Annotated in this window: 57 protein-coding genes, 1 tRNA gene and 2 pseudogenes (2 of these 60 cut by a window edge); 20 read left to right on the top strand and 40 right to left on the bottom strand. The window is 69.1% G+C overall.

The annotated features are described in order from the left end of the window. The 4 genes and pseudogenes from AB3M90_RS05725 to AB3M90_RS05710 all read right to left on the bottom strand — a co-directional run. Positions 1-877, bottom strand: partial view of a hypothetical protein gene (locus AB3M90_RS05725; protein WP_412950541.1) — the 5' portion only. The gene continues 260 nt to the left of window position 1, outside the view; 877 of the gene's 1,137 nt are visible here — the first part of the coding sequence; its start codon is at positions 875-877; its stop codon lies off the left edge, out of view. Then, complete coding sequence (locus tag AB3M90_RS05720; protein WP_412950540.1) at positions 874-1,416, bottom strand: DUF4365 domain-containing protein; 543 nt, start codon at positions 1,414-1,416, stop codon at positions 874-876. Before AB3M90_RS05720 ends, AB3M90_RS05725 begins: the two co-directional genes overlap by 4 nt. A gap of 104 nt (positions 1,417-1,520) precedes the next feature. Then, positions 1,521-1,757 (bottom strand): annotated as a pseudogene (locus AB3M90_RS05715) (DUF7169 domain-containing protein); the annotation flags it as partial. Positions 1,758-2,401: 644 nt separating this feature from the next. After that, the gene (locus AB3M90_RS05710) at positions 2,402-2,734 is read right to left on the bottom strand and encodes a hypothetical protein (RefSeq protein ID WP_412950536.1); all 333 of its coding nucleotides are present in this window, start codon (positions 2,732-2,734) and stop codon (positions 2,402-2,404) included. 183 nt (positions 2,735-2,917) lie between these two features. Between AB3M90_RS05710 and AB3M90_RS05705 the strand changes: the two genes are divergently transcribed. Together AB3M90_RS05705 and AB3M90_RS05700 are read left to right on the top strand one after the other, a co-directional pair. Then, positions 2,918-3,595 (top strand): hypothetical protein, encoded by a 678-nt coding sequence (locus tag AB3M90_RS05705; RefSeq protein WP_412950535.1) that lies wholly within the window; start codon positions 2,918-2,920, stop codon positions 3,593-3,595. A gap of 47 nt (positions 3,596-3,642) precedes the next feature. Next, positions 3,643-4,338, top strand: coding sequence for a hypothetical protein (locus tag AB3M90_RS05700; RefSeq protein WP_412950532.1), 696 nt, complete (start codon positions 3,643-3,645; stop codon positions 4,336-4,338). Positions 4,339-4,808: 470 nt separating this feature from the next. On the opposite strand, the gene AB3M90_RS05695 is transcribed toward AB3M90_RS05700, so the two are convergent. The 3 genes from AB3M90_RS05695 to AB3M90_RS05685 form a co-directional block, all read right to left on the bottom strand. Beyond that, the gene (locus AB3M90_RS05695) at positions 4,809-5,513 is read right to left on the bottom strand and encodes a hypothetical protein (RefSeq protein ID WP_412950531.1); all 705 of its coding nucleotides are present in this window, start codon (positions 5,511-5,513) and stop codon (positions 4,809-4,811) included. 766 nt (positions 5,514-6,279) lie between these two features. Continuing rightward, complete coding sequence (locus AB3M90_RS05690) at positions 6,280-6,534, bottom strand: hypothetical protein (RefSeq protein WP_412950529.1); 255 nt, start codon at positions 6,532-6,534, stop codon at positions 6,280-6,282. Positions 6,535-6,541: 7 nt separating this feature from the next. After that, positions 6,542-8,038 (bottom strand): recombinase family protein, encoded by a 1,497-nt coding sequence (locus AB3M90_RS05685; RefSeq protein ID WP_412950528.1) that lies wholly within the window; start codon positions 8,036-8,038, stop codon positions 6,542-6,544. 11 nt (positions 8,039-8,049) lie between these two features. Here AB3M90_RS05685 and AB3M90_RS05680 point away from each other — a divergent pair. The 6 genes and pseudogenes from AB3M90_RS05680 to AB3M90_RS05655 all read left to right on the top strand — a co-directional run. Beyond that, positions 8,050-8,199: pseudogene (locus tag AB3M90_RS05680) on the top strand (DUF885 family protein); the annotation flags it as partial. Positions 8,200-8,253: 54 nt separating this feature from the next. Then, complete coding sequence (locus AB3M90_RS05675; protein ID WP_412950526.1) at positions 8,254-9,288, top strand: LLM class flavin-dependent oxidoreductase; 1,035 nt, start codon at positions 8,254-8,256, stop codon at positions 9,286-9,288. Positions 9,289-9,336: 48 nt separating this feature from the next. Further along, positions 9,337-10,689, top strand: coding sequence for an MFS transporter (locus AB3M90_RS05670; RefSeq protein WP_412950525.1), 1,353 nt, complete (start codon positions 9,337-9,339; stop codon positions 10,687-10,689). 46 nt (positions 10,690-10,735) lie between these two features. After that, entirely contained in the window at positions 10,736-11,482 is a 747-nt protein-coding gene (locus tag AB3M90_RS05665) for an SGNH/GDSL hydrolase family protein (RefSeq protein ID WP_412951229.1), read from the top strand. Then, on the top strand, positions 11,479-12,135 hold the full coding sequence (yczE, locus tag AB3M90_RS05660) for a membrane protein YczE (RefSeq protein WP_412950523.1): 657 nt from the start codon (positions 11,479-11,481) through the stop codon (positions 12,133-12,135). The genes AB3M90_RS05665 and yczE overlap by 4 nt, the downstream gene beginning before the upstream one ends. Before the next feature lie 78 nt (positions 12,136-12,213). Continuing rightward, complete coding sequence (locus AB3M90_RS05655) at positions 12,214-13,026, top strand: arginase family protein (protein ID WP_412950522.1); 813 nt, start codon at positions 12,214-12,216, stop codon at positions 13,024-13,026. 28 nt (positions 13,027-13,054) lie between these two features. On the opposite strand, the gene AB3M90_RS05650 is transcribed toward AB3M90_RS05655, so the two are convergent. Next, on the bottom strand, positions 13,055-14,380 hold the full coding sequence (locus AB3M90_RS05650; RefSeq protein ID WP_412950521.1) for an MFS transporter: 1,326 nt from the start codon (positions 14,378-14,380) through the stop codon (positions 13,055-13,057). A 100-nt stretch (positions 14,381-14,480) separates the two neighbouring features. Between AB3M90_RS05650 and AB3M90_RS05645 the strand changes: the two genes are divergently transcribed. Then, on the top strand, positions 14,481-15,029 hold the full coding sequence (locus tag AB3M90_RS05645; RefSeq protein ID WP_412950518.1) for a dihydrofolate reductase family protein: 549 nt from the start codon (positions 14,481-14,483) through the stop codon (positions 15,027-15,029). 112 nt (positions 15,030-15,141) lie between these two features. Beyond that, positions 15,142-15,984, top strand: coding sequence for a class I SAM-dependent methyltransferase (locus AB3M90_RS05640; RefSeq protein ID WP_412950517.1), 843 nt, complete (start codon positions 15,142-15,144; stop codon positions 15,982-15,984). A gap of 5 nt (positions 15,985-15,989) precedes the next feature. Here AB3M90_RS05640 and AB3M90_RS05635 read toward each other — a convergent pair whose 3' ends face one another. From AB3M90_RS05635 to AB3M90_RS05625, 3 genes are read right to left on the bottom strand one after another with little or no spacing between them, the layout of a single operon-like run. Continuing rightward, a complete protein-coding gene (locus tag AB3M90_RS05635; RefSeq protein ID WP_412950516.1) occupies positions 15,990-18,347 on the bottom strand; it encodes an ATP-binding cassette domain-containing protein in 2,358 nt (785 codons plus the stop codon). A 27-nt stretch (positions 18,348-18,374) separates the two neighbouring features. Further along, positions 18,375-18,785, bottom strand: a complete 411-nt coding sequence (locus tag AB3M90_RS05630; RefSeq protein WP_412950514.1) for a VOC family protein — start codon at positions 18,783-18,785, stop codon at positions 18,375-18,377. Positions 18,786-18,790: 5 nt separating this feature from the next. Further along, positions 18,791-19,189: a helix-turn-helix transcriptional regulator gene (locus AB3M90_RS05625; protein WP_489672172.1), complete on the bottom strand. Its 399-nt coding sequence runs from the start codon at positions 19,187-19,189 to the stop codon at positions 18,791-18,793. Between the two features lie 181 nt (positions 19,190-19,370). Here AB3M90_RS05625 and AB3M90_RS05620 point away from each other — a divergent pair, with 181 nt between their 5' ends. Beyond that, the gene (locus AB3M90_RS05620; protein ID WP_412950509.1) at positions 19,371-19,967 is read left to right on the top strand and encodes an HdeD family acid-resistance protein; all 597 of its coding nucleotides are present in this window, start codon (positions 19,371-19,373) and stop codon (positions 19,965-19,967) included. Between the two features lie 68 nt (positions 19,968-20,035). Here the strand turns inward: AB3M90_RS05620 and AB3M90_RS05615 are convergent, their stop codons facing one another. Continuing rightward, a complete protein-coding gene (locus tag AB3M90_RS05615; protein ID WP_412950507.1) occupies positions 20,036-20,800 on the bottom strand; it encodes an SDR family oxidoreductase in 765 nt (254 codons plus the stop codon). A gap of 121 nt (positions 20,801-20,921) precedes the next feature. Between AB3M90_RS05615 and AB3M90_RS05610 the strand changes: the two genes are divergently transcribed. The 4 genes from AB3M90_RS05610 (at position 20,922) to AB3M90_RS05595 (ending at position 23,753) form a co-directional block, all read left to right on the top strand. Further along, positions 20,922-21,395 (top strand): NfeD family protein, encoded by a 474-nt coding sequence (locus AB3M90_RS05610; protein WP_412950506.1) that lies wholly within the window; start codon positions 20,922-20,924, stop codon positions 21,393-21,395. 9 nt (positions 21,396-21,404) lie between these two features. After that, complete coding sequence (locus AB3M90_RS05605; protein ID WP_412950505.1) at positions 21,405-22,334, top strand: SPFH domain-containing protein; 930 nt, start codon at positions 21,405-21,407, stop codon at positions 22,332-22,334. After that, entirely contained in the window at positions 22,331-23,107 is a 777-nt protein-coding gene (locus AB3M90_RS05600) for a glycerophosphodiester phosphodiesterase family protein (RefSeq protein WP_412950503.1), read from the top strand. Before AB3M90_RS05605 ends, AB3M90_RS05600 begins: the two co-directional genes overlap by 4 nt. A gap of 262 nt (positions 23,108-23,369) precedes the next feature. Next, on the top strand, positions 23,370-23,753 hold the full coding sequence (locus AB3M90_RS05595; RefSeq protein WP_412950501.1) for an RNA polymerase-binding protein RbpA: 384 nt from the start codon (positions 23,370-23,372) through the stop codon (positions 23,751-23,753). Here the strand turns inward: AB3M90_RS05595 and lnt are convergent. Genes lnt through AB3M90_RS05550 form a run of 9 tightly spaced genes read right to left on the bottom strand, consistent with a single transcriptional unit; the run spans position 23,750 to position 33,432 of the window. Beyond that, on the bottom strand, positions 23,750-25,273 hold the full coding sequence (gene lnt / locus AB3M90_RS05590; RefSeq protein WP_412950499.1) for an apolipoprotein N-acyltransferase: 1,524 nt from the start codon (positions 25,271-25,273) through the stop codon (positions 23,750-23,752). The two genes, AB3M90_RS05595 and lnt, sit on opposite strands and share 4 nt — an antisense overlap. Before the next feature lie 11 nt (positions 25,274-25,284). Then, complete coding sequence (locus AB3M90_RS05585) at positions 25,285-27,759, bottom strand: DEAD/DEAH box helicase (RefSeq protein WP_412950497.1); 2,475 nt, start codon at positions 27,757-27,759, stop codon at positions 25,285-25,287. After that, on the bottom strand, positions 27,756-28,514 hold the full coding sequence (gene tatC, locus AB3M90_RS05580; RefSeq protein WP_412951226.1) for a twin-arginine translocase subunit TatC: 759 nt from the start codon (positions 28,512-28,514) through the stop codon (positions 27,756-27,758). The genes AB3M90_RS05585 and tatC overlap by 4 nt, the downstream gene beginning before the upstream one ends. 57 nt (positions 28,515-28,571) lie before the next feature. Further along, the gene (gene tatA / locus AB3M90_RS05575) at positions 28,572-28,808 is read right to left on the bottom strand and encodes a Sec-independent protein translocase subunit TatA (protein WP_412950494.1); all 237 of its coding nucleotides are present in this window, start codon (positions 28,806-28,808) and stop codon (positions 28,572-28,574) included. A gap of 30 nt (positions 28,809-28,838) precedes the next feature. Next, positions 28,839-29,834, bottom strand: a complete 996-nt coding sequence (locus AB3M90_RS05570) for a helix-turn-helix transcriptional regulator (protein ID WP_412950492.1) — start codon at positions 29,832-29,834, stop codon at positions 28,839-28,841. Next, complete coding sequence (locus AB3M90_RS05565; protein ID WP_412950490.1) at positions 29,831-30,823, bottom strand: helix-turn-helix transcriptional regulator; 993 nt, start codon at positions 30,821-30,823, stop codon at positions 29,831-29,833. Before AB3M90_RS05565 ends, AB3M90_RS05570 begins: the two co-directional genes overlap by 4 nt. Continuing rightward, positions 30,823-31,755: a hypothetical protein gene (locus AB3M90_RS05560; RefSeq protein ID WP_412950487.1), complete on the bottom strand. Its 933-nt coding sequence runs from the start codon at positions 31,753-31,755 to the stop codon at positions 30,823-30,825. Before AB3M90_RS05560 ends, AB3M90_RS05565 begins: the two co-directional genes overlap by 1 nt. 10 nt (positions 31,756-31,765) lie before the next feature. Beyond that, positions 31,766-32,785 (bottom strand): tRNA (adenine-N1)-methyltransferase, encoded by a 1,020-nt coding sequence (locus AB3M90_RS05555; protein ID WP_412950485.1) that lies wholly within the window; start codon positions 32,783-32,785, stop codon positions 31,766-31,768. Then, complete coding sequence (locus AB3M90_RS05550; RefSeq protein ID WP_412951224.1) at positions 32,782-33,432, bottom strand: HAD family hydrolase; 651 nt, start codon at positions 33,430-33,432, stop codon at positions 32,782-32,784. Before AB3M90_RS05550 ends, AB3M90_RS05555 begins: the two co-directional genes overlap by 4 nt. Before the next feature lie 121 nt (positions 33,433-33,553). Between AB3M90_RS05550 and AB3M90_RS05545 the strand changes: the two genes are divergently transcribed. After that, complete coding sequence (locus AB3M90_RS05545) at positions 33,554-34,402, top strand: PAC2 family protein (RefSeq protein WP_412950484.1); 849 nt, start codon at positions 33,554-33,556, stop codon at positions 34,400-34,402. A gap of 103 nt (positions 34,403-34,505) precedes the next feature. On the opposite strand, the gene AB3M90_RS05540 is transcribed toward AB3M90_RS05545, so the two are convergent. Then, positions 34,506-35,330: an undecaprenyl-diphosphate phosphatase gene (locus AB3M90_RS05540; protein WP_412950482.1), complete on the bottom strand. Its 825-nt coding sequence runs from the start codon at positions 35,328-35,330 to the stop codon at positions 34,506-34,508. Positions 35,331-35,372: 42 nt separating this feature from the next. Continuing rightward, positions 35,373-36,668 carry a M20/M25/M40 family metallo-hydrolase gene (locus AB3M90_RS05535; RefSeq protein ID WP_412950480.1) on the bottom strand — a complete coding sequence of 432 codons (1,296 nt, stop codon included), beginning with the start codon at positions 36,666-36,668 and terminating at the stop codon, positions 35,373-35,375. Positions 36,669-36,780: 112 nt separating this feature from the next. On the opposite strand from AB3M90_RS05535, the gene AB3M90_RS05530 reads away from it, so the two are divergent. Continuing rightward, a tRNA-Leu gene (locus AB3M90_RS05530) sits at positions 36,781-36,863 on the top strand. Positions 36,864-36,955: 92 nt separating this feature from the next. On the opposite strand, the gene AB3M90_RS05525 is transcribed toward AB3M90_RS05530, so the two are convergent. The 11 genes from AB3M90_RS05525 to AB3M90_RS05475 all read right to left on the bottom strand — a co-directional run bounded on the left by AB3M90_RS05525 (position 36,956) and on the right by AB3M90_RS05475 (position 47,345). Then, positions 36,956-37,813 (bottom strand): EamA family transporter, encoded by an 858-nt coding sequence (locus tag AB3M90_RS05525; RefSeq protein WP_412950478.1) that lies wholly within the window; start codon positions 37,811-37,813, stop codon positions 36,956-36,958. Beyond that, positions 37,810-38,673, bottom strand: a complete 864-nt coding sequence (locus AB3M90_RS05520; protein WP_412950476.1) for an alpha/beta fold hydrolase — start codon at positions 38,671-38,673, stop codon at positions 37,810-37,812. Before AB3M90_RS05520 ends, AB3M90_RS05525 begins: the two co-directional genes overlap by 4 nt. An 85-nt stretch (positions 38,674-38,758) precedes the next feature. Further along, positions 38,759-39,400, bottom strand: a complete 642-nt coding sequence (locus AB3M90_RS05515; RefSeq protein WP_412950474.1) for a DUF2867 domain-containing protein — start codon at positions 39,398-39,400, stop codon at positions 38,759-38,761. Then, positions 39,397-39,810, bottom strand: coding sequence for a hypothetical protein (locus AB3M90_RS05510; protein WP_412950473.1), 414 nt, complete (start codon positions 39,808-39,810; stop codon positions 39,397-39,399). The genes AB3M90_RS05515 and AB3M90_RS05510 overlap by 4 nt, the downstream gene beginning before the upstream one ends. Beyond that, positions 39,807-40,244, bottom strand: a complete 438-nt coding sequence (locus AB3M90_RS05505) for a VOC family protein (protein WP_412950472.1) — start codon at positions 40,242-40,244, stop codon at positions 39,807-39,809. Before AB3M90_RS05505 ends, AB3M90_RS05510 begins: the two co-directional genes overlap by 4 nt. 105 nt (positions 40,245-40,349) lie before the next feature. Next, entirely contained in the window at positions 40,350-41,243 is an 894-nt protein-coding gene (locus AB3M90_RS05500; RefSeq protein ID WP_412950471.1) for an ABC transporter permease, read from the bottom strand. Beyond that, the gene (locus AB3M90_RS05495; protein WP_412950470.1) at positions 41,240-42,160 is read right to left on the bottom strand and encodes an ABC transporter ATP-binding protein; all 921 of its coding nucleotides are present in this window, start codon (positions 42,158-42,160) and stop codon (positions 41,240-41,242) included. Before AB3M90_RS05495 ends, AB3M90_RS05500 begins: the two co-directional genes overlap by 4 nt. Before the next feature lie 110 nt (positions 42,161-42,270). Continuing rightward, positions 42,271-43,428 carry a sensor histidine kinase gene (locus AB3M90_RS05490; protein WP_412950469.1) on the bottom strand — a complete coding sequence of 386 codons (1,158 nt, stop codon included), beginning with the start codon at positions 43,426-43,428 and terminating at the stop codon, positions 42,271-42,273. Further along, positions 43,425-44,105: a response regulator gene (locus AB3M90_RS05485; protein ID WP_412950468.1), complete on the bottom strand. Its 681-nt coding sequence runs from the start codon at positions 44,103-44,105 to the stop codon at positions 43,425-43,427. Before AB3M90_RS05485 ends, AB3M90_RS05490 begins: the two co-directional genes overlap by 4 nt. Before the next feature lie 134 nt (positions 44,106-44,239). Then, on the bottom strand, positions 44,240-45,334 hold the full coding sequence (locus AB3M90_RS05480; protein WP_412950467.1) for a VIT1/CCC1 transporter family protein: 1,095 nt from the start codon (positions 45,332-45,334) through the stop codon (positions 44,240-44,242). Between the two features lie 268 nt (positions 45,335-45,602). Continuing rightward, a complete protein-coding gene (locus AB3M90_RS05475; protein WP_412950465.1) occupies positions 45,603-47,345 on the bottom strand; it encodes a DEAD/DEAH box helicase in 1,743 nt (580 codons plus the stop codon). A 146-nt stretch (positions 47,346-47,491) separates the two neighbouring features. On the opposite strand from AB3M90_RS05475, the gene AB3M90_RS05470 reads away from it, so the two are divergent. Next, a complete protein-coding gene (locus AB3M90_RS05470; RefSeq protein WP_412950464.1) occupies positions 47,492-48,319 on the top strand; it encodes an SGNH/GDSL hydrolase family protein in 828 nt (275 codons plus the stop codon). A 6-nt stretch (positions 48,320-48,325) separates the two neighbouring features. Here the strand turns inward: AB3M90_RS05470 and AB3M90_RS05465 are convergent, their stop codons facing one another. Further along, positions 48,326-49,141, bottom strand: a complete 816-nt coding sequence (locus AB3M90_RS05465; RefSeq protein ID WP_412950463.1) for a TrmH family RNA methyltransferase — start codon at positions 49,139-49,141, stop codon at positions 48,326-48,328. Positions 49,142-49,221: 80 nt separating this feature from the next. Between AB3M90_RS05465 and AB3M90_RS05460 the strand changes: the two genes are divergently transcribed. Next, the gene (locus AB3M90_RS05460; RefSeq protein ID WP_412950462.1) at positions 49,222-50,061 is read left to right on the top strand and encodes a Sir2 family NAD-dependent protein deacetylase; all 840 of its coding nucleotides are present in this window, start codon (positions 49,222-49,224) and stop codon (positions 50,059-50,061) included. Further along, the gene (locus AB3M90_RS05455; RefSeq protein ID WP_412950460.1) at positions 50,058-50,645 is read left to right on the top strand and encodes a histidine phosphatase family protein; all 588 of its coding nucleotides are present in this window, start codon (positions 50,058-50,060) and stop codon (positions 50,643-50,645) included. The genes AB3M90_RS05460 and AB3M90_RS05455 overlap by 4 nt, the downstream gene beginning before the upstream one ends. A 29-nt stretch (positions 50,646-50,674) precedes the next feature. On the opposite strand, the gene AB3M90_RS05450 is transcribed toward AB3M90_RS05455, so the two are convergent. The 5 genes in view from AB3M90_RS05450 to AB3M90_RS05430 are tightly spaced (at most 10 nt apart) and all read right to left on the bottom strand, a layout consistent with a single transcriptional unit that may run on beyond the window. Continuing rightward, a complete protein-coding gene (locus AB3M90_RS05450; RefSeq protein ID WP_412950458.1) occupies positions 50,675-51,484 on the bottom strand; it encodes an HpcH/HpaI aldolase/citrate lyase family protein in 810 nt (269 codons plus the stop codon). Beyond that, positions 51,481-51,966: a MaoC family dehydratase gene (locus AB3M90_RS05445; protein WP_412950457.1), complete on the bottom strand. Its 486-nt coding sequence runs from the start codon at positions 51,964-51,966 to the stop codon at positions 51,481-51,483. Before AB3M90_RS05445 ends, AB3M90_RS05450 begins: the two co-directional genes overlap by 4 nt. Before the next feature lie 10 nt (positions 51,967-51,976). Beyond that, positions 51,977-53,128: an acyl-CoA dehydrogenase family protein gene (locus AB3M90_RS05440; protein ID WP_412950456.1), complete on the bottom strand. Its 1,152-nt coding sequence runs from the start codon at positions 53,126-53,128 to the stop codon at positions 51,977-51,979. Further along, complete coding sequence (locus AB3M90_RS05435; RefSeq protein ID WP_412950455.1) at positions 53,128-55,068, bottom strand: ATP-binding protein; 1,941 nt, start codon at positions 55,066-55,068, stop codon at positions 53,128-53,130. The genes AB3M90_RS05440 and AB3M90_RS05435 overlap by 1 nt, the downstream gene beginning before the upstream one ends. Positions 55,069-55,073: 5 nt before the next feature. After that, positions 55,074-55,340, bottom strand: partial view of a carboxyl transferase domain-containing protein gene (locus tag AB3M90_RS05430; protein WP_412950454.1) — the final stretch only. Its footprint extends 1,287 nt past the window's final position; only the last 267 of its 1,554 coding nucleotides appear in the window; its start codon lies beyond the right edge, outside the window; its stop codon occupies positions 55,074-55,076.

The following is a 55,340-nucleotide window of genomic DNA, read 5'->3' as shown; positions in this document are numbered from 1 at the left end:
GTCCGGATACGGATTCGGTCACGTCCTGGCGGGTGGTCTTCATCTTGCGCTCGACGCGAGCGAGGATGGGGGCCGCTTCATTCGGGATGACGACGCGCTCGGGGATCCCGCCCGGCGCGCGTAGCCCCGGGGCCCACTGGAACTTGATGTCGAAGGACTGGATGCCGGACTGGATGGCGATGGCGCGGACGGAGGCTACGAGCTCGCTACTCACACCGGCTTGCACCAGTTGGATGACGTCGTCGGTGGTGGGCTCACGGTCGGGCTGTACAGCGATGGTGTTGATCGCAGCAACGGCGGAGGCGAGGGTGCGGGTGACGCGGCGCTCGCCAGGCTCAACCTCGGTCCGGTCGCCGAGGATCTCAGCGTCGGTCAGCTCGGGCGGTTCCACAGGCATGACTACGGGCAGGACGAACGATCCGCGACGGGTGTGAGACAGGCGGACAAGAGCCGCGAGCTCATCGCCGGGAGCGCTGTAGTTAGCTCCGATATGGGGACGTGACTTTCGCGCGGTGGTTGCCGCGGCACGCACCATGCGCCGCGCAGATGCCAAGACGGTCGACGCACTATCGAGGAGGACACTGTCGTCCGAAACGAAGGAGTCTCCGATGCGGTAGTTCTGGATGTCTTGGAACTCGCTCTCGATGGCGTCGGCAACGTCCTGGGCGGGGACCTTTTCGATGTTGCCGAGCCGGTCGGCGATGCCGCTGAACTCTGGCGACCCCTGCTCTAGCTCGAAAGGGACAGCGAGCGCGAATGTGCCGCGGTCATCGACCATGCGCCAAATCTCGCCGACAGGACCCGCCGGGTCGGCTCGCCAACCGTTGCGTGTCAAGAAGCTGGCGACGTCGCGTCGGGCAGGAGTGTGCTGAGTCATGCGGCGTCCTCCTTGCCTGTAGGGGTGTATAGGTTCATCAGATCGGCGTGCCACGTGGGGATAGTGTCCAAGGTCACCCGTTGGGCGCGCGGAACCTTGATCGTCTTCGTAGTGTCGAACTGACCTGCTGTGAGGCGCACCCAGTACGCCGCAGTCCCAACCATCTTCGTCCCGGTTGTGTCATGAGCTAACCACGAATCACTGACAGTGGGTACGACGACGATGACGAAGTAAAGCGGCACTTGGACGCGCGCCCACTTGGCAATCCACTTGTCCTCTGCGCTGAATGAGAGGTACTCGTCGGTGTCATCGATCGCTGCGGTGGCAGTCGTCTTCACCTGAACACGAACGGACCCCTCCGGGAAGTCGAGGAAGTGATCTACCGCGAGTGTGTCCTCGCCGGGGCTGGTCTCGTTGAATCCGCAACCTGCCTGACCCGCGATCGCCCGCATGTATACGACACCGAAACGGCCCTTGCGGGCGTTCAAGTCGAGTTGCTGAAAGGGAAGCAACACTTCCGGTTCGGACGTCGTCGGCATGGCCTGACTCTAGTGGTCGCGGCGACGAGGGCGCGAGTTCAGCACGGCGTCTCGGCCAACACGGGGCGCGCGAAGCGCCGTCGCAAGTGAGAGCCCTACATCAGTCAGGCGGCTAGGTCGGACCGGACATGGGCGAAGGGCTCCTGATGATGGTCGAGAGCCTCGGAGAGGGCGGTCGCGGGGCGGTCGAGCGCGGCTGTGGCGGCGTCGATGACGGTAAGCGATAAGAGGACCTGAGCCCGCACGGCTAAGCGTGAGGGTGCGGTGGCGAGCTCGCCCGTGGGGTCGCTCACGCCGAGCGCGGTCGTCATTCGTGCGCCTGGTGACTGGTCCCACTGGGCTGCGGAGCTCGCCCCGGAGGAGGTCGACGAGGCGGAGGACGCTGGCGGCGTGCGCGGTGGTCGCCTCTCTAAGCGTGTGGGCGGCGGCGATCATCGGACGCCGCCCTAGGAGCTCTGATTGCCAATGCCTGCCTCGACGAGTAGCCGAGCTCGAGTCCGCGCGCATCGCTGATGACGTGGACGGTTGACGCGGGGATAGTCAGCGGCGCGCCGGGAGCGGCGACGAGGGGCGGGGGGGACTGGTAGGTCCCGGGAGGGAAGAGGTGAGACATGAAGCTCCTAGAAGGGTGGGGATGAGACGGGTGAGGTAGGGAGGGTGAGGTCGCAAGACGCTCGCGCCGCGATACGGAAGGCGTCGGGGACTAGGCGTTGGTTGTGCCAGAAGTTCTCTATGCCGCCGCCTCGGACGTGGCGTTCCCAGGCTCGGGCGGCTCCGACCGTGGGGTGCGTGGCGTAGTAGTCCTTGACAGGGCGGTAGAAGATGAGGGCCGCGGCGTCGCGGGTCTCCGAGTCCTTTCGCGCGGCGAAGATGCCTTCGAAGTCCAGCGGCGGGAGTGGACCGTTGGTCAGACCGGCTACCGCCTGGACAGCTTCCTCATAGCTCGGGAAGCCGCCCCGCGCGGGAGCGCTCATGCTGGGCGGTTTCATCGCGTCAGCCCTCCGTGGCGAGCGCGGGCGAGCGCTTGGCCTCGGTTGGCCGGGACGATGAGACGGCCCAGGATGCGTGATGCCTCCGTGCGCGCGAGGCGGGCCTCTACGAGACACGGATGGGCGGTTGTCTGGCCGGTGGACCCGGTCGAGACGTAGTTGGCGTCGGCGGCGACCTTGTCGAGGGCATACGCCGAGGCCAGGAGTTCGCACGCCTCGACGAGGGTCGAGAAGGCGGCTCCAGCAAGCCCGGGCGACTCTGCGAGCACGGAGTCGTAGGTGTCGACGACTGGGTCGGGCCAGTGGGCGGGGTGTTCGGGGGATGACACGGGGCCTCCTGATGGCGTGTAAACGGGATGAATGACCTGATCGCGGGTCGGAGAAGAACAGAGCTCTGCGGGCGCGGGCAGGGGGACGCTATGCCGCTCCGGGGAGCGTGGGAGGGGGTAGGGGGAGGCACCCCCCCAGGGGGTCGCGACGCGGTGAGCCACTGAGGCCCTACGATTACCCCGATGAGCCAGTCAGTCAAGAAGCGGGTAGCCGCGCGCACGATCGCCGGAACGGCAGAGGAGTTCGATGCGCTCGCAGACGCGCTCAAGCAGCTTTGCGAGGTGGATCGGGCGCGGTGGGAACTGAGCCATCGCGATGTTGACGGCTTCACCACGACAGAACCGCTTGCGAAGGTTCGGGGTCTTGAGGTCCAACGAAGCAAGGCGCTAACGCTCTGGGTGGGCGAGCCGTTCGCGGTCCGGCGTATCACCATGACTGCGGACGTCTACGGAGTGCGCATAGACGTCTGGGGTGAGACGCCAGACTGGGTGCATGATGCGGCTGCCGTAGTGGAGCGGCGCGCACGGGCGATGCGGCCCTGGTGGTGGGTAGTGCGTACGGGCATCGGCGCGGGCGTCCTCACCATGACAATCAACTTCCTCTTGCTGACGATCGCAACGATCGGCTATCGCGTGGCGGGCTTGGAGTTCTGGATTGGCACGTACTGGATCGCGGCAATTGTCGGGCTGGTAACCGCCGTGAGTATCTCAACAGTTGGCGCCCCCGGGTTGAAAATTGGGCCCCGGGAGCGGTTCGGCGGCGTGGCATGGCGAATCTCGCTGTTCTTGCTCGGGGCAGTGGTGTCTGGCGCTATCGGGCTAGCGGTCGGCTGGGCGCTCACTGGGCAGCCGGTGTCGTAGCGAACGATTTCAAGGCTGATGCAGTGACTTACGGAGAAACATTTTGGATGACCGTTGCGCAGGTGCTCCCGGTGATCGCGCTGACTTACGTGATCGAGGAGCGCGCCTTCCTACGCCGCGCGGCGGAGAGCAATAACCCTGAGAGATTCGCGCGGATTCGCTGGGTGAGAGTCGCCGTAGCGCTCGTCACTATCTTGACCGCTGTTTGGCTGTTCCTAGCCTTCCTGATCACTGTCCTGGTGATAGCGGGCGGGCGATATGAAGAGGCGAAAGTAGTCGGCCCGTTCGTCATCTACGCGGTGGTGGCGGGCGGCGTGGTCGTATTCGTGCGTCCGGCCGTATCGATCGCGGGGGCGATGACAGGCGATGTCACCGGAGCGTTGCGACGGGCGATGCCATGGTCGGTGAAACACCGGTTCGCGAGAAGACTACGGGGCGAGATTGACCAGTGGGAGAACGAGCTCCGCGAGACGATCCGCGAGCGGCTCTCCATGCGTGTCGCGCTCGCAGACCGGTATGTGCGCGCATTCCAGGCGGAGCGAAACGGCGAGGACGGCTTCGACTTGGAAACGACGTTGGCCCAACTCGACGGTGCCCGCGGATACATAGATGCAATGCCGGAGTTGGAGACGCTCATCCGGGACCGTCTCTCTACGACGCGGCAGACGCTAGAGAAACTTAATCGGCTGTCGGAGCACGATGCGGAAGACGCTCGCCAGTACGCACTCTTGATGAGCAAATAGAACGCGGTAGCGCGGGCCGCGCCCGATCGATCGGTGGGGCGTCGAAGGATTAGCGCCGCCGCTACTCTGCCGTGCGTGCCGCTCATGACTTAGAAGGAGACTCGCGCCTCGCACTCGTTAACTGGAGCCCGCCGCTGGGACGTCGAGGCGTGCGTTGAGGATCGCGGCCGCTAGCGCAGATGCGCGTTCTCCATAGTCCTCGTCGCTCTCTCCGCCAACGAGGTCTAGAAGTTCGGCGGTGAGGACAGGATGGGCGTGAAGCGCTCGCTCACGTCGGAGCGTCTGACGTACGCTCGCAAGCTCGGCGGCGACATGGATGCGCTGCGCCTCAGCGTGCTCGTAGGCCGTCTGAAGGTCGAAGCTAGGTGAAGCAGTCACGGAAGGTCCTTGAGTGGGGGTTGAGGTGAGCTCGCCCCCTCGACTCGGCACCGGGCACGGTGGAAGAGGGGGCGAGTCTGGATCGCCGATGCTCAGCGCGTGGGTTTGCTCTGGATGCGCGCGCGATACTCGGCGAGCTTCTGCGCATCATCGATGTCGTCACGGACGTCCAGATCATTGATTACGCGAACGCGTGTCTCGCGGTCGCCGGGAAGGAGGATCTCCTGGGCCAGTAGCGAGAGCGCCTTCTCGCGGAAGAAGCTTCGCCCGTCGGGTACAGCATCGACGTAGCTGGCGATCTCGCGGAGTGTGTAGCGCACGCCGTTTGATGTCGGGTCCTGGACCTGGCGGCCAAGCCACGCATTCACCTCGTCGCGAGTCATGATCGCCGCGCGGAGTGCTGTGAGCTTCTCAGCCGCGTCCTTCTGAGCAGCCTTACCGATGACTGCGTACTGAGCCTTGAAGGCCTCCGTACGGCGTCCCCGGTCGACGTGATGCGAGAACTTGCGGACGGCGCGGTCGAGGTCACGGTCGCTCGCCGAGAGCTCGTCTGTGGCGACACGGTAGGCATCGATGGCGTTAGTCCAGTCGGCGTGGGAGACGCCGGGCTTGGGCTGACGGAGTGGGTCCAACACATGAGGCGTCGTGAGGTCGCGAGCCGTCTCGCTTGCTGCGCGGGCCGCGCTGGCCTTGTTGCTGTGCGCAACGCGCAGCGCGGTGTATTCGGAGGCGAGCTCTGTCGCCCCGGGGATAGCGGAGATGACGTACTCGGGCGTGGTGTTTGGGTGATGGTTCATGGGTGCCTTTCGTTAGGAGTGCGCGGCGAGTCCTGATGAGCACGCCGAGGAGCCCGGCGCGGCTCGTAGGGATATACCGCCTGGGAGTGGGCGACTGCTCAGCGTCTCCCGAACGGACCGCGAGCGCGCGGTGGGCTGGCAGAGGGCCGAGGTCAGAGGCGCGCGGAGAACTACGGAGAGGGCGCTCGGCTTGATGACGAATAGGAGACCGCCGGATAGAGCGGCTATGCCCGCGTCTAGACAGCGAGGAGGCGAGCGGTCTCGCGGGCGACTTGCTCCAGCTTGAGCACGTCGCCGGAGAGGATGGCGGCATCGGCCTCGGCGGCGAGGCGTTGGCGCTGGGCGATGAGGCGGTCTCGATGCCAGTAACTGCGGTGACGCGGACTGCAGAAGCGTCCAGGCTGAGCGAGGCTAGCCTCCGCTTGGCAGTGATCGCAGGTGACGATGTATCGGGTCATAAGCGCTCCAACTCGGGCGTGATGTGACGCCAGCAGATGAAAGGGAAACGCCCCCGCTCAACCGATAAGTGAAAGTGGGGGCGCAGAGAAATATCTCTCCTCGGGTAGAAGACCGCCTGGGTGCCCATACGGGGGAGCGGTGGGCGCGGTGGCGCTCGGTGTGACGGAATGACGGAAGTTCCGTCACTTTCTCTTCCTTTAGGAGTAGCTCTCTCTCTCGAAGGCGGAATAGAGAATGACGATTTGATCCGTCACTCCGTCACTCACGGCGCCACCCCCGCCCCACCGGGCTCATCCGGCGAGGCACGTCACCGCACGCCCCGCATCGCCGCAAGGCGCTCGTGGTGCTTGATGGAGCCGAGAAGCTCGACGTCGCCGGAGCCGAGGTCGACCCAGAGCGGCCCCTCTCCCACGGCGGGCTCGCCGAGGTCGGCGTCGTAGTGCGCGAACGCGGCGGCAGTGTCGTCGGCGTACGCGCCCGGCGCGAGCGTGTGGTCGGGGCGGTGCTCGGCGAGATAGGCCATGGCGGCGGCGCGGGCCTGGGGGAGCGTGAGTCGAGCCATGCGGGACCTACGGCGTGGCAGGGGCGACGGAGTCTGCTCCGCTGTTGAGATGCTCCGCGACGAGGTGCCAGACCTCCACACGGGAGAGGCCGCGTCCGGGGGAGACCGTGACGTCGAGAAGCTGGGAGAGCGCCGCGCGCTGGCGGTCGAGGTCAAGGTCAGCGATGCGCTGGGCCACGACGTCGCGGAGCTCCCAGAAGTCGGAGCCGGGCGCTCGCTCCGCCGTCTCGATAAGGAGGTCGCGCGCAAGCGTTGCCAGGGACGCGGAGGACGTGCGCGAGGCCCGGGCGGCGTCCAGAGCGGCTTCCACCTCACGCCGCTCGTCACGGAGCGAGAGGAGGCGCGTACGGGCGGCTTGGGGCGAGATGAGCTCATCGTCACGGTCGGCCATCGTGGCCGTCGTGGCTCGCTCGATGCGCTCCAGCCTGGCGACGAGCGCGCCAGCGGACTCGGGCTCGTCGCCCGTCAGGGCGGAGGGGTCGGTGGTGAGGAGTGCGAGAGCCATCTCGCGGCGGAGATGGGCGTCGAGGAGCTCCACCTTGATGCTCGCGTGTTTCCGTGACTTGTCCTCGTGTCGCCCTCCCGAGCGCGTGAGGGTGCGTATCTGGCAGGTATAGAAGCCGGAGTGGACGTTGAGGACGTTGTGGCACCCCTCTACGCCGCACGCGACGAGGCCGGAGGAGAGATGGCGACGCCCAGGGCCCGCCGAGGTGCGGCGCTTCTCGTCGGTCAGGATCGCGCGGACCTCCTCGGCGAGCTCGGGGGAGACGATGGGCGTGACGCGGTCGGAGGGGACGGCGGTGTCGCCGACGGGGACGAGTCCGCCGTAGGAGGGGTTGAGGAGCATGTAGCGCACGCGAGCGCCTCCCCAGCCCTTGCCGGTCCCGGGCGGGACGTTGTCAGCCAGGAGCCCGGCGACGACGGAGCGGAGGGAGGCCCCGCTCGCGATCTGCTCGAAGCATCGGCGGACGACGGCGGCCTCCTCCTCGCGAGGTGTTTCACCGTCGATTTCGTAGCCGTAGCGGCGGCGGCCAGCGTGCGGCTTCCCAGCCGCCACGCGTTGCTCATTGGCTCGGCGGTGGCGAGCCCCCTTCCGCTCGATTTCGGAACGGGCAACAGCGGCCTTGATGCGGGCGAATAGTTGTCCTCCCTCGGTCGACAGATCGGCTTCCCCGTTGGTCGTCACGATGGCGAGACCGTGCTCCCTTGCGGCCTCGATCCAGTCTTCTAGCTGGCGCGGCTGGCGCGTGAGGCGGTCGAGGTCGTAACAGACGATGGCGTCGAAGGCTCCGCTCGCGTAGTCGGCGACAAGGCGGTCATAAGCGGGACGAGTGACGGAGCGCTTGGAGGCTGAGACGGAGTTGTCAACGTAGGGCTCGCCCGCCTGAGTCCAGCCCCGTTGAGCGATGATGGAAAGCGCGTCCTCTAGCTGGCGCTCGATCGCCGCCTCCTCGCCCGTGCGGTCGAGGGAGATGCGAAGGTAGATGGCGGCTCGCTTGCTCATCGTCCTATCGTAAGTTAGGTCAGCGCATCTGGGAGCAGGTGCGCGATGCGGTCCGCTCGGCGGAAGGAGAGGCGTTCTCGTTCACCCGGTTCCACAAGCGGGCGCTCGATCTGGGCGGTGTGGGCCTCGACACTCTGCGCGGCGCTCTTCTGCCTCGGTGACGGGAATGCTCTGCCCCGATGCGGTGTTCATTCACCTGAATGGAAAGGGATGACATGAGCATCGAATTCGGACTCGACACCTTCGGAGACATCACCCGCGACGAGAACGGCACGCTGCTCTCGGCGGCGCAGACCATCCGCAACGTCGTCGCGCAGGCCGAGCTCGCCGACGCGGTCGGCGTCGACTTCTTCGGGGTGGGGGAGCACCACCGCGCCGAGTTCGCCGTGTCCGCTCCCGAGATGGTGCTGGCGGCGATCGCCGCGCGCACCGAGCGGCTGCGCCTGGGCACGGCCGTGACGGTCCTGTCGTCCGACGACCCTGTCCGAGTCTTCGAGCGCTTCGCCACTCTTGATGCGCTGTCGGGCGGTCGCGCCGAAGTCGTGCTCGGCCGCGGGTCGTTCATCGAGTCGTTCCCGCTCTTCGGCTTCGATCTCCGCGACTACGACACGCTCTTCGAAGAGAAGCTCGAGCTGTTCACCGAACTGCTCCGCGAGGAGCCGGTCACCTGGTCGGGAACGATGCGGGCGTCGCTCGACAACGCGAACGTGTTCCCCAAGACCGAGAACGGGCTGCGCACCTGGGTCGGTGTGGGCGGCAGCCCCGAATCGGTCGTCCGCGTCGCGCGCCATGGTCTGGGACTCATGCTCGCGATCATCGGCGGACCCGCGGGTCGCTTCCGACCCTTCGTCGACCTCTACCACCGATCGGTCGCCTCGTTCGGGACGACGGCGCACCCCATCGCGGTGCACTCGCCCGGTCACATCGCCGACACCGACGCCGAAGCCTGGGATGCCGCGTACACCGGGTTCGAGGCGATGAACAACACCATCGGTCGTGAGCGCGGCTGGCCCGTCTACAGCCGCGCCAGGTTCCAGAACGACGTCGGCCCGGAGGGCGCCATCTACGCCGGGTCGCCCGACCGTGTCGCCGAGAAGATCGCCGACACCGTCACGACGCTCGGTATCGGCCGGTTCGACCTCAAGTACGCGACCGGGACGCTGTCTCACGAGGCGATGATGCGCAGCATCGAGCTCTACGGCACCGAGGTGATCCCACGGGTGAGGAAGCTGCTGGGCGAACGGGCATGACACGTCATCAACCGACGCCGATCGACGGTGCGGCCCTACGATGTGGGCATGGCCAACCCCGTCCTGCCGAGTCGATCCTCGCTGGCTGAACGTCTCGATTCCCTGCCGTTCACGCGTCGTCACCTCCGCGTGCTGTTCGGATCGGGAGTCGGCTGGGCGCTCGACGCGATGGATGTGGGCCTCATCTCCTTCATCCTCGCCGCGCTCACGCAGCAGTGGGGCCTGAGCAAGGGCGACGCCGGCTGGATCGCCTCCATCGGGTTCCTCGGCATGGCCGTCGGAGCGACGATCGGCGGCCTCCTCGCCGATCGGCTCGGCCGGCGACAGGTGTTCGCGATCACCCTCCTCGTCTACGGCGTCGCCACCGGGGCGAGCGCGCTGGTCGGCGGGATCGCCGCGCTCCTCGTCCTCCGCTTCTTCGTCGGTCTCGGCCTCGGCGCGGAGCTCCCGGTGGCGTCGACGTACGTGAGCGAGTTCGCCCCCGCCCGCATCCGCGGCCGCGTGATCGTCATCCTGGAGGCGTTCTGGGCCGTGGGCTGGACGGCCGCGGCGCTGATCGGCTACTTCGTGATCCCGGCATCCGACGACGGATGGCGCTGGGCCTTCGCGCTCGGCGCCATCCCCGCGGTGTACGCGCTCGTCGTGCGCTGGGGACTGCCCGAGTCACCGCGCTGGCTCGCCGGCCGCGGGCGCATCGCCGAGGCGGATCGCATCGTCTCGGCGTTCGAGACAGACGCCGACGTGAGCACGGCGCCGGCGATCCGGCGAGAGCCGCCCACGCGGGCGATGGCGGTCACCGCCCGCGCCCGGCTCGCGACGCTCTGGAACCCCGAGTTCCGGGTACGGACGATGTGCCTCTGGCTGGTGTGGCTGTGCGTCAACTTCGCCTACTACGGGGCCTTCATCTGGATTCCGAGCATCCTGCTCGACGCCGGCTTCGACCTGGTCAGATCGTTCGGGTTCACCCTCGTCATCACGCTGGCGCAGCTCCCGGGGTACGCCGTCGCCGCCTGGCTCATCGAGGTCTGGGGTCGGCGTGCCACCCTCTCGACGTTCCTGGTCGGGTCGGCGGTGTCGGCGGTCGTCTTCGGCACCGCATCGTCGGAGCTCGCCATCATCGCATCGGGCATGGCGCTGTCGTTCTTCAACCTCGGCGCCTGGGGAGCGCTCTACGCACTGACCCCGGAGACGTATCCGACGTCGCTCCGCGGGACGGGAGCCGGCTGGGCCGCCGGCGTGGGACGCATCGCGTCGATCGTCGCGCCGCTCTCGGTGCCGGTCCTGCTGGTCGCCGGCGGGACCCCGCTGCTCTTCGTCGTCTTCGGAGCATGCTTCGTCGTGGCCGCGGCGGCCGCCTGGGGTCTCGCAGACCGACGCGGAACCACGCTCGACGACCGCTGACGCGCCCACGCTCGACGCGCGGGAATAGGCTTGTGCGGTGGCAGATGTGCGATACGTGGCGATCGGTGATTCCTTCACGGAGGGGGTCGGCGATGTCCTGCCCGACGGCAGGGAACGCGGATGGGCCGACCTGGCCGCTCAGGGATGGGCCGACGCGTCGGGGCACCCCATCCAGTACGCGAATCTGGCCATCCGAGGCAAGCTCGCCTGGCCGATCGTCGAGCAGCAGCTCGAGCCGGCACTGGCGCTGAAGCCCACGCACCTCTCCTTCAACGGCGGCGGCAACGATATGCTGCGTCCGCGCACCGACGTCGAGCACATCGCCGACGCCTTCAGCCGGGTCCTCCGGCGCTGCGACGAGGAGGGCGTCACCCTGATCCTGCTGTCCGGAGCGAACCCGAGCGGTCAGCTGCCGATGGGCGCGCTCGTGCAGCGTCGCGGCGACCTGCTCTCCGACGCGGTGCTGAGACGGATCGAGGGGCGCTCCGACGTCGTCCGCGCGCTGAACTGGCCCGACCGCGAACTCGCTCAGGGTGCCTACTGGTCGGAGGACCGGTTGCACATGAACGCCGCCGGTCATCACCGCGTGGCCGCTCGCGTGCTGCACGCGCTCGGATTCGAGCCGCCGGAGACCTGGTGGGCGCCGAGCGAGCGCGGGGGAGCGGGCCCGTCGGGCATGGCCTACTATCGCGAGTTCGTGGGGCCGTGGGTGCGCCGGCGGGTGACGCGGACCTCGTCGGGCGACGGACGCAGCGCGAAATACCCGACCTGGGTCGAGAGAACGCCGTCGTGATCCGGCTGCGAGGCAGACGGATGCCGCGGCGGGTCACACAGCTGCTGATCGGTCTCTTCCTCTACGGGATCGGCATCGCCTTCATCGTCCGCGGGGCGATCGGCGCGGCGCCGTGGGACGTGCTCACGCAGGGCATCGCCCGCCAGGTCCCGCTGAGCTTCGGGACGATCACGATCCTCGTGAGCATCGTCGTGCTGCTGCTGTGGATCCCGATCCGGCAGCGACCGGGCACGGGCACCGTGCTGAACGCCCTCCTGGTCGGGCCGTCGGCCGATGTCGGATTCTCCGTCATCCCGCAGACCGACGTCCTGTGGATACGCGTCGTCTTCTTCGTGATCGGTCTTCTCGTGCTGTCGGCGGCGACGGGGCTGTACATCGGGGCGGCGTTCGGTCCCGGTCCCCGCGACGGATTGATGACGGGCCTGCATCGCCGGACCGGTTGGCCCATCTGGGTGGTGCGCACCGGCCTGGAGGTGACCGTCGTCGCGGCAGGGTGGGCGCTCGGCGGCAACGTCGGCGTCGGCACGGTGGCGTTCGCGCTGCTGGTGGGACCGCTGTGCCAGTTCTTCATGCGGCTCTTCGCCATCCGTCTGCCGGAGCCGACGGACTGGGTCGGACCGCCGCACACCGGCGAGATCCGCCTCGCGGGGTGACCGCCGCCGCGGGCGCGGAGGGCACCCCTCCGGCCGCTCGTTTTGGTGAGACTCCGGCGTGAGTGGAAGGCTGGGATGATGACCTCTCCGTTCTCGCTCATCGTCTCTCAGGGGCGGGTCGCCGATCGCACGGACGGGGCGCTCGTCGGCGCGCGCCGTGTCGCCGACGCGTTCTCGGGCCTGTTGTCGACGTCGCCGGTCGTGGTCGGGGCACCCTCGGCAAGCGCCGTCGACGACTGGTCGGAGGCGCTGCCTCTGGCCTCCGAGACGCTGACCGGCCTGAGGGCGGCGGTGGACGAGGTGCTCGCGGCGGGATCGCGGCCGCTCCTCATCACGAACACCTGCGCCGCCAGCCTCGCGACGCTGCCTGCCGCCGCACAGCGGCATCCCGACGCCGTGGTCCTGTGGATCGACGCGCACGGCGACTTCCACACGCCCGAGACGACCGAGTCCGGGTACCTCGGCGGTATGGTGCTGGCGGCGGCGTGCGGCCTCTGGGACAGCGGGCATGGGGCGGGTGTCGATCCCGCGCAGGTGATCGTCATCGGCGCCCGCGACATCGATCCGGCCGAGCAGGAGCTGCTGGCGCGCGCGGGCGTGTCGGTTCTCACCCCGCAGGAGAGCACGCCCGATCGTGTCGCCGACCTCGTGGGCGGCCGCCCTGTTTGGATCCATGTCGATTGGGACGTGCTCGAGCCGGGCTACATCCCGGCGGCGTACCGGGTCGACGGCGGTCTGCTTCCGCACCAGATCGCGGCGATCTTCGCGGCGCTGCCCGCCGACGACGTTCGCGGTGTGGAGCTCGCGGAGTTCGAGGCGGGCGATGCCGAGGTGCCGGAGCGCGTGAGCGTCGAACTCATCGTCGAGACCGCGCAGCATCTGCTGCGCTGATTCCGCGGCGTTCGCGGACCGACCTCGGTCAGCGTCGCCGTTCGGGATCGAGGCCCATCCGGATGCGGGTGCGCTTCCGCTCGATGAGGATGAAGGTGACGCCGAGGACCCACAGCGGGATCGGCATGAGAAAGGCGACGCGGAAGGCCTCGAGGGAGTAGGTCTCCGGCGTGCCCGCACCCTGGATATCGAGGGCGAGACCGATCAGGAAGATGGCGATGAGCGCGGCGATGAAGCCGCCAGCGTTGGTGACGCCCGTCGCCGTGCTGAGACGGTGAGACGGGTTGTGCGTGCGGGCATGGTCGAAGGCGATCATCGATGCGGGCCCGCCGGTGGCGAGGGCGACGGCCAGCACGTACAGGAGCCACAGCGGCGCGGGCTGGGGGAGGAGCAGCACGGCGATCCACGCGACCATCTGTACGCCCACGGCGGGGAGGACGAGGGCGACCGAACGGTGATTCGGAAGCCGCCGCGAGAGATCGCCGATCACCGGGCCGAGGGCCATGCCGGCGATGACGTACACCGAGATGATGCCGGCGGCGTGCGCCGTGCCCAGCCGCTGTCCGGCGGTCAGGAACGGCATCCCCCAGAGGAGCACGAAGGCGGTGCCCGCAAACGGGGGAGTGAAGTGCGACCAGAACGCGAGACGCGTGCCCGGATGCGCCCACGCTGCCCGGATGCCGACGCCCGTGTCGATCGCCGAGGTGACGACGCGGATGACGCCGGTATCGGTGTCGACCGAGACGTCGGCGTTCCGCTCCGGCGGGTGGTTGCGGATGATCAGGGCGACGAGCACGGTGAACAGCACTCCCAGGCCCGCGACGCTTCCGAACGTGATGGTCCAGGTCGTGGCATGCAGCAGAGCGGCCAGGGGAACCAGTGCGACGAGCTGGCCGGCCTGCCCCACGATGCCGGTGAACTGCACCATCAGGGGTCCGCGCTGCGCGGGGAACCACGTCGCGACGAGGCGGAGCACGGCGGGGAAGATCGCCGCGTCCCCGGCGCCCAGGAGCACGCGCGCGACGATGGCGATCCCGACGCTGGGGGAGAGGGCCATGGTGAGCTGGCCGGCGGCCATGAGCAGCATGCCGATGACCATGATGGGCCGTGACCCGTGGCGATCCAGCAGGATGCCGATCGGAATCTGCATACCACCGTAGACCGCCAGTTGTACGACGGCGAAGAGCGCCAGGGTCGAGGCATCCGCCTGGAATCTGTCGGCCGCCTCGACGCCGACGGCGCCCAGCGATGTGCGATTCGTGATGGCGAGCACGTACGCCGCCACACCCACCGACCAGATCAGCCACGACCGCCACTCCGGACTCACGGCAGGGGAGCGGGGGATGGGGGGCACCCTTCCACGCTACTCTCGCGCGACGACGTATCGGCGAGTACGGTCGGTGCGGAGGCGTGTCGGACGGGCTCGCCGGCGAGGATCGATCGAGGAGGATGCGATGTCGAGGGTGTTCGTGCACGCCACGGTCTCGCTGGACGGCTTCATGGCCGACGAGCAGGGGGAGATCGGCTGGATGGAGGACTGCCCGTCGGTCCCGGAGGACGAGGCCCTCATCGCCGGAGTCGTCGCCGACGTCGGCGCCGTCGTGGGCGGTGCGAACAAGACGCAGACGATCGAGGACGGGGAGATCCCTTATGGCGGCCTGCCGGACGTGCCGGTGTTCCTGATGACCCATCATCCGCGCGGTCCGATCGAGAAGAATGGCGTGACCTACGAGTTCCTCGACGACATCGACGCCGCGGTGGCGGCCGCCAAGACCGCCGCAGGCGATCGGTGGGTCAGCCTGCTGGGGGGCAGCATCGCTCGACAGTGCCTCGAGCGCGGTCTCGTCGACGAGATCCGGCTGCATGTGGTGCCGATCGTCCTCGGACGGGGAATTTCGCTGTTCAGCGGTCTGTCACAGCCCGTCGAGCTCGAACGCGTCGACACGGCTGCTTACGACAGCGCCGTGCACCTGCGGTATCGCGTCGTCAGCGTGGCAACATGACTCCGACACCGCGGCACCATTCGATCGACTCGGGTTCACAAGACAAGACCTGACATAATGTGCATTATCGGCGAAACCTCGCGGGCTGCAGGCGCGGCGGTAGGGTTCGATCATGGAGCCGAGCATCGACATCGCGTGGGACGACGCGCGCCGCGTCAACCAGCAGAACTGGGAGGATCGCGTTCCGCTGCACGAGGTCGCCTACGGCTTGGACGCGTTCGACGACCCAGGTCATCTCAGCGACGTCGTGCGCCACGACGTTCCTGTGCTGGAACGCTTCCTGCCGTCGGCGTCGCTGGTCGGCGTCGATCTGTGCCATCTGCAGTGTCATATCGGCACCGACACCGTCTCGCTGGCTCGCGCCGGAGCGACCGTGACCGGCGTCGACTTCTCACCGAGCGCCCTGCAGGTCGCGTCCGCACTCGCGGCACGGTCGGGGGTCGCCGCTCGGTGGGTCGAGACCGACGTGCTCGACGCACGCCGCGCCGTGACCGGCGACTTCGACGTCGTGTACACGAGCATCGGCACGATCACGTGGTTGAACGATCTCGATCGCTGGGCCGCGCAGGTCGCGGCGCTGCTCCGTCCCGGCGGCACCTTCTACATCCGCGACGGGCATCCCGCACTCTACGCGCTCGATGAGAACGCGCCCGACCTCACCACGCGCTACCGGTACTTCGGCGACGGCACAGCTCAGCAATGGGACGAGGAATCGACCTACGTCGGAGATGGAAAGATCGCGCATCCCCGCACGTACGAGTGGCCGCATCCGCTTGCCGAGATCCTCGGATCACTGCTGAGAGCCGGCCTGCGCATCGTCCATTTCGATGAGGGCAGGATGCTGCCGTGGCGATTCAGCCCGCGCATGGTCGAGGTTCCCGGCGGGTACGCGTGGCCCGAGGCCGAGCGCGATCTCGTGCCGTGCACCTTCACCATCGTCGCGCGACGCGAGTGACGGCGTCAGGCCCCGACGTACTCCGCGAGGTGCTCCCCCGTCAGCGTCTTCTTTTGGGATACCAAATCTTTCGGAGTTCCCTCGAACACGATGCTTCCGCCGTCGTGCCCGGCACCCGGTCCGACATCGATGATCCAGTCGGCGTGCGCCATGACCGCTTGATGGTGCTCGATCACGATCACGGTCTTGCCAGCATCGACGAGTCGATCGAGGAGCCCGAGGATCTTGTCGACGTCGGCGAGGTGCAGACCGGTCGTGGGCTCGTCGAGCACGTAGATGTCGCCCTTCTCCCCCATCTGGATCGCCAGCTTGATGCGCTGTCGCTCGCCGCCCGAGAGCGTGGACAGGGGCTGTCCGAGCGACAGGTAGCCCAATCCGACGTCGTCCAGTCGTCCGAGGATCGCCGTCACGGCGGGAATCTTCGCGTCCCCCTCAGAGAAGAATCGGCGTGCTTCGGAGACCGGGAGGTCGAGCACCTCGGTGATGTCCTTGCCCCCCAGCTTGTACTCCAGAACGGCCGCCTGGAAGCGCTTGCCGCCGCAGTCCTCGCAGGGCGTCTCGATCGTGTCCATGAAGCCGAGCTCGGTGATGATGACGCCGGCACCCTTGCAGGTCGGGCACGCGCCTTCGGAGTTCGCGCTGAAGAGCGCCGGCTTCACGCCGTTCGCCTTGGCGAACGCCTTCCGGATCGGTTCGAGCAACCCGGTGTAGGTCGCGGGATTGCTGCGGCGCGAGCCCTTGATCGCGCCTTGGTCGATCGCGACGACGCCGTCGCGTCGTGAGACCGAGCCGTGGATGAGCGAGCTCTTCCCCGACCCCGCCACTCCCGTGACGACGGTCAGCACGCCCGTGGGGATGTCGACGTCGACGTCGCGCAGATTGTTCGTCGCTGCGCCCCGCACCTCGATGGCGCCGTCGCTCTCGCGAACGGCATCCTTCAGCCGTGCGCGGTCGTCGAGGTGGTCCCCGGTGCGCGTTCCGCTGGCGCGAAGACCCTCGACGGTGCCCTCGAAGCAGATCTCCCCGCCCGCGCTCCCCGCGCCGGGGCCCAGGTCGACCACGTGATCCCCGATGGCGATGGTCTCGGGCTTGTGCTCCACGACCAGAACGGTGTTGCCCTTGTCGCGCAGCTTGAGCAGCAGTCCGTTCATGCGCTGGATGTCGTGCGGATGCAGGCCGATCGTCGGCTCGTCGAAGACGTAGGTCACGTCGGTCAGCGAGGAGCCGAGGTGCCGGAGCATCTTGATCCGCTGGGCCTCTCCCCCGGACAGGGTGCCCGACGGCCGCTCGAGGCTCAGGTAGCCGAGTCCGAGCGTCACGAAGGCCTCGAGATTCGCGCTGAGGGCCTCGAGCAGCGGACCGGCTCCGGGCAGATCGAGCCCGCGCACCCAGGCGGCCAGATCGGTCACCTGCATGCGGCAGGCGTCGGCGATGCTGACGCCCTCGATCTTCGATGAGCGGGCACCCTCGGTCAGTCGGGTGCCATCGCACTCGGGGCACACGGCGAACGTGGCCACGCGTTCGACGAACGCGCGGATGTGAGGCTGCAGAGCGTCGAGGTCTTTCGAGAGCATCGCCTTGGTGATCTTGGGGATCAGGCCTTCGTACGTCATGTTGATGCCCGAGATCTTCACCTTCGTCACCTCCCCGTAGAGGAACATGTGACGCTGCTTCTCGGTGAACTCGACGATCGGCTTGTCGGCCGGGTAGAAGCCCGACTGCGAGAAGCCCTTCACCATCCAGCCGTCGGCGGTGTAGCCGGGCACCATGATGGCTCCCCCGTCGAGCGACTTGGACTCGTCGACGATCTGGGCGAGATCGAGATCCGACACCGCTCCCCTGCCCTCGCATCGCGGACACATGCCGCCGAGGTAGATCGCGTCTTTCACGATCTTCTTCTCGCCGCCCGGTCCCGTCATGACACCGCTGGCCCGCTGCGTGGGGATGTTGAACGAGAACGCGGTCGGCCCGCCGATGTAGGGCTGTCCGAGCTTGCTGAAGAGGATGCGCAGCATCGCGTTGGCGTCGGTCACGGTTCCCACCGTCGACCGCGGATTCGCCCCCAGGCGCTCCTGGTCGACGATGATCGCGGTGGTCAGTCCCTCCAGCACGTCGACGTCGGGGCGAGGGACCGAGGGCATGAAGCCCTGCACGAAGGCGCTGTACGTCTCGTCGATCATTCGGCGCGATTCTGCCGCGATGGTGTCGAAGACGAGTGAGCTCTTGCCCGATCCCGACACCCCGGTGAACACCGTGAGTCGTCGCTTCGGGATGTCGACGCTGACGTCCTTGAGGTTGTTCTCACGTGCTCCTTGCACGCGGATCAGGTCGTGCGTGTCGGCGGGATGCTCGGCGGTGGTCATCGGCGTCCTTCAGGTCGTGGCCGGGTGTCAGCCGGCCTGGTTGATACGGAGGAGGTTGCCCGCCGGGTCGCGGAACGCGCAGTCCCGCACTCCGTACGGCTGGTCCATCGGCTCCTGGACGACGTCGGCGCCGCTCTCGACGAGCCGCTCGAACAGTCCGTCCAGATCGTCGCTGGCGAGGGTGAGGGCACCGTAGCTGCCCTTGGCGATCAGTTCCAGGATGGTCTGCCGCTCGGCATCCGTGATCCCCGGGTCGGTGGCGGGCGGATGCAGGACGATCGACGTCTGGGGCTGACCCGCGGGTCCGACGGTGAGCCAGCGCAGGCCGTCGTAACCGACGTCGCCCCTCACCTCGAATCCGAGCGCATCGCGATAGAACCCGAGAGCGGCGTCGGCGTCGGTGTGCGGGAGGAAGGTGTAGTGGATGCTGATGTTCATGGGGATCACGCTAGATGCGCGTCGGTGCGCGGCGCTTCTCCGTTCCTGATCGGTCGGGTCACGTGCTTCGCCTGGAAGGACGGGATGCCGTCGAGATCGGCGGCGCGTTCACGGTACACCCGGGGTGGGACACCGACGAGTTCTGCGAAGCGCGTGCTGAAGGTGCCGAGCGACGAGCAGCCCACCTCCATGCACACCTCGGTCACGCTCAGGTCGCCGCGACGCAGCAGGGCCATCGCCCGCTCGATCCGGCGCGTCATCAGGTACGAGTACGGCGACTCCCCGTAGGTCTCGCGGAATCGGCGGCTCAGGTGCCCGGCCGACATGTGGACGCCGCGCGCCAGCGACTCGACGTCGAGCGGGCGCGCGTACTCACGATCGATCCGGTCCCTCACCTTGCGCATCGACACGAGTTCCCGCAGTCGAGCGTCGTCGTCGGCCGTCACGATCCGATCCCGTCCCCGTCCTCACCTGTGAGCGGGTGAGCCTCTCCGACGCCCGCGTGCGGGCACCTTCCACACGGCACGCTGTGAGCGCTACTCTGAGTGGCATCCCCACAGGATTCTCTCAGAAAGGGTCCACCTCATGTCCCAGACACTCTCCGCAACGGGATCGATCTCGCGATCCATCCGCGTGGCGCTGCTCGTCTCCGGAGTCATCGCGCTGATCGCCGGCATCGTGCTGCTGGTGTGGCCGGTGAAGTCCGCCGTCATCGTCACGGCCATCTTCGCGACGTACCTCATCATCGCCGGACTCGTGTACATCGGGCTCGGCATCTTCTCCGGCGCCAAGGGCGGCTGGTCGCGCGTGGGGCACATCGTGCTCGGCCTGGTCTACATCGCGGCCGGCGTCATCGCCTACGCGAACCTCGGAGCCGCCGCTGCCGCTCTCGCCTTCGTCGTGGTGATCTTCATCGGCATCAGCTGGATCGTCGACGGCGTGGTCGCCCTCTCCCTGCTGGGCCAGGACGGCTCGCGGGTGTGGACCCTGCTCTACGCGCTTCTGAGCATCATCGCCGGAATCATCGTCCTCTTCTCGCCGGTCATCGCCGGGCTCGCCTTCTGGCTGCTGCTCGGCGTGTCGCTGGTGGTCCTCGGCATCGTGCAGATCGTCCGGGGCCTCACCCACGGCAGAGGCGAGCGGGTCCACGGCGGAACGGTCGCGGAGGGGTCCGCGGCCTGACGTCCCGCTCGGAACGGTCGGCCCCGCCTGCGGGAGGCAGAGCGGGGCCGATCATTCGTCGTGGAGATCTACTCGGCGCCGAAGGCGCTCACATCGCCGACGAGTCGGGTGTTGTCCGTCGGCACGGGGTCGACGACCGCCCTCGCCACCTCGGCGGCGAACTCGGAGACGTTGTAGAGCCTGCCGGCGGACTCCCGCCGTTCGGCGATCGCGCCCGGGTTGGCCCGCTCGAGCAGCGTGGCGGTGATGGTGCCCTCAATCATGTCGCCGGAGACCACGGTGAAGCCGATGCCCTTCTCGGCGAGCCCGGGGATGCGCTCGCGCAGCGCGTCCTCACCCGCGCGCTTCGAGAGCGCGACCGGCTCGTATTCGGGCATGGTGGGCGTGGTCCGGATGAAATGGGCCTGATGGCTCGTCACGAACACGACGCGGGAATCCTCGCCGAGGAGCGGGGTCGCCGCTTCGAGGACGTTGAGCTGGGCGTCGCGATTCAGGGTCAGCGCGTAGTCCTCGGCCATCCCCGACTCCATGCCGCCGGAGGCGTTGAGCACGAGCACGTCGAGCCGGCCGTACTCGGCGCGGATCGCCTCGAACATCTCGGCGACGGATGCCGGGTCGGTGAGGTCGGCGCCGACCACCAGCGCGCGTCGCCCGAGCTCGCGCAGCTGTGCGGCCAGCTTCTCGGCCCGGGGCGCCTTGTTGCGGAAGTTGATGACGACGTCGGCCCCGGCCTCGGCGAGGTAGCGCACGGTGTCGGCGCCGATCCCGCGCGACGAGCCGGTGACAAGAGCGACCTTGCCGTCGAGGGAACCTGCGGGAAGAACGTCGGTCACGATGACTCCTCAGAATGCGTGGGCGCCGCGATCGCACGGCTCTCTCACACTACCAATCCGCCTTCGCCGACTCCGCGGGGGCGTCCGCGCCCCGTGATAGGTTGACCGCAAAGGAGGCCGCATGGATGACTTCTCCGTGTTCATCGAACTTGTCGAGAACTGGGCCTGGATCGGCTGGCTCGTCCTGATCGCGCTCTTCCTCGTCATCGAGATGCTGACCCTCGACTTCACCTTCCTCATGCTCAGCTTCGGCAGCGGCGTCGGACTGATCACCGATCTCGTCGGGCTGCCGGTGTGGGCGCAGGTCATCATCGCCGCCGTGGCCGCGGCGGCGTTCATCCTGTTCCTCCGACCGCCCCTGCTCAAGCGGCTGCGACGAGGCGAGGACCCCACGAAGTCGAACGTCGACGCGCTCATCGACCTGCGCGGTGTCGCGCTCCACGACATCACCCCGATCTCCGGCCAGGTCAAGCTCAGCAACGGCGACACCTGGACGGCGCGTTCTCTGACGTCCGTCCCCATCCCCCAGGGATCGTCGGTCGCCATCACCGCGATCAACGGCGCGACGGCCGTCGTGCGTCCCGTCAACGACTAGGAGGAACCCGTGAACGACTCCTCGTTCATCCCCACCGCGATCCTCTGGATCCTCGTGGTGGCGATCATCATCTTCGTGGTGGTCACCGTCGCGAGGTCCATCCGCATCATCCCGCAGGCCACGGCCGGAGTCGTCGAGCGGCTCGGGCGCTATCACAAGACCCTCACGCCCGGGCTCAACCTCCTCGTGCCGTTCATCGACCGCCTCCGTCCGCTCATCGACATGCGCGAGCAAGTGGTGTCGTTCCCGCCGCAGCCCGTGATCACCGAGGACAACCTCGTCGTCTCCATCGACACGGTCGTCTACTTCCAGGTCACCGACGCCCGCGCCGCCACCTACGAGATCGCCAACTATCTCGGTGCGGTCGAGCAGCTCACGACGACCACGCTGCGCAACGTCGTCGGCGGACTCAACCTCGAAGAGGCGCTCACGAGCCGTGACAACATCAACGGGCAGCTGCGGGTCGTGCTCGACGAGGCCACCGGTAAGTGGGGCATCCGCGTCGGACGCGTGGAGCTCAAGGCGATCGACCCGCCCGTCTCGATCCAGGACTCGATGGAGAAGCAGATGCGCGCGGAGCGCGACCGGCGCGCCGCGATCCTCACGGCGGAGGGAACCAAGCAGTCGGCCATCCTCGAGGCCGAGGGTTCGCGTCAGGCGGAGATCCTGCGCGCCGAGGGCGACAAGCAGGCTGCGGTGCTGCGCGCCCAGGGTGAGGCCGAGGCGATCCAGAACGTGTTCTCGGCCATCCATCAGGGCGCGCCCGACGATAAGCTGCTCGCCTACCAGTACCTGCAGATGCTGCCGAAGATCAGCGAAGGACCGTCGAACAAGCTCTGGATCATCCCGAGCGAGCTGACCGAGGCCCTCAAGGGGATCGGCACGGCGTTCACCCCCAAGCCCGGCCAGACCCCGACCGACGCGTCTCCGGGCGCGTGACGCACCCGTACTTCTCGAAGGCTCGGCATCCGCGCGTCCTCGCCCACCGGGGACTGATCACCGCGGTGGGCGCGGAATCGGGCGTGTGGGAGAACACCGCCGCGTCGTTCGCCGCCGCTCACGCCGCCGGTGCCGAGTACGTGGAGACCGACTGCCAGGTCACCGCCGACGGCGATGTCGTGCTCTTCCACGACGCGACGCTCGAGCGGCTGCAGGGTGATCGGCGCTCGGTGAACGAGGTGCGCACGCGGGAGCTGCGGAGCATCGTGGCCGACCACGGCGGTCTGCTCACTGTCGCCGAGGCGCTCGACGCGTTCCCGAGCGTGCGTTTCAACATCGACGTGAAGACGGCCGCGGCGGTCGCGTCGCTGGGTCCGATCCTCGTCGACCACACCCACCGCGTGCTCGTGACGAGCTTCTCCGACGTTCGCCGCCGCGCCGCGATCGCCGCCGTCCTGGCCGCCGGCGCGACCCTCCGCCCGGCGACCTCGGGAGGCAGCGGATCGATCGCGGCGCTGCGGGCGCTCTCCGCCCTCCGCCTCTCCCCCGCCCGCGCGCTCCGCGACATCGACGCCCTGCAGATCCCCGAGCGACATGGGGCGGTCCGCGTGCTGACGCCGGCGCTGGTGCGCGCGGCACACCGGGCCGGCGTCGAGGTGCATGTGTGGACCGTGAACGACGCCGACGACATGCGTCGGCTGGCGCGTCTGGGAGTCGACGGGATCGTCTCCGACCGAGCGGATGTCGCCCTCGCCGCGCTCGATCCGTCCTAGCATCCCCCGTCCCGCCCCCCCGTCACGCGTTCCCGCGTTCCCGCCTCCCGCCGACGAGACCCCGCGTTGCCGTCGAGACCCCGCGCTGCGGACGTCCGCGGCGCGGGGTCTCGACGCGAAACGGGGGTCTCGGCGAGGGAGGACGAATGCCCATAACCTCTGCCGCTGGGACTCCGCTGTGAATCGCGGGCGGATCGCCCTCCTATGGATGAAGCGCACAGGTCCGAGCGTTATACCTGACAGCGGACGAGAGGACCACACAATGGCAGATCGCAGCCTGCGCGGCATCCGACTCGGCGCCCAGAGCCTACAGAGCGAAGAGGGCGTCGTGTTCATGGAGCGTCGCGAGACCACCTACACCTGTGACACGTGCGGACACGTCACGAACCTGATGTTCGCCGCCGACGCGGAGCCGCCCCAGACCTGGGAGTGCCGCTCCTGCGGGTCGGAAGCCCGACTCAACGTCGACGGCCAGGCGGTCACCCTCGAGGTGAACGACGAGAAGGCCGCACGCACCCACTGGGACATGCTCATGGAGCGGCGCACGCGCGCCGAGCTCGAGGAACTGCTCGAGGAGCGACTGGCGTTCATCCGCGCCCGTCGCGGCGCCGGCGAAGACCCGACGCGCGAGAAGATCGGCGCCTAGCGCCGCCGGGCGCGCCACCAGGCGACGATCAGCGCGCCCAGCCCGCCCCAGACCAGCACCTGCTGGATCCAAGGGCCCAGAACGACCCCCGCCGTGAGGCCGGAGCGGAGCTCGACATCCTCGAGCATCGCCCCGGCCTCTCCTGCATCCAGGTGGGCGACCGTCGTGCCGTCGGGGCGGATGATCTGACTCGTCCCGACCGTGGAGACGTTCACCACGCTGCGTCCCGTTTCGATGGCCCGCATGCGCGCGAAGGCCAGCTGCTGGAGGTTCTCGTCGGTGCCCCGGAAATCGGCGTTGTTGGTCTGGAAGACCAGCACCTCCGCGCCGGCGCCGATCCCTTCCGTGATCACGTCGTCGTAGATCACGTCGAAGCAGATCGCGAGCCCGACCTCGACCCCGTCGACATCGACCACCGGCAGGTTCCGGCCCGGGGTGTACTCGCGGCCGATGAGGCCGATGAGGTCGGGAGCGAGCAGGGCGAAGAACTCCCGGTCGGGAACGTACTCCCCGAACGGGACCGGATGCCGCTTGTCGTGGATCCGTCGTTCCGCACCGGCATCCGTCCACAGCATCGAGGTGTTGAAGTAGCGTTCGTCGCGACCCGTCGCGGCGTTGGCGAGCAAGGGCGCCCCTATGCGGGTGGAGATCAGCGACATGCGGCGCGCCAGCGCCTCGTTCTGGAACGGGTCGGCGTCGAGCGACCCCTCGGGCCAGACCAGCAGGTCGACGTCCTCACCGTAGAGGGGCACGGTCGCCTCGGTCTGCGCGTCGATGACAGAGAACGGCTCACGCCGATCGAAGTACCCGGTCGGGCCGTCGCCCTGCACCGCGGCGATGCGCATCGACCCGGACGGGGTCGTCGGGAACTGAGGGGTGGCGACGAGGACCACGGCGAGGACGGCGGGGGCGATCAGGCGCAGCGGCCGTCGCCACGCGCCCAGCCGGACCACCTCGATGAGCATCGCCACGATCAGCACCATCAGGAAGCTCAGCCCGCTCACGCCCACCCATGACGACACCGGCGCGAGAGGGCTCTCGGCCTGGCTCATGCCGATCCGGGCCCAGGGGAATCCGCCGTAGGGGAAGGTGCCGACGAAGACCTCCCGGCCCACCCAGAGCGCGGCGATCACGACAGGGAGCACGATCAGGCGGCCGGAGGTTCCCGGAAGGGCGCGGGGAAGCCACCGATACGCCAGTGCCGTGAGGATGAGCGCGAGCGCGGTGAGGCCACCCTCGACCACGCTCAGAGCGATCCACGGGATGGGGCCGAGATACCGAGCGGTGAACGAGACGAGAAGCGCGAACAGCAGGATGCCGTAGACGAGACCCACGAGGAGCGCACCGCCGGCCCTCCGCCCGATGAGCGACACCAGCAGCAATGCGGCTGCGGGGAAGGCCAGTACCCACACCGCCGTCTCGGGGTACGCGAGGTTCATGAGGAGTGCGGCGAGAGCCGCGGCGATCGTGGCGGCCCAGAGCGGCAGAATTGGGCGCGGGCGCGCCGGGGAGTCGGACATCGCTCCCATTCTCACATCGACGAGTATGCGACGATGCCGCGACGGACGCCGTCGAGCGCGACGCGCGCCGTGCGGGCGAGAGCGCCGTCTTCCGCCACGATCGAGAGCTGGTCGAGAAGGTCGATCGTCTGCTTCGCCCAGCGGACGAAGTCGCCGGCGGCCATGTCGGCCTCGACCAGGACGCGATCGAGCATCCCGCCGCGAGCCCAGGAGTGCATCGCCCCGGCCAGGCCGGCCGCCAGCGGCTCGGAGCCGGGCAGGTGGTGGTCTTTCTCGAGGTCGTCGAGCTCGGCCCAGAGCGCGGTCGTCCTGTCGTAGGCGCTGCGGAACGCGCCCCGAGGCAGGCCGTGCTCCCCCGAACCCGCTTCGTCGCGTCGCGGCTCGTAGACGAGGCAGCATGCCATGGCCGCGAGCGAGGGGGCGTCCAGACCGCTCCACAGCCCCTGACGCAGCGATTCCGCGATGAGCAGGTCACGCTCGCCGTAGATGCGGCGCATCGTGCGGCCGGCATCCGTCAGCACGGTCTCGCCTGCGTCGTCGGCGACGTAGTCGAGCGTCTCGAGCACTTCGACGACGCGGTCGAACACCCGCGCCACCGTGCCCGTTCGCGTCTCGATCTGTCGTCGCGTGCGATCGGTCTGGCGCTTCAGCTTCCAATACCGCTCGGCCCACCGTGCGTGGGCCTCGCGATCCGGGCAGCGGTGGCAGGGGTGCCTCTGCATCTGGGTGCGCAGCGACTGGATGCGCTTCATCCTCTTGTCGCGCGCAGCGCGCGGCGCCTGCGCATCCTGTCGGTTCTTCTTCTCGAGATCGCTGAGCTCACGGCGGATCGCGGCGTACTCGGGGAAGTCGCCGTGCTCGCACGACATCGCCGAGCGATACCCGGCCAGGGACTCCTCGGCCTCGCGCACCTGCCGGGCGAGCCCCACGACCGAGCGATCGGCCTGGAACTGGGCGAACGACGACTCGAGGACCTGCCGTGCGCGCGCCTTCCCGAACAGGTCGATGAGGTTGACGGCCATGTTGTAGGTGGGTCGGAAGCTCGAGTTCAAGGGGTACGTGCGGCGCGACGCGAGGGCGGCCACCGCCTGCGGGTCCATGCCCTCGGTCCACTGGACGACGGCGTGTCCCTCGACGTCGATGCCGCGGCGTCCGGCGCGGCCGGTGAGCTGGGTGTACTCCCCCGACGTGATGGCGACCCGGGCCTCGCCGTTGAACTTCTCCATCTTCTCCAGCACGACCGTCCGCGCCGGCATGTTGATGCCGAGGGCGAGCGTCTCGGTGGCGAAGACCGCCTTCACGAGCTTGCGCTTGAAGAGCTCCTCGACGACCTCCTTGAAGGCCGGCAGGAGTCCGGCGTGGTGGGCGGCCACTCCCCGTTCGAGGTTGTCGAGCCAGTCCCAGTAACCGAGGACTCCGAGGTCTTCGTCCTGCAGTGTGCGGGTGCGCTCCTCGACGATCGCGCGGATCTCGGCCCGCTCCTCGGTCGATGTCAGCCGGATGCCCGATCGTCGCACCTGCTGCACGGCCGCGTCGCACCCGACGCGGCTGAAGATGAAGAAGATCGCCGGCAGCAGGTTCGCGCGTTCCAGCAGCGTGATGACGTCGGGGCGGTCCATCCGCTCGATGCGCCTCATATTGGCGGAGCGCACGGGCCGACGGCCCCCGCGCTCCGGCCGCTTCGCCTGCCGCCCGGCGTGACGGTCGCTGACGTACGACTGCACCCGGCGGTTGTTCTCGTAGTGCGAGCCGGTGAACGAGCGAATGCGCATCAGCTCCTGATTGACCTGTGCCGTGGCGATGCCGGCGCGGTCGTCGAAGAGCGGGAGCAGATCGTCACGGACGAGCACGTGCTGCTCCAGGGGAACCGGGCGGGTCTCCGAGACGATCACCTCGGTGTCGCCGCGCACCGTGTCGAGCCAGTCTCCGAACTCCTCGGCATTCGACACCGTGGCGCTCAGCGAGACCAGCCGCACGTGCCGGGGCAGATGGATGATGACCTCTTCCCAGACCGCTCCGCGGAACCGGTCGGCCAGGTAGTGAACCTCGTCCATGACCACGTAGCGCAGGTCGCGCAGAGCCGCCGAGTCGGCGTAGATCATGTTGCGCAGCACCTCGGTCGTCATGACGACGATGCGCGCGTTGCCGTTGATGTTGGTGTCGCCCGTGAGCAGCCCCACGTCGTCGGGCCCGTAGACGTCGACCAGCTCGCGGAACTTCTGGTTCGACAGCGCCTTCATCGGCGTCGTGTAGAAGGCCTTGTCGCGCGGAGACTGCATCGCGAGGTGGATGGCGAACTCGCCCACGATGGTCTTGCCCGCGCCGGTGGGAGCGGCGACGAGTACGCTGCGCCCGTTCTCGAGCGCATGGCACCCGGCGACCTGGAAGGGGTCGAGCTCGAACCGCTGGGTCGCGGCGAAGGCCTGCGTGGCCGGATGGTCGGCCGCCTCCCGTGCCGCGGCGTAACGCTCGGAGGGTGAGCTCATACCTGATCCGGCAGCAGGCCGGCGGCGGCGTCGCGTTTGCGCCTGCGCCGGTCGAAGAGGAGGGAGAGCCCGGCGGCGGCGAAGAACAGCACGATCAGGATGCCGGCCAGCATCAGCATGCTGACCACGTCGGCGGCCGGCGTGGCGAGGGCGGCGAACACGGTCGCGATGATGATCGCCACCCGCCACCCCTTCAGGATCGCCCGACCGCTCATCACGCCCGCGACATTGAGAGCGACGAGGAAGACCGGGAGGACGAAGGAGATCCCGATGACGATCATCAGCTTGAAGATGAAGTCGTAGTACTCCTGCGCCTGATAGAAGTTCGTGCCGCCCTCGGGTGTGAACGCCCACATCAGCTCGATCACGTGCGGCATGATCACGATGCCCAGGTAGCACCCGGCGAAGAACAGCGGAACCGCCGCGGCGACGAACCCGATCGTGTAGCGGACCTCTTTCCGTGTGAGTCCGGGCATGATGAACGCCCAGATCTGCCACAGCCACACCGGCGCCGAGATGAAGAGGCCGATCGAGAAGGCGATCCGCATGCGCATGTCGAACGCCGCGGTCACCGTGCCGAAGTTGAGGGCGCTGAAGCTGTCACCGCGCTTCTCGCTGATGATGCGGATCGGCTCGGTGATGAGATGGATCACCGGATCGGCGATCAGGAACGCGACGACCATTCCGACGACGAGCGCGAGCGCCGCGTACATGAGGCGCTTGCGCAACTCGACGAGATGCGCGCCGAGCGACATCCGCCGATCCCGATCCGTCTTCTGCTTCACGGTCGGTTCGAGGGTTGCCACGGCCGATCAGGCGCGTGGCGGAGTCTCAGGAGTGGTGCCCGAGTCCTTCACCGTGGTGGGCTCGGCGGCGACGGCATCGTTGCGCGTCGCATCGTCTTCCTTCATGGCCTTCATCTCGCCCTTGAAGACGCGGGCGGACTGCCCCATGCTCTTCGCGAGGGCGGGGAGCTTGGCTGCACCGAAAAGAAGAAGGATCACGGCGAGCACGATGAGCAGGTGCCAGCCTTGCATTCCAGCGAACATGTCAGAATCCCGTCGACAGTGAGGTTTGGCTCAGTCTACAGGCGAAACCTGCGGATCGGGACGGTGGTAGAGCGCGAGTCCGGCGACCGCCCACTCGCGCGTCGCGGAACGAGCGACACCCGGCTCCAGCACCTCCATCGCGCCGCCGAATCGCGCTGCCAGGCGCTTGATGCCGCGCGGGTCGGCGAGATGCAGATGTGCCGTGACCGAACCGTCGACCGCTTCGAGCGTCTCGGCGGAGACGAAGCCGTGCAGCAGCGGGGCGAAGCGCTCGGACACGCGCACGGTGACCTCCCGCTCGTCGTCGAGACCGACGAACGCCTCCGGCACCTGATCCCCGCCGTGGGTGATCGGGATGCCCGTCAGCTTCGGCTCGCTCACACGGTCGAGGTGGAACGTGCGCATCGCCTCGCGCATGTGGCACCAGCCCTGCAGGTACCACTGCCCGTTCGTGATCAGGATCTGAACGGGGTCGACCGTGCGGGTGGTCGGGGCGGCATCCGGCGCCTGATAGGTGAACGAGATGGCGACGCCGTCCTGCAGGCCGCGGGCGACCGCCTCGCGCACCTCGTCGACGGCACCGGGGGCGACGACGACCTCGGCGGGGGCGTCGGCCGCGCCGCGGGAGAGCTTGCCGATGAGTCCCGCGACGAGTCCGGAGTCCGACACGGCCGGCACGGCCGCGACCATCTGCAGCCCCGCCAGCAGCGCCGCGGCCTCGCGCGCCGTGAAGCGCGGGACCCGGCGCAGCGCCACGTCGTTGGTGATCTCGATCACGTCCTCGTCGTCGAGCAGGTCCCAGTTGATGTCGAACATCTCCTGGGGCTGCTGCCAGTACCCCGCCTCGCCGGGCAGTCCGATGACGGTGAGCTTCTCGACCATCGCGCGCATCTCCTGCGGCGTGACCCCGAACTCGGCCGACGCCTCGGCCAGCGAGACCTGTCCGTGCTCCAGCAGGTACGGCACGAGGGTCAGGTAGAGACGGACGCGCTCGGCGGCGAGGAGTGGCTTGGCCTGTGCGCTCATCGTGTCTGCTCCCGATCGGCGTGGGCGGCGGCCACGGCCTCGAGGCGCGTCACGACCTCATCGCGCAGGGATGCCGGCTCCACCACCCGCACCTCCGGGCCGTACGAGGCGAGTTCGTCGGCGAGGATGTGCAGATCGACGAAGGGGACGGTGATGCCCTGAGCGGCCGGTGCCGCCCGCCGCCCCAGCCGCAGCGCCGCCTCCGTTCCCGGCGTGACCTCCAGCAGTGCGGAGTTCTCGGCGGCCACTCGTTCGAGGCCGGCCAGGGCCCTCTCCCCCGCGCCGTCCCGGAGGGCGGGGTCGAAGGTGTCCGGGGTGATGGTCACGTCGCCGACGATACGGCTGAGGAGGAACATGCGGTCCTCCTCGATGTCGACGTCGATGCCGAACACGTGCCAGCGCGCCTCGTAGTCGACGAGGGCGAGCGGACGGATGCTGCGCCGACGCGGCACGGCCTCGCCGGGCTTGAGGTAGTCGAACACGACGACCCGGCTCTTCTCGATCGCGTCCTGCAGAGGGGCGAAGGCCGCGTCGCGGGCGGTGATCCGCGGGGCGAAGCCGATGATCGGCTCGTCCCCGTCGATGCCGAGTGCGCGGATCTTCCGGACGCCGGACTGCGCGTCCAACGAGGCCGACTCCGCGCTCCAGACGCTGCCGGCGAGTCGCAGGACCGCGAGCTCCGCGGCGGTGAACTCGATGTCGGCCGGGAGGTCGTATTCCGCCTGCGGAATGCGATACCGGGCTTCTCGCAGATCGTTCGGGTCCGCGGCGTCGCCGATCGTCTCGATCGGAACGCCGAGCGACCGGAGCTCGTCCTTGTCGCGCTCGAACATCTTCTCCAGTGCATCGGCGCGCGTGCCGGCATCCGCGCGCTGACGATAACCGGAGACGTTGTCGAGGATCTGCTGCTTCGTCAGCCCGATCTCCGTGGCCATCAGCGCCACGACGAGATTCGTCAGACGCTCCTCCGCGGGGATCCGGCCGGCCATCACTGCGTGGGCGCCGTCACTGCGCCCAGGATGTCGATGACGTAGACCGTGGCGGGGGCGCCGTCGGCCTCGGGGACGACGGCGAGCAGCTGCGATCCCACGGTTCGCCCGACCAGCTCGTCAGCGAGAGTCGGCGCCGACGACGCCAGATCGCCGGTGGGTCCTTCGCCCCACGTGCTGGACACGACCTTCTTGTCGTCCCAGCCGACGGCGGTGACGTTCACGAGGGGGATCTGCTCGGCGGTGACCTTCTCGCCGTCGCCGTCGATGAGGGTCTGCACGACCTGCTTCGTGGGAGCGGTGCTGTCGGGGACGATGACGCCCGGGGTGCCGTCGGCGGCGCGCACGACCGTCGGCATGCCCTGCGCGTCGTTGAAGCGAAGGGTGCCCTCCGCCTTCGACAGGAAGACGTCGAGCACGTCGATGACGAAGACCATGTTGTCGTCTTCGGAGAGGCCGAGGCCTGAGAGCGCCTCCGCGCCGAAGTCCTCCGGCGTGAGTCCGGCCACGATGCGCGAGCCCTCGGTCGCGCACGCGAAGGCCTGAGCGAGTCCGGGCGACTGCGAAGCCCAGTAGGCGGCGTTGGAGACCTGGCCCTTGTTCTCGTCGTAGGCGGTGCCGTAGACCTTCTCACCGGTCTCGCCGCTGAAGATCGACAGCTCGACGGTGAGGGCCTGCTGGTCGTTGACGATGGTGCGCCCGTCGCCCTCGATGACGTCGGCCACCTCGGACCTCGTCAGGTGGAGCGGCGAGAAGACCGACACGTCCGGCGCCTCCCCCAGCTCGCCCTCGACGGTCACCGCATCGCGGATGCCGGTCGCGTCGGCGTGCCGCTCGCACGAGGCTCCGTCGGAGGAGGCCGTCACGGAGCAGCCCGTCAGGGCGAGGACGGCGAGGCTGAGGGAGGCCAGAACGGCGGACGTTTTACGCACGCGCCTCAGTCTATTCCGTCGTGTGATCGGATTCGCGCGCGGCCGCCGCGAGGCGGGCGCCCTCGGCTGCGCGCCCGGCCTCCCTGGCGCGCTTGCGGAGATTCTTGTCGGTGATCTCGCGGTCGCCGACGGCACCGGGCGTCCACAGCTCGACGTCGTCATCGCCGTAGCTGCTCTTCGAGGCGCGTCGCTTGACCGACGGCGCCACGGCGCCGGGAGCCAGGCGTCGTGCGGTGAGGAGGAAGCCGGTGTGAGCGACCATGCGGTGATCCGGACGCACGGCGAGGCCCTCGACGTGCCAGCCGCGCACCATGGTCTCCGACGCATCGGGGTCGGTGAACAGTCCCGTGCCGCGGATGTACTCGGCGACGCGCGAGAGCTGCGTGGCCGTGGCGACGTAGCAGAGGACGACGCCACCGGGAGTGAGGGCCTCGGCGACCGCGTCGATGCACTCCCACGGGGCGAGCATGTCGAGCACCACGCGATCGACCCCTCCGGACGGGGCATGCGCGGGCAGGGCCTCGACGAGGTCGCCGACGATGACGCTCCACGTGTCGGGCGCCGCGCCGAAGAAGGTCTCGACGTTGCCGCGCGCCACCTCGGCGAAGTCGTCGCGGCGCTCGAACGACAGGAGACGTCCGGCCGGACCGATGGCGCGCAGGAGCGAGAGCGAGAGGGCGCCCGACCCCACCCCGGCTTCGACGACGACGGCGCCCGGGAAGATGTCGGCCTGCATGACGATCTGGGCGGCATCCTTCGGGTACACGATCGCCGCGCCGCGCGGCATCGACATCGCGAAGTCGCGGAGCAGCGGACGCAGCGCCAGATACTCGTGCCCGGAGCTGTTGGCGACCACCGAGCCGTCGGGCAGGCCGATGAGGTCGCGGTGACGCAGGACGCCCTGGTGGGTGTGGAGTTCGCCCGTCTCGCGCAGGGTGACCGTGTGCAGGCGGCCCTTCGGACCGGTCAGCTGCACGCGGTCGCCCTCGCGGAAGGGGCCGCTGGGCCGGGGGGTGGCCTGCGCGGTCATCGCGCGGTCTCCGTCTGGACCGTCTTCGACTCGAAGAGGTCGACGAGGTCGGCGACACCGCGACCGGCGAGGGTCGGCCAGAGCTCGTGCGCGCCGAGATGGTCGAGCGCGACGATGTGCGGCACGCCGAGCGTCAGAGCGCCCGATGCCAGCCCCGCCCGCACACCGGTCGGGGAGTCTTCGATGACCACCGCGTCGGCGATGTCGACGTCGAGCAGCGCGGCGGCCTGCAGGTACGGCTCGGGATGCGGTTTCGGGTTGTCGACGTCGTCTCCCGCCACGACGATGTCGAAGGCGTCGAAGTCGATCAGATCGACCACGTTCAGCGCCATGCGGCGCAGCGACATGGTGACGAGCCCCGTGGGGATCCCGGCATCCTTCAGCTCCGCGAGCAGCTCGCGGGCTCCCGGCCGGAACGGCACGCCGTGGGTGCGCAGCGACTGCTGCACCACGTCGGTCAGGTGGGAGACGATGGCCTCGGGCTCCATGGCGACCCCGGCCTCGCGGAGGATGATCGCGCTGTCGATCAGGCCGCTGCCGACGAGCCGGAGGGCGTCCTTCTCGGTCCAGGTGCCGCCGAACGACTCGACGAGCGCCGTCTCGGCCGCCATCCAGTAGGGCTCGGTGTCGACCAGTGTTCCATCCATGTCCCAGAGGACTGCGCGGGGCTTTCTGCTCACTGGACCCATGCTAGCCCGGTAGCGCCCACATCCCTCCCCTGCGCACTAGCCTGGGGGGATACGTCCTCGACCTCGAAGGGAGCCCCTGATGGATGTCCTCGGTTCGCGCATCGTCATCGCCGCCTTCGACGGCTGGAACGATGCGGGTGAAGCCGCGAGCGGTGCGGTGGAGGCGCTGCGGACGTCATCGGCCTACGAACTCGTGCACTCGGTCGACCCGGAGCTGTACTTCGACTACCAGTACACGCGGCCGTCGACGCGCATGGACGCGGAAGGTCGCCGCCAGCTCCGCTGGCCTGAGGCCGGCCTCTGGCGTCCGCGCGATCCCGCGCCGGGACCGGAGTTCTGGCTCCTGACCGGTGTCGAGCCCGCCCGCACCTGGCAGGCGTTCGCCTCGGAGTTCATCGACATCGCCCTCCGCGACGACATCACGGGGCTCGTGACGATGGGAGCCATGCTCGCCGACGTTCCGCACACCCGCCCGATCTCGATCTTCGCGTCCAGTCAGAACGAGCAGGTGCGCGAGGCGCACGGCCTCGAGCGGTCTCTGTACGAGGGGCCGGTCGGCATCTTGAGCGTCTTCGAGCACTTCGCCGAGGGGGCGGGCATCCCCACGGCCGGTCTGTGGGCGAGCGTGCCGCATTACGTCGCTTCGGCGACGCCCTCGCCGAAGGTCACCCTGGCCCTCCTCGACCGCCTCGAGGAGCTCACCGGCGTCGACGTCGAGCGTCAGCACCTGCGCACCGAGGCCGCCGCATGGGAGGCGTCGATCGACGCCGCGGCATCCGAGGACGAAGACATGGCGGAGTACATCCGCCAGCTCGAGCGCACCCGCGACACCTGGGACTCGCCGGAGGCATCGGGAGACGCCATCGCCCAGGCGTTCGAGCGATACCTGCGTCGTCGAGGCGATGCGCCGGGCGACCACAAGCGCTGACCTCGGTCCCTGAGCCTGTCGAAGTGCCCTGAGCCCTCCCCTGGTCCCTGAGCCTGTCGAAGGGCCCGGAGCCCTCCCCTGGGTCCCTGAGCCTGTCGAAGGGTCAGGCCGCGATCACTCCGGTGCCGAGGAGGACGAGCAGCACCGTGCCCAGCAGGATCCGGTAGATCACGAACGGCAGGAAGCTGCGCTTCGAGATGAAGTTCATGAAGAACGCGATCACTCCGAGCGCCACGACGAAGGCGATGCCGGTGGCAGCGAGCGTGTCGCCGAAGGAGAAGAAGCCCGGCTCGTCCCAGCTCTTGAAGAGCTGGTAGAAGCCGCTGCCGAAGACCGCGGGGATGGCGAGGAGGAAGGCATAGCGGGCGGCCGCCGCACGCTCGTAGCCGAGGAAGAGCCCCATCGTGATGGTGCCGCCCGACCGCGAGACTCCGGGGATCAGGGCGAGCGCCTGCGCGAATCCGAAGGCGACGCCGTGGGGGTACGTGAGGTCGCCGAGCTTGCGGCGCTTCGCGCCCACGTGATCGGCGATGCCCAGCAGGATGCCGAACACGATGAGCATGATGGCGACGATCCAGAGCGATCGGAACACGGTCTCGATCTGGTCCTGGAAGAACAGCCCCAGGACGACGATCGGGATGCTGCCGATGATGATCATCCAGCCCATGCGGGCGTCGGGGTCGCTGCGCGGGATCTTGCCCACCAGAGCGCGGCACCACTGCGAGATGATGCGCACGATGTCGCGCCAGAAGAACACCACGACGGCGGCCTCCGTACCGATCTGCGTGATCGCGGTGAACGCCGCTCCCGGGTCCTCCCCCGACGGCAGGAAGGTGCCGAGGATGCGCAGGTGGGCGCTGGAGGAGATCGGCAGGAACTCGGTGAGTCCCTGGACGATGCCGAGGATCAGGGCTTCGAGCAGGTGCATGGAGGGCCTTCTGGTGAGGGTGTGCGCGGCGTGGCCGCTGGCTCAGTACGTGCGCAGCAGATCGGCCAGCACCCGCTGGCCGAAGACAAGCGATTCTACGGGCACACGCTCGTCGACTCCGTGGAACATGCCCGTGAAGTCGAGGTCGGCGGGCAGTCGAAGGGGTGCGAAGCCGTAGCCGGTGATGCCCAGGTGCGCGAGCGCCTTGTTGTCGGTCCCGGCGCCGAGGAGGTACGGGATCACGGGCACCCCGGGATCGTGGCGGGCGAGGCTCGCGACCATCGCATCGACGAGCTCCCCCTCGAACGGCGTCTCCATGCCGATGTCGCGGACGACCGTCTCGATGATGATCTCGTCTCCCACGATCTGCTGCAGCTCGGCCAGAACGTCGTCCTCCGTCCCGGGGATCACCCTGACGTCGACGAGAGCCTCGGCGCGCTCGGGGATCACGTTGTGCTTGTATCCCGCGGTGAGGACGGTCGGGTTCGTGGTGGTGCGGAGCGTGGACCGCAGGAAGGCCTCGGCAGGGCCCGCGGCGGCAGCGAGGGCGTCAGGGTCGTCTGCAGGACGGCCGCTGAGCTCGCCGAGCCCCTCGAGCAGGGCCTCGGTCGTGGGCGTCAGACGCACGGGCCAGCGGGTGCGGCCGATCGCGGCCACCGCTTCGGCGAGCTTCGTGACGGCGTTGTCGTCGTGCAGGCGGCTGCCGTGACCGGCGCGGCCCTTGGCGACCAGGCGGACCCAGATGAGGGCCTTCTCGCCGACCTGCAGCAGATACGCCCGGCGGCCGTCGACCGAGATCGAGTACCCGCCCACCTCGCTGATCGCCGCCGTGGCGCCGGCGAACCACTCGGGATGATCCCGGACGACCATCGCTGAACCCTCCACCCCGCCGTTCTCCTCGTCGGCGAAGAACACCAGCACGAGGTCGCGCTCCGGCTGCTCCCCCGCCCGCAGGATCTCGGCGACGGCCGTCAGGATCATCGCGTTCATGTTCTTCATGTCGACCGCGCCGCGGCCCCACAGCATCCCGTCGCGGATGATGCCCGCGAACGGATCGATGCTCCAGTCGTCGGCCACGGCCGGCACGACGTCGAGGTGACCGTGCACGACGAGACCGGGCTTGCTGCTGTCGCGGCCGCGCACCCGCGCCATCACCGTGGTTCGGCGCGTGACCGGCTCGTAGTACTCGACGTCGAGACCGAGCGCCTGGAGATACGCTCCGACGTACTCGGCCGCCTCCCGCTCCCCCTTGGCGTTGCCGCCGCCGAAGTTCGACGTGTCGAAGCGGATGAGGTCGCTCGCGATGCGTGCGACCTCGGGAACGGAGGGTTCGGTCATGCCCTCCAGGCTACCGAAACGGCGTGCCACGCCCGGGCGTGCTGCTCGGTTCGAACGGCGCTGCATTACGTGCTAATCTCATTCTTCGGTCGGCAACGATCATCCAACACCTGCGCGGGTGGCGGAATGGTAGACGCGCTAGCTTGAGGTGCTAGTGCCCGATAGGGCGTGGGGGTTCAAGTCCCCCTCCGCGCACAGAAATTCGAAGGCCCCCGATCCAGCGGATCGGGGGCCTTCGTCGTTCGCTCGAACGGTGGCGCGGCGCGGATCACCGCGCGCCCCGGATCTCAGCCGAGTCTGATCAGCACGATGGCGGCAGCGGCGAAGACCAGCCCCACCAGCTGCACACGCGTGGCGCGTTCGCGGAGCAGACAGACTCCGAGGGCGACGGTCACGGCGGGATACAGAGAGGTCAGCACGACCGCGACGGTCAGCGACCCCACCTGGGCGGATACCTGGAAGAGCAGCGTCGCTCCGCCGGCGAGGCCTCCTGCCGCGGCTGCGCCGAGAGCCGTGACCGAACGTCCGGGTATCCAGCGAGCGCGGCGTGCGCCCGCGACGCTGATGATCAGGACCACCGAGATCGCCTGGCTGATGCCGACGGGGGTGAATCCGGACTCCGCCGGGACCTGGCCCAGTGCCGCGAACTGCATCCCGAATCCCGCTCCGGCCAGCAGGCCGACGACGACACCTGCCCTGTCGGTTCGTCCGGGCATTCGCACACCGCCTCCCGAGACGAGCCAGCCGGCGATGACGGCGGCGACGACGCCGGCCGTGAGAAGGGCGCTGAGGTGTCGTCCTCCGACGACGTCCACGGTCACGGGCAGCACGGTGGAGACCACGGCGGCGAGCGGAGCGACCACCATCATGCGGCCGGTGGCGAGCCCGTGGTAGATGAGGAGGTTGCCTGCTCCGGCGCCCATCCCCGCCAGAACCGCCCACCCGAGGTCGGACGGCCGTGGCAGGGTGAGAGTCGCGAGCGCCACGGGCAGTGCGACGGCCGTCGCGGTCGCCTGGCTGGTCGCCGCGACAGCCCAGACGCGGTCGCTTCTACTGGTCACGCCTCCGATGAAGTCCGATGCGCCGTAGCCGACGGCGGCGCACAATGCGAGCAGCACCGGCAGCACCGATGTGGCTTCGCTCACGACGATTCGGATGCACTGCGGACGTGTCGACTGATCGAGGCGACGACGCGACCCCACACGCGCGGTGGGAGCTCGTGCCCGACACCCTCCAACCCCGCCAGCCGTGCGCGGGGGATCTCCCGCTCCAGCGCTTCGGCGTTCCCGAAGGGAAACATCGGGTCGGGTGTTCCGTGCAGGATCAGGCAGGGTGCCGCTATCGTGCCGAGGCGATCGCGCCAGCGCGGTCCCTGATCCGCCATCGGGTGGTTCGTGACCGCTGATCGGATCTGATGCGCTCGGTGCACGCAGCTCTCGGCGATGGCGTGGGCGTGCGCCTCATCGAAATCCTCTCCGGCGATGGATCGTTCGCCTTCGATCAGGGAGCGGATGACCTCCTCCGGGTCGCCCCAGTCCGGCTCGGCGGATGTCTCATCCCATGCGGCGAGCAGACTGTCGGCGACCTCGGGGAGATCGGGATCCGCGGGGCCGTGTCCGGTGGCACGTGTGGAGAGCAGCGTCAGCGAGCGCACCCGTTCGGGATGGTCGAGTGCGGCGAGTTGGGACACCCAGCCTCCCTGGGAGAATCCCACCCAGTGGGCGGGACCGGTGTCGAAGTGATCGAGCACGCCGATCGCGTCGGACACGAGGTCCGGCAGCGAGTAGGACGGCTGCCCAGGAGGGTCGAAGGAGGCTCGCCCGGTGTCGCGCTGGTCGAAACGGATCACGAACATCCCCCGGTCGGCGAGCATCCGGCAGAACCTCGCCGGCCACCATTCCATCGAGCAGGAGGTGCCTGCCACCAAGAGGACCGTCTCATCCGTCTGCGCTCCGAAGGAATCGACGCACAGCTCGACTGCTCCGACGGAGATGACGTGTTCCATATCGACTCCCTGCGGGTTCGTTCCGGGTGATCTGCTGTGCGATCGACGTTAGACGGGGGCTGTCATCGGGGATATGTGCCGATGGTCACCGCCACCCGCCAGCCCGTGATCGCCACGATCTCTCGAGGTGCCGCAGCAGAGCGGGATAGACCACCGCGTAACGGAAGGGTTTGATGGCGGCCATGTAGACCCGGCCGAGTCGGCCGCGAGGCTTCACGAGAACGGCCATTCTGCCCTCATAGACGCCGTCGCCCCCCGCGACCCACGACAGGTGCATCACACCGTGCATGGTCGCATTGGAGATCTCAGCGGCGAACTCATCGTCGAGGAGGTAGAGCGGCCTCATCGGCACCTCGGTGAAGCGCACGTTCTCCGCGGTGCCCACAAGGTCCTCGTCGAGGCGCGCCCGCAACGACGTGCTCCTGTCGCCGGGGATGGGGCGTCGCTGCGCATCGTCTGCTGTATCGGCAATCCGTCCCATGCCCAGGAGTTCTCCGAGGAGATCGCGCAGTCTCCACAGGAATCGAGCTGCGGCGGAGTCCAGGAAGCCGAGAGGCTCGCCGTCGCCGTCCTCGTCTCCGCCCGAGGTCATCAGCTCGACGAGGCTCGAGAAGTCGTCCGCGCTGCCGTGCACGGGCAGCGCCCACACGTCCTCGAGGGTGAAGTCCGGAACGACGGCGTGCATGCGCCACGGTCGTGACGTGTGCTCGCAGTTCGGCAGTCTCATGTTCGCGTCTCGAGTCGCGGCTCAGAGCGTCTCAGAGCCCGGAGCTGGAGGACGGCGAATGCGAGCACGATCACGCCCTGCACTCCGGTCCACCCGACGCCCCAGCCGTTCAGCTGGAAGGGGTTGGCGAGCGCGACCACCAGCGACGCGGCTGACCAGAGGAGGTTCACGACCGCGAGCACCTCGGGCAGAAGGCGAGGTCTTCGTCTCGAGAACGCCACCACCAGCAGGCCGACGGCGATGATCGCGAGAATCGCTCCCGCCACCGCGTACAGCGTCGGCGCGGAGCCGAGAAGGTCGGACAGCTGCCGGTGCAGCGCCAGGTACGCGACCGCGTTCGCACCCGTGACGACGCCATCCACGAGGAACCAGCGACGATACCCGGATCGGAGGCTCGGTGCGCCGCTCATGCGGTGCCCGCTCTGGTCTCGTCGAGCGCCTCCGCCGAGAATCGGGCGGCGTACTCATCGCTGGGCGGGATCGGCGTGATGACATCGATCAGGACGCCTTCCGGGCCGGCGAAGATGGCATGGCGCTGGCCGAACTCCTCGGAGCGCAGGGGGAGAACGGGGGTCAGTCCCGAGGCGAGGAGACGGTCATGGAGAGCGTCGACATCCGGCACCTCGATGTTGAGGAGCAGCCCTCCCGCTGTCCGTCCGCGGAACGCCTCGGGGACCGTGGGGTGATCGGCCCGCAGGATGGCGAGCTCCCAGGAGTCGAGACTCAGGCTCACGTACCAGTCCGATTCGAACGCGGTGTCGAATCCGAAGTGATGGCGGAAGAAGTCGGCGGTGGCCGTGACGTCGTTCGTGGCGAGCACGGGATACAGACTGGTGATCTTCATGGTGACGGCTTTCGGGTGATGTGCGGACAGGTCATCTCGACGGTAGGCATCCCTCCCGCGTCTCCGCAGGTGTCGAAGGTCACGGCTTCCGCCGCTCGCCTGCGCTCATCGGTTCGCGGCGCTGATCCGGCCGCGGATGCGCAACGCTCCCAGCCATGCGAACACGACGAAGAGCACGGTCAGCACGGCGAGGACGGAACCCGCCGTGAGGGGCCATCCGGCGACCTCGGCCGCCATGCCGTAGTAGGTGAGCATCGTCCCGCGCGCCTCGGGCGCCGACGAGATGAGGTCGCTGAGAGCCCCCGACGCGAGCTCCTGCCGCATCAGCATGGATGCCTGCGCGAACGGCAGGGCGCTGACGACCGTCTGGACGGACTCGGGGAACGACCCGATGGGGATGTAGGCGCCGGTGAGGAAGCCGAGGACCGTCCCGACGATCGTCGACAGTGCCGCGTATGCGCCGGGGCTCGAGACGAACGAGGTGACGAACGCGGAGATGGCGGAGAAGGCCGCCGCGGTCACCACGACGATCGCGGCCGCCCGCATCACGGCACCGAACGACAGCGCCACGCCGTCGACCGCCGACAGGTAGAAGAGACTCACCGCGAAGACGAAGAACGTCATCGTCAGCGCCACGATCACCGCGGACAGCAGGTATCCGAGCGCGAGCTGTCCGGAACGTATCGGCGCCACGAGGAAATCGCGGAATCTTCCCGATGCGGTGTCCTCGACGAGCACGCCGAGCGCGCCGAGGCCGGTCGTGATCGCCGTCATGCTGACGACCCCGGCGAACATCCACGAATCGACGAACGCCCTGATCTGCGCAGTGGTCGCCGAGGGGAAGGACTCCTGCAGGTCGGCCACCTGCAGGTGGCCGAGGAAGAGCGCGTACAGGGTGAACAGGATGACCGCTGCGAGCAGCGAGAAGAAGACCGCCATCCGGTCGCGGAAGAACAGCCGCAGGTTCCGCCCGACGATCGCCCGCACCGCCCCCGTCACAGCGGCTCCCTCCCCTCTCGTCCGGTGACGGCGAGGAACACGTCGTCCATCCGTCCGTGCCGGAACTCGAAATCCGCGACGGCATCCTCATGGGCGCACAGGATCGCCCTGGCCGCGTCGGCGCCGTCGACGACGACCTCTGCGCGCGGTCCGTTCCACTCCGCCTGCGCGGAGGCCGCGGTAAGCAGCGCCTCGAGGGCAGGCCGGTCACGCGTCGTGATGGTGAGGATGCCGCGGCTGTGCGCAGCACGCAGGGCGGCAGGCGTGCCCTCGGCGACGATGCGGCCGGAATCGATGATGCAGACACGATCGGCCTGCTCCGTCTCCTCCATGTAGTGCGTGGTGAGGAACACCGTCAATCCGCGACGTGCCCGCAGCTCATGGACGGCGCGCCAGACGGTCGCGCGGCTGGCGGGGTCCAGTTCCGCCGTCGGTTCGTCGAGGAAGAGCACCTCGGGTTCCGGCAGGAGGGCGCGAGCGATGTCCGCGCGCCGCCGCTGTCCTCCCGACAGCGCTCGGTATCGCCGGCGCAGGACATCCTCCAGGCCGATGAGCTCCGCCAGCTCCTCGATGCGCGCGGCGATCGCCCCGGGGTCCGCAAGGTAGAACCGTCCGCGGACGGCGAGGTTCTCCCGCACCGTCAGATCGCCGTCCAGAAGCGAGTCCTGCATCACCACCCCGATGCGTCGCCGGACCCGGTCTCCTTCCCGGCGGACATCGGCGCCCGAGACGCGCACCACGCCAGCGTCGAACGCGAGCGTCGTCGTCAGACAGCCGATGGTCGTGGATTTGCCCGCCCCGTTAGCACCCAGGAACGCGAACAGATCTCCGGCCTGCACGGTGAACGAGAGACCGTCCACGGCGATCACCTCGCCGAAGCGTCTGGTGAGGCCGGCGACCTCGATCGCGTCGTGCACAGCGACCTCCCCGTCTCGATCGGACTTCCTCGACGAGCACGACACTAGGAGGACGCGCGGCCGCGACGCCTGTGCGGAAAGTCACGAGTGGACGCAGCGCGGGACCGGACTCAGGGGGTGGCGGGCGCGTGTCGCGGGAGTCGGCCGACGAGGACCAGTCCCCGACCGGCTGCGCTGGTCACCTCCAGGCTCCCGCCCAGCACCTCGAACCGTTCTCGCATCCCGGTCAGGCCGTTGCCGGGCACGATGGCCGCGGTGCCCTCGCCCTGATCAGCGATCGTCACCCGCAGGTCGCCCTGCTCGGCGCGGACGTCCACACTGGCGTGATCCGCGCCGGAGTGACGCAGGATGTTCGTCATCGCTTCCTGCACGCTGCGGAGGATGACGATGACGCGGTCCGCATCGACGGAGATGTCGCGGTCGACATGCACCGTGACCGACAGCCCGGGGATCCCGGAGGTGAGTCGACGCAGCGCGGGCTCGAGCATGGGTGCCTCGTCACGCATCTCTCCGACCGCGGTCCTGATCGTCTCCAGCAGATCCCTCGCGATCGACCTCGCTCGCTGCACGTGTCGGTGACCGGCCGTATCGGCTGTCAGGTGCGTGGCGACCTCCAGCTCCAGGGAGAGGGCGGTCAGATCGTGCCCTGCGAGATCATGGAGATCACGGGAGATCCGCAACCGCTCGGCCTCCCGCGTGGTCATCTCCAGCAACGTCGTGGTCGCGCGAAGCTCGGCGTGCGCGACCGCCAGGTCATCGCGAGCCCTCGCCTCGCTGCGCATGGCGAAGACGACGAGGGCCCCGAAGACCTGGAAGTTCCCGAAGCCCACGACGGCGAGGACGAGCTCGGGGAGCGGCCACGCGGCGGTGAGGGCGATTCCCACGGTGAGAAGGATCTGGACGATGAGGAGGACGACGATCGCTCGCGGAGGCCAGAAGAACGACGCCACAGCCGCCGTCATGACGAACAGCATCAGCATCCAGGCCTGGTCGGGATTGAGCAGCACGAGGAGAACGGCGAATCCGATCAATGAGACCAGCAGTGCGTGCGGTGACAGGCGCCCCGTGGGTATCCAGCCGTGGATCGCGAGAAGTGCGGCGATGTAGAGGGCGTACGCCGCCCACCAGAGCGTCGACGGAAGCGGAGCGTCGCGCGCGTCGAGCATGGTCTCGACGACGACCACCACGCCGATAGCGGCGGCGCAGACGAGGCTGGTGACGACGATCCAGCCGGATGTCCTCGTCTGTCGCAGCGTCGAGCCCGTCACGGCATGCTCTTCTGCCCGGCGCCGGCATCGAGGACCCCGTCGGCGAGAGCCTTGAGCACGGCGCTCGTGCGGTCCGCCACCCCGAGCTTGAGCAGAACGCTCGACATGTGGTTCTTCACCGTGCCCTCTGCGAGGAACAGCCCCCGCGCGATCTGCCCGTTCGACCATCCTCCCGCCGCGAGTCTCAGCACGTCGAGTTCCCGGTCGGTCAGGGGCTCCGGAAGGTGCGCGGCGGTGACCGGCGACGGTGCACGCCGGATCGCGCGGAGAAGCCGATCGGTCAGGGCCGGCTGCAGCAGGGTCCCGCCTGCCGCCAGCGCGCGCACCCCGCCGAGCAGCTGATCCAGAGTCACATCCTTGAGCATGTAGCCCCTGGCCCCGGCGTGTATCGCGGCGAGCACGAGTTCATCGTCGTCGAAGGTGGTCAGGACGAGGACGGGGACGTCGATCCCGCGTTCCCGCATCGCCTCCAGGGTGGCGATGCCGTCTCGTGCCGGCATCCGCAGATCCAGGAGCATGACGTGCACTTCGTGCTCCGCCAGGACAGACAGCGCGGCGTCACCGTCGGCGCTGTCACCGACGACGTCGATCTCGGGACTCAGCGCCAGCAGGCTCAGGAGCCCGTCGCGAACGAGCTTCTGATCGTCGACGACCAGCACTCGAATCGCCTCTGTCATGTCGTTCCCGTCGGTACCGTCACCCTGCTGACCGTTCTCGCTGGATTCTACGTAACCGAGGGCGGATGAGGACGTGCCGAAAGTCATGGAGATGTCAGCTCGTACGCCGGTCGGCCCGGGCGAGCCGGCTGAGCTCAGAGCGCGCTCACGCCGAAGGCGAGGCCGAGGAGGTAGGTCACCGCGGCGGCTCCGAATCCGATCGCGAGCTGACGCAGGGCTCGGCGCAGGGGCGGACCGCCCGAGAGCACCCCCACCATCGCGCCGGTGCTGAGGAGCGCGATCCCGACGAGGACCAGAGCCACGATGATCGCCGCCGTGCCCTGGAGGCCGAAGATCCAGGGCAGCACGGGGACGATGGCGCCGGAGGCGAAGAGCAGGAAGCTGGAGAGGGCGGCCGTCCAGTCGCTGCCGACGATCTCATGGTCGCTCCCCGGCACGCGCACGGGACCGGTCGCGCCGCGGCGCACACCCGCCTTGGCCGCTTCGACGATGCGGTGAGCGCGTCCGAGAGCTTCCTCCGGCTCCATGCCGCGGGCGCGGTACACCAGGGCCAGCTCGTTCTCGTCGATGTCGAGATCGCCCGCGGCATCCGCTGCATCCTCGTTCGCCTCCGTGGCCGCGAGCAGCTCGCGCTGCGAACGCACGGAGACGAACTCTCCCGCTCCCATCGACAGCGCGCCCGCGAGCAGCCCGGCGATCCCGCTGAAGAGCACGAAGCCCGAGCTCACCCCTGTCGCCCCGATGCCGAGGACGAGCGCGAGGTTGCTCACGAGACCGTCGTTGGCGCCGAAGACCGCGGCGCGGAACGAGCCCGAAAGACGCCTCCGACCGCGGGCGGCGAGACCGCGGACCACCTCGTAGTGGATCTTCTCGTCGGCACGCATCGCCGGAGTCGCATACTGCTCGGCGTCGTAGGGTGAGCGCGCCTCGGCGCTCTGCGCGAGTGCGAGCACGAAGATCGAGCCGAAGCGACCGGCCATCCAGCCGAGGAGGAGCGAGCGGATGCCGGGACGGGGCAACCGCCGCGGCTCGCCTCCGAGCAGATCGAGCCAGTGCTGTTCGTGGCGGCGTTCCGCCTCGGCGAGGCGCAGCAGGATGTCGCGCTCCTCGCCGGTCCGTCGCGCGGCGAGCTTTTGGTACACCGACCCCTCCGCACGCTCCTCCACGAGGTAGCGGGCCCAGCGGCGGCGGTCAGCGGGTGTCGGTTCGATGGCGGCGGGGCCTGTCATGGATCCTCCTGGTGTCGCCGCGCTCGGTTCGCGGGCAACCGTTCCACGCTAGCCGCGCGGTCGCGCGGCGACGGTGCTCGGGCACGGATTGCCAGCATTTCGGGCCTCCGAACCGTGTGGATCGGGCCCTTCGACAAGCTCAGGGACCCAGGCGAGATCGGGCCCTTCGACAAGCTCAGGGACCCAGGCGAGATCGGGCCCTTCGACAAGCTCAGGGACCCAGTTGGAGCTCAGGGACCCAGGCGGTGCTCAGGGGCCCGGACGGTGCTCAGGAACGGACGCGCTTGCGCAGGACATCGATGCGCGATTGGAGCTGTGTCACCGTCGCCTGTGCGACGGCCGGCCCTCCGCAGATGCGGCGGAGCTCCGCGTGAACGGCGCCGTGCGGTTCGCCCTTCTGCCGGGCGTAGAGTCCGACCAGGCTGTTGAGCAGCTGCCGCTGCTCCTTGAGCGTGCGGTGCAGCGGTGCGGGAAGCGTCGTCGTCTCGGTGGGGCCGGCCGCCGCCTCTCGGGCCTCGCGGTGCCGCGCCTGGCGTGCCTGGCGCTGCATCAGCAGCTCGTGCACGTGCTCGGGCTCGAGGAGCCCGGGGAACCCGATGAACTCCTCCTCCTCGGGTGTGCCCGGCTCGGCGAGCTGGCCGAACTCCTGACCCTCGAAAACCACCCGGTCGAAGTGCGCGACCGACGACAGCGCCTGGTAGCTGAACTCCTGCGTCAGCGCATCCGAGGCGTCGTCCTCGCGATTGGCGCTCTCCAGCAGCGAGTCGTCGAGGCCGTCGTCGTCGGCCGACGGGCGGTCGAGGGCGTGGTCGCGCTGCTTGTCCATCTCGCCCGCGAGATTCATCAGCACGGGCACCTGCGGGAGGAAGACGCTGGCCGCCTCACCCCGGCGGCGCGCACGGACGAATCGTCCGATGGCCTGAGCGAAGAACAGCGGCGTCGACGACGACGTCGCATAGACCCCCACCGCCAGGCGCGGGACGTCGACCCCCTCCGACACCATGCGCACCGCGACCATCCACCGGTCGTTGCTCGCGCTGAACCGCTCGATCCTCTCCGATGCCGTCGCATCGTCGGAGAGGACGACGGTGGGATGCTGTCCGGTGATGCGGTGCAGGATCTTCGCATAGGCGCGCGCCACCGTCTGGTCGGTCGCGAGCACCAGTCCCCCGGCATCCGGTACATGATGACGGATCTCGGTGAGACGTCGGTCGGCGGACGACAGCACGGCCGGCATCCACTCCCCCTCGGGGTCGAGCGCCGTGCGCCAGGCCTGCGAGGTGACGTCTTTCGTGTTGTCCTGGCCGAGGTGCGTCTCGAGCTCGTCGCCCGACGTGGTCCGCCACCGCATCTTGCCGGCGTACATGTGGAACAGCACCGGGCGGACCACGCCGTCGGACAGGGCGCGGCCGTAGCCGTAGTTGTAGTCGGTGCGGGAGATGCGCGCCCCGGACTCGTCGGGGTGGTACTCGACGAACGGGATCGGCGCGGTGTCGCTGCGGAACGGCGTGCCCGACAGCAGCAGCCGCCGCTTGGCCGGTCCGTACGCGTCGCGGATCGCGTCGCCCCAGCTCAGCGCATCGCCCCCGTGATGCACCTCGTCGAGGATGACCAGCGTCTGCGCGTCTTCGGTGAGATGCCGATGCACGGACGACTTGGCCGCGACCTGCGCGTAGGTCACCACCGCACCGTGGTAGTGCCGCGCGGGTGCCCAATGGCTGTTGCGGAACCGCGGATCGAGGCGGATGTGCACGCGAGCGGCCGCGTCGGCCCACTGTGTCTTGAGGTGCTCGGTGGGGGCGACCACGATGATGCGGTTCACCTCGCCCATGCGCATCAGCTCGACGGCGAGTGTGAGCGCGAAGGTCGTCTTGCCGGCACCGGGCGTCGCCGCCACGAGGAAGTCGCGCTGGTCGGCCTGGAAGTACTTCTCGAGAGCCTCGTGCTGCCACGCGCGCAGCTTGCTGGCGGTTCCCCACGGGGCGCGCTGAGGAAAGGACGGTGAGAGCATCGAGACAACGATAATCGCTCCTCCGGACACTCCGGCCCGGGTCCAGGAGGGCTCTGTCGTTCGTCCCACGACGCGCCGCCGGCGAGTAGGCTCGGTCACTGCGCTGCGGCCACCGCCCGGCGCCGCTGTTCGCGAAGGAGAGCTGGATGACCGACCAGGATTCGACCCGGACCCCGTATGTCGCCAACGAGAGCGTGCACCCCTGGCGGCGCTTCGTCGCCGTCGGCGACTCGTTCACCGAGGGCATCGGCGATCCCGACCCCGCCTCGCCGGGCGGTCACCGCGGCTGGGCGGATCGCGTGGCCGAGGTGCTCGGTCAGCAGGTCGACGACTTCGCGTACGCGAACCTCGCCGTGCGCGGCAAGCTCATCGCGCAGATCGTGGCAGACCAGGTCGAGCCGGCCGTGGCGCTGCATCCCGACCTCGTCTCGATCTGCGCGGGCGGCAACGACGTGATCCGCCCCGGGACCGATCCCGACGCCATCGCGGCGCAGCTGGAGGACGCGGTGGCCCGGCTCGCCTCGACCGGGGCGGCGGTCATCCTCTTCACCGGCATCGACACCGGGTTCACGCCCGTCTTCCGCGCTTTCCGCGGCAAGGTCGCCATCTACAACGAGAACGTGCGCGCCATCGCCGAGCGCCACGACTGCATCGTCGCCGACCAGTGGGCGCTCAAGGTCGTGCAGGACATGCGCTTCTTCGACGACGACCGCCTGCACTACAACTCGCTCGGGCATCACGAGGTCGCACGCATGGTGCTGCGCGCGCTGAACGTGCCGAACGACCTGGAGGCCATGCAGCCCGAACCGCTGCCCGTGCGCACGTGGCGCGAGGCCCGCTCGGAGGACTTCGGCTGGGCGCGCGAGCACCTCGTGCCCTGGGTGCTGCGCCGGCTGCGCCACCAGTCGTCGGGCGACCACGTGGCAGCCAAGCGCCCCGAGGCCGCGCCGGTGATCAGGCTCGACCAGAGCTGAGCCCGGTCAGGCCTGCGACGGTCGGCGTCGCAGCGCCCAGAGCGCGACGGCGGCGGCCGAGGCGACGTTGAGCGAGTCCACCCCGCCCGACATGGGGATGGTGACGACGTGGTCGGCGACGTCGAGGGCTGTGCGGGAGAGCCCGTCGCCCTCCGACCCGAGGACGAGGGCGACACGCTCCGCCCCGAGGGCGACGTACTCGTCGAGGGCGACGGCGCGCTCCTCGAGCGCGAGCGCGACGATGTCGAAGCCCGCGGAGTGCAGGTCGCCCACCGCCTCACCCCAGTCGGACATCCGCGTCCACGGGACCTGGAACACACCGCCCATGCTCACCCGCACGCTGCGCCGGTACAGCGGGTCGGCACAGCGAGGCGACACCAGCACCGCGTCGGCACCCAGACCCGCGGCCGCGCGGAAGGCGGCGCCGACGTTGGTGTGATCGCCGATGTCCTCGAGGATCAGCACGAGCGATGCGTCGGTGAGCACCTCGTTCACCGACGGCAGCACGGGGCGATGCATCGACGCCAGCGCGCCGCGATGGATCTCGAATCCCGACACCGCCTCGGCCACATCGTCGGGGACGACGTACACCGGCACGTCGCGGTCGGCCAGGAGGTCGCGGATGCCGTCGACCCATCGCTGCTGCACCATGACCGACCGCGGCTCGTGGCCCGCCCCGACGGCGCGCGCGATCACCTTCGCCGACTCGGCGATGTACAGGCCGCGCTCGGGCTCGCGCGCCGCGCGCAGCGCCGTGTCGGTGAGACCGCGGTAGTCGTCGAGGCGAGGGTCGGCGGCGTCGGACAGGGCGATGATCTCCACGGATGCCACTCTGCCACCGGCGGGCGACGCACGCGCCGCTCCCCCGCGGCGCAGGTCGTAGACTCGCTCAGGGAGGTTCTGTGAGCGCGTCGAGCACTGCCGAGCTGTCGGCCACTCTCGCCCGGGCGGCGGAGCTGCTGCGCGGCAGGCGGATCGCCCTCCTCACCGGTGCCGGCATCTCGACCGACAGCGGCATCCCGGCCTATCGCGGTGAGGGCGCTCGCACCCGCAGCGATCCGATGACCATCCAGACCTATCTCGGCGACGAGGCGGCGCGACGCCGATACTGGGTCGGCGGGCACCTCGGTTGGAAGGCGTTCGCACAGGCGGCGCCCAATCGCGGACACGTCGCCCTCGCCGAGCTCGAATCCTCCGGCGCCGTCTCGGGGGTCATCACCCAGAACGTCGACGGACTGCACCTGCGCGCCGGGAGCTCGCACGTCATCGAGGTGCACGGCACCATGCGGCGGGTGCTGTGCCTCCACTGCGGACAGGTCTTCGATCGGCGCGACATCGCCGTGCAGATCGAAGAGCTCAATCCGTGGATCACCGTTCCCGAGAACGTTCGGCTCGCCCCGGACGGCGACGTGCTGCCCGAGACGACCGACGGCTTCGTGATCCCGACCTGCACCGTGTGCGGAGGGGTGCTGAAACCCGATGTGGTGTTCTTCGGGGAGTACGTGCCGCACGACCGCTTCCGCGCGGCCGAGTCGCTGCTGCGTTCGAGCACGGCGCTCATCGTGGCGGGGTCGTCCCTCGTCGTGAACTCCGGGGTGCGACTGGTCGAGCGCGCCCGACGCCGCAGCATCCCCCTGATCATCGTCAACCGCGAGCCGACCCGCGCCGACCCGTGGGCGCATCTCACGATCGCCGCAGGGACGAGCGACGTGCTCCCCGCCCTCCAGGAACTGCTCACGTGACCCTCATCACCCTCATCCGCCACGGCCAGACCGATTGGAACCTCGCCCGTCGCATCCAGGGCTCCACCGACATCCCGCTCAACGCGAAGGGACGTGCCGACGCGCACGCGGCCGCCGTCCGACTCCGCAGCGGCGAGCACCACGCGATCTACGCCAGCCCTCTGGCGCGCGCGAAGGAGACGGCCGAGATCATCGGCACCGAGCTCGGGCTGCCGCTCGCCGGGGTGATTCCCGACGTGCGCGAACGGGAGTTCGGGATCGGCGAGGGGATGCTCGTGTCGGAATACATCGAGACCTTCGGCGACTGGCACGCCGAGGTGCCGGGGGCCGAGTCGCTCGACGAGGTCGGGATCCGCGCGATCGACGCGCTGCACCGGATCGCGGCGGAGTCGAGGCGACGCACGACGCCGCGCGCCGAGTCGGTCCTGGTGGTCGCGCACGGCGGGGTCATCCGCGCCGTGATCGACCACGTCTCCGGCGGCACGCTCCCCCGCGAGGGCGAGGTCATCGCCAACGGCTCGGCGCACCGGTTCGAGGCCTCGCCCACCTCCCTCCGGCTCCTGGAGGAGTTCTCCGTCCTCTGAGCGGCACGGTCGGACCGCCGTGGATCCGGTCAGCCGGCGCGGGAGACGATCGCGCGGGCGTGACGCAGCACCGGTTCATCGATCATGCGGCCCTCGTGGCGGAACACCCCGCGTTCCGTCGCAGCCGCCCGCAGCACGCCGTGCGCCCAGGCGACCGCGGCGTCGTCGGGACGGTACGCGGCGCGGACGACGGGGACCTGACGGGGATGGATGCAGGCCGTCGCCCGAAAGCCCGACGCGGCGGCATCCTCGGCCTCGCCCCGCAACCCGGCCTCGTCGTCGATGTCGACGTGGACCGCGTCGATCGCGGCCTTGTCGTGGGCGCCCGCTTCGACGAGCACGCGCGACCGGGCATACCGGGCGACGTCGCGATAGGCGCCGCCGGCCGCGCGCGACGAGGTTCCGCCGAGCGACGCGACCAGATCCTCTGCACCCCACATCAGGGCGACGACGCGCGGATCCGCGGCGATAGCACCGACCGCGTGCACGCCGCGCGCCGTCTCGATGAGCGCGACCAGCGCGTGCCGGGGGTCGAGAGCGGTCAGGCTCTCGACGCTCTCGGTCTTCGCGACCATGACGGTGCGGAAGTCCGTGCGCGAGAGCGTCTCGACGTCTGCCGCGAAATGCGAGCTCGTCGGTGCGTTCACCCGCACGATGACGCGCGCGGGATCGAGGTCGGCGACCTCGAGATTGGCCCGCGCCGCGGCCTTGGCCTCGGGCAGCACGGCGTCCTCCAGGTCGAGGATGACCGCGTCGGCCCGCTCCAGAGCCTTGGCGAAGCGCTCCGGGCGATCAGCCGGGCAGAAGAGCAGCGCGGGTCCGAGCTCGAATCCGCTCATGCCCCGCCTCCGGGACGGCAGTGCACCAGGACTGTGCGGGATGCCGTCGCGACCACCGTGCCGTCCTGATTGCGGCCGGTGTGGGCGATCGTCACGATGCCCTGACCGGGACGCGACTCCGACAGCCGCTTCTCGACGACCACGCTCTCGGTGTACAGCGTGTCGCCGGCGAACAGCGGGTGCGGGAACGCGATGTCACCGAGGCCGACCTGAGCCACGAGCGTCCCCTGCGTCAGCTGGGCGACCGACGATCCGACCATGGTCGAGAGCGTCCACATCGAGTTCATCAGTCGCGCGCGGAACGGTTCCTGCGCATCGGCGAACGCCGCGTCGAGATGGAGCGCCTGGGTGTTCATCGTGAGCGTGGTGAACAGCACGTTGTCGGCCTCGGTCGCCGTGCGTCCCGGTCGATGCAGATACCGCGCCCCCACGACGAACTCCTCGTGATAGAGGCCGCGCTGGACGATGTCGTTCCCGCTCATCCCGCTCACGTTACCCGGCGAGACCGAGCGACCGCGCGATCACGAGCAGCTGCACCTCGGTCGTGCCCTCGCCGATCTCGAGGATCTTGGAGTCGCGGTAGTGCCGCGCCACCGGGAACTCGTTCATGAATCCGTTGCCGCCGAAGATCTGCGTCGCGTCCCTCGCATTGTCCATCGCGGCCTCACCGGCGACCAGCTTGGCGATCGCCGCCTCCTCGGCGAACGGCCGCCCCGCGTCGCGCAACCGCGCCGCGTGATGCCAGGCGAGCCGAGCGGTGTGCACACGCGCGCGCATGCGGGCCAGCGTGAACTGGGCGTTCTGCCGGGTGCTCAGCGCGGTGCCGAAGATCGTGCGGCTGCGGGCGTAGTCGACGGATGCCTCCAGGCACCCCTCTGCCGCCCCCGTGGAGAGCGCGGCGATCGCGATGCGACCCTCGTCGAGGATGCTGAGGAAGTTGCGGAAGCCGTGCCCGCGCTCGCCCAGCAGGTTGGCCGCGGGAACGCGCGCGCCCTGGAAGGTCAACGGGTGCGTGTCGGACGCGTTCCAGCCGACCTTGTCGTACGGCGGCTCGACCGTGAAACCCGGCGTCCCGTTCGGCACGATGATCGTGGAGATCTCCTTGCGCCCGTCGACGACTCCGGTGACGGCCGTCACCGTGACGAACCGGGTCAGGGGCGTTCCGGAGTTCGTGATGAACTGCTTCGACCCGTCGATCACCCACTCGTCGCCGTCGAGCTTCGCGGTCGTGCGCGTGGCGCCCGCATCGCTTCCGGCCTCGGGCTCGGTGAGACCGAAGCCGGCGAGAGCACGCCCTGCGAGCAGGTCGGGAAGGAGCTCCTGCTTCTGCGCCTCGGAGCCGAAGCGATGCACGGGCATCGCGCCCAGACTCACGCCGGCCTCGAGGGTGATGGCGATCGACTGGTCGACGCGGGCGAGCGCCTCGATGGCGATGCCCAGAGCCATGTAGTCTCCGCCCTGGCCGCCGTGCTCCTCCGGGAACGGCAGGCCGAACAGTCCCAGCTCCCCCATCTGCCGCACGACGTCCATCGACAGGGTGTGATTCCTGTCGGCCTCGTACGCCTGCGGTGCGACGACCGTGTCGGCGAACTCCCGCACCATCGCGGCCAGATCGCGCTCCTCGTCGGACAGGTCTTCCCTCATCACGTCTCCTCCGTGGTCACACGGGCGACCGGTTGGTCGCGCCGCACCTGGTCGCCGACCGCGACCAGCAGCTGCACCACGCCGTCGTGCGGCGCGAGCACGAGGTGCTCCATCTTCATCGCCTCGACCGCGACCAGCGGGGTGCCCGCCGAGACGACGGCGCCGTCGGTCACGTGCACGGCGACGATGCTGCCCGGCATGGATGCGCGAGCCTCGGGCTCCGTCTCCGACACCGCTGCCCGGCGGGCGGCGAGGCGGCGCTGCATCCGTCCCCGGCGATCGAGGGGACGCAGCCGCGCGGTGCGGCCGTCGACCGAGACCCACACCGCACCCTCGGCGTCGACTGCGGCGACCGCGCCGCTGCTCGACGGCTCGGGCTCGGGCCGGTCCGCCGGTTCCTCGACGACGTCTCCACTCTCGGTCAGCACGACGAACGGCGCTCTCGTGACGGGCGCGGAGCCCAGTCTCCATCCGCGCAGCTCTCGCCACAGCGGAGCGCTGCGACCGCTCTTCGCGGCCGGTGCGTCCGTCGTCACGGCGACGCGCGCGGCGGCGAGCATGATCGGCGACGGCGGCTCCACGGCCACGGGCAGCAGGGTGTCGATCAGCCCGGTGTCGAGGTCGCCGGCGACCACGCGCGGATCGCGGCAGAGCCGGCGCAGGAAGGCGATGTTGGTGTCGACGCCCAGGACGACCGTCCGCGAGAGGGCGTCGTCGAGGCGCGCGAGCGCCGTCGCCCGGTCGTCGGCGACCGCGATCACCTTGGCGATCATCGGGTCGTAGAACCCCGTCACCTCGCTGCCGGTCTCGACCGCCGCGTCGACGCGCACCCCGGCGGGGGCGTCGAACAGCAGCACGGTCCCCGTCGACGGCAGGAATCCGCGCTCCGGGGACTCGGCGTAGACCCGTGCCTCCACCGCGTGACCGCGGGTCGTCGGCGCAGCGTCGAGAGGCAGTCCGGCGGCGACATGCAGCTGCAGCGCGACCAGGTCGAGGCCGGTGACCTCCTCGGTCACCGGGTGCTCGACCTGCAGGCGGGTGTTCATCTCGATGAAGAAGAACTCGTCGGGGGCGTCGGCGTCGACGAGGAACTCGACCGTGCCCGCGCCGACGTAGGCGACGCTCTCCCCGGCCTGCACGGCGGCCGCGAGGAGCCTCTCCCGCGTCGCGGAGGGGATGCCGGCCGACGGCGCCTCCTCGATCACCTTCTGGTGACGTCGCTGGAGGGTGCACTCCCGCTCGCCGAGAGCGCGCACCGTGCCGTGGACGTCGCCGAAGACCTGCACCTCGATGTGCCGCGGACGCCCGATCAGGCGCTCGAGGATGAGCGAGTCGTCGCCGAACGCCGCCGCCGCCACCCGGCGTGCCGACGCGAGCGCATCGGTCAGCGCCGCCGCATCGGCGACGACCTCCATCCCCTTCCCCCCGCCGCCGGCACTCGGCTTCACCAGGAGCGGGAAGCCGACGTCCGCCGCCTCATCGGCGATCTCGGCATCGGAGAGACCCGTCGCGTCGAAACCCGGAACGACCGGCACTCCGGATCGCCGCACGTGCTCGCGGGCGCGCGCCTTGTCGCCCATGATCTGCAGGGCCTCGATCGAGGGCCCGAGGAAGACGATGCCGCTCTCGGCGCAGGCCTCGGCGAGACCGACGCTCTCCGAGAGGAATCCGTAGCCCGGATGGATCGCACGCGCACCGCTCGAGCGCGCGGCGGCGATCACCGCGTCGATGTCGAGGTACGACTCCGCGGCGGGGGCCGGCCCGATGCGGACGGCCGCATCGGCTTCGCGCACGAACGGCGACGAGGCGTCGGCATCGCTGTGTACCGCCACGCTGCGGATGCCGTGCGCGCGAAGGGTGCGGATCACCCGGCGCGCGATCTCGCCGCGGTTGGCGACGAGAACGGTGGGGAACGCATCGGCGAGGCTCGGTTCGGCCATGGCACTCACATCCGGAAGACGCCGAAGCGCGGTTCGGGCAGCGGGCTGCGGGAGACGACGTCGAGGGCGAGGCCCAGGAGATCGCGGGTCTGAGCCGGGTCGACGATCCCGTCGTCCCACAGGCGCGCCGTGGCGTAGTACGGCTCGCCCTGGCTCTCGTACTGTTCACGGATGGGCGCCTCGAAGCCGGCCCGCTCCGCCCCGTCCCAGGTCTCCCCGCGCGCGGCCATCTGATCGGCCTTGACCGTGGCGAGGACGGATGCCGCCTGCGC

The sequence above is a fragment of the Microbacterium martis genome (genome assembly GCF_047246685.1).
Taxonomy (GTDB): Bacteria; Actinomycetota; Actinomycetes; order Actinomycetales; family Microbacteriaceae; genus Microbacterium.
The sequence above is the reverse complement of the archived record's forward strand: the minus strand, read 5'-3'. Positions and strand labels throughout refer to the sequence as shown.

Excerpts from the sequence above, each read along its gene's own strand:
- AB3M90_RS05720 (WP_412950540.1), bottom strand. The coding sequence starts at position 1,416 with ATGCCGACGACGTCCGAACCGGAAGTGTTGCTTCCCTTTCAGCAACTC.
- AB3M90_RS05705 (WP_412950535.1), top strand. The coding sequence starts at position 2,918 with ATGAGCCAGTCAGTCAAGAAGCGGGTAGCCGCGCGCACGATCGCCGGA.
- AB3M90_RS05700 (WP_412950532.1), top strand. The coding sequence starts at position 3,643 with ATGACCGTTGCGCAGGTGCTCCCGGTGATCGCGCTGACTTACGTGATC.
- AB3M90_RS05695 (WP_412950531.1), bottom strand. The coding sequence starts at position 5,513 with ATGAACCATCACCCAAACACCACGCCCGAGTACGTCATCTCCGCTATC.
- AB3M90_RS05690 (WP_412950529.1), bottom strand. The coding sequence starts at position 6,534 with ATGGCTCGACTCACGCTCCCCCAGGCCCGCGCCGCCGCCATGGCCTAT.
- AB3M90_RS05685 (WP_412950528.1), bottom strand. The coding sequence starts at position 8,038 with ATGAGCAAGCGAGCCGCCATCTACCTTCGCATCTCCCTCGACCGCACG.
- AB3M90_RS05675 (WP_412950526.1), top strand. The coding sequence starts at position 8,254 with ATGAGCATCGAATTCGGACTCGACACCTTCGGAGACATCACCCGCGAC.
- AB3M90_RS05670 (WP_412950525.1), top strand. The coding sequence starts at position 9,337 with ATGGCCAACCCCGTCCTGCCGAGTCGATCCTCGCTGGCTGAACGTCTC.
- AB3M90_RS05655 (WP_412950522.1), top strand. The coding sequence starts at position 12,214 with ATGACCTCTCCGTTCTCGCTCATCGTCTCTCAGGGGCGGGTCGCCGAT.
- AB3M90_RS05645 (WP_412950518.1), top strand. The coding sequence starts at position 14,481 with ATGTCGAGGGTGTTCGTGCACGCCACGGTCTCGCTGGACGGCTTCATG.
- AB3M90_RS05640 (WP_412950517.1), top strand. The coding sequence starts at position 15,142 with ATGGAGCCGAGCATCGACATCGCGTGGGACGACGCGCGCCGCGTCAAC.
- AB3M90_RS05635 (WP_412950516.1), bottom strand. The coding sequence starts at position 18,347 with ATGACCACCGCCGAGCATCCCGCCGACACGCACGACCTGATCCGCGTG.
- AB3M90_RS05630 (WP_412950514.1), bottom strand. The coding sequence starts at position 18,785 with ATGAACATCAGCATCCACTACACCTTCCTCCCGCACACCGACGCCGAC.
- AB3M90_RS05625 (WP_489672172.1), bottom strand. The coding sequence starts at position 19,189 with ATGCGCAAGGTGAGGGACCGGATCGATCGTGAGTACGCGCGCCCGCTC.
- AB3M90_RS05620 (WP_412950509.1), top strand. The coding sequence starts at position 19,371 with ATGTCCCAGACACTCTCCGCAACGGGATCGATCTCGCGATCCATCCGC.
- AB3M90_RS05610 (WP_412950506.1), top strand. The coding sequence starts at position 20,922 with ATGGATGACTTCTCCGTGTTCATCGAACTTGTCGAGAACTGGGCCTGG.
- AB3M90_RS05595 (WP_412950501.1), top strand. The coding sequence starts at position 23,370 with ATGGCAGATCGCAGCCTGCGCGGCATCCGACTCGGCGCCCAGAGCCTA.
- lnt (WP_412950499.1), bottom strand. The coding sequence starts at position 25,273 with ATGTCCGACTCCCCGGCGCGCCCGCGCCCAATTCTGCCGCTCTGGGCC.
- AB3M90_RS05585 (WP_412950497.1), bottom strand. The coding sequence starts at position 27,759 with ATGAGCTCACCCTCCGAGCGTTACGCCGCGGCACGGGAGGCGGCCGAC.
- tatC (WP_412951226.1), bottom strand. The coding sequence starts at position 28,514 with ATGTCGCTCGGCGCGCATCTCGTCGAGTTGCGCAAGCGCCTCATGTAC.
- tatA (WP_412950494.1), bottom strand. The coding sequence starts at position 28,808 with ATGTTCGCTGGAATGCAAGGCTGGCACCTGCTCATCGTGCTCGCCGTG.
- AB3M90_RS05570 (WP_412950492.1), bottom strand. The coding sequence starts at position 29,834 with ATGAGCGCACAGGCCAAGCCACTCCTCGCCGCCGAGCGCGTCCGTCTC.
- AB3M90_RS05565 (WP_412950490.1), bottom strand. The coding sequence starts at position 30,823 with ATGGCCGGCCGGATCCCCGCGGAGGAGCGTCTGACGAATCTCGTCGTG.
- AB3M90_RS05555 (WP_412950485.1), bottom strand. The coding sequence starts at position 32,785 with ATGACCGCGCAGGCCACCCCCCGGCCCAGCGGCCCCTTCCGCGAGGGC.
- AB3M90_RS05550 (WP_412951224.1), bottom strand. The coding sequence starts at position 33,432 with ATGGATGGAACACTGGTCGACACCGAGCCCTACTGGATGGCGGCCGAG.
- AB3M90_RS05545 (WP_412950484.1), top strand. The coding sequence starts at position 33,554 with ATGGATGTCCTCGGTTCGCGCATCGTCATCGCCGCCTTCGACGGCTGG.
- AB3M90_RS05540 (WP_412950482.1), bottom strand. The coding sequence starts at position 35,330 with ATGCACCTGCTCGAAGCCCTGATCCTCGGCATCGTCCAGGGACTCACC.
- AB3M90_RS05535 (WP_412950480.1), bottom strand. The coding sequence starts at position 36,668 with ATGACCGAACCCTCCGTTCCCGAGGTCGCACGCATCGCGAGCGACCTC.
- AB3M90_RS05520 (WP_412950476.1), bottom strand. The coding sequence starts at position 38,673 with ATGGAACACGTCATCTCCGTCGGAGCAGTCGAGCTGTGCGTCGATTCC.
- AB3M90_RS05515 (WP_412950474.1), bottom strand. The coding sequence starts at position 39,400 with ATGAGACTGCCGAACTGCGAGCACACGTCACGACCGTGGCGCATGCAC.
- AB3M90_RS05510 (WP_412950473.1), bottom strand. The coding sequence starts at position 39,810 with ATGAGCGGCGCACCGAGCCTCCGATCCGGGTATCGTCGCTGGTTCCTC.
- AB3M90_RS05505 (WP_412950472.1), bottom strand. The coding sequence starts at position 40,244 with ATGAAGATCACCAGTCTGTATCCCGTGCTCGCCACGAACGACGTCACG.
- AB3M90_RS05485 (WP_412950468.1), bottom strand. The coding sequence starts at position 44,105 with ATGACAGAGGCGATTCGAGTGCTGGTCGTCGACGATCAGAAGCTCGTT.
- AB3M90_RS05480 (WP_412950467.1), bottom strand. The coding sequence starts at position 45,334 with ATGACAGGCCCCGCCGCCATCGAACCGACACCCGCTGACCGCCGCCGC.
- AB3M90_RS05475 (WP_412950465.1), bottom strand. The coding sequence starts at position 47,345 with ATGCTCTCACCGTCCTTTCCTCAGCGCGCCCCGTGGGGAACCGCCAGC.
- AB3M90_RS05470 (WP_412950464.1), top strand. The coding sequence starts at position 47,492 with ATGACCGACCAGGATTCGACCCGGACCCCGTATGTCGCCAACGAGAGC.
- AB3M90_RS05450 (WP_412950458.1), bottom strand. The coding sequence starts at position 51,484 with ATGAGCGGATTCGAGCTCGGACCCGCGCTGCTCTTCTGCCCGGCTGAT.
- AB3M90_RS05445 (WP_412950457.1), bottom strand. The coding sequence starts at position 51,966 with ATGAGCGGGAACGACATCGTCCAGCGCGGCCTCTATCACGAGGAGTTC.
- AB3M90_RS05440 (WP_412950456.1), bottom strand. The coding sequence starts at position 53,128 with ATGAGGGAAGACCTGTCCGACGAGGAGCGCGATCTGGCCGCGATGGTG.
- AB3M90_RS05435 (WP_412950455.1), bottom strand. The coding sequence starts at position 55,068 with ATGGCCGAACCGAGCCTCGCCGATGCGTTCCCCACCGTTCTCGTCGCC.